This is a genomic window from Starkeya sp. ORNL1 (assembly GCF_012971745.1).
GTDB lineage: Bacteria > Pseudomonadota > Alphaproteobacteria > Rhizobiales > Xanthobacteraceae > Ancylobacter.
This window is the reverse complement of the sequence record NZ_CP048834.1, coordinates 2,029,021-2,086,311: the sequence shown is the minus strand read 5'-3', so window position 1 is coordinate 2,086,311 and position 57,291 is coordinate 2,029,021. Positions and strand designations below refer to the sequence as shown.

General features: G+C 67.4%; 53 protein-coding genes (2 of these 53 cut by a window edge). 35 read left to right on the top strand and 18 right to left on the bottom strand.

The annotated features are described in order from the left end of the window. Together folP and folK are read left to right on the top strand one after the other, a co-directional pair. Positions 1-531, top strand: the 3' portion of a protein-coding gene (folP, locus tag G3545_RS10135; RefSeq protein ID WP_170012169.1) for a dihydropteroate synthase. The gene continues 315 nt to the left of window position 1, outside the view; the window shows 531 of its 846 coding nt (coding positions 316-846); its start codon lies beyond the left edge, outside the window; the stop codon is at positions 529-531. Further along, entirely contained in the window at positions 521-1,075 is a 555-nt protein-coding gene (gene folK, locus G3545_RS10130) for a 2-amino-4-hydroxy-6-hydroxymethyldihydropteridine diphosphokinase (RefSeq protein WP_170012167.1), read from the top strand. Before folP ends, folK begins: the two co-directional genes overlap by 11 nt. A 323-nt stretch (positions 1,076-1,398) precedes the next feature. Here the strand turns inward: folK and G3545_RS10125 are convergent, their stop codons facing one another. After that, positions 1,399-1,689, bottom strand: a complete 291-nt coding sequence (locus G3545_RS10125; RefSeq protein ID WP_170012165.1) for a hypothetical protein — start codon at positions 1,687-1,689, stop codon at positions 1,399-1,401. Between the two features lie 183 nt (positions 1,690-1,872). Here G3545_RS10125 and G3545_RS10120 point away from each other — a divergent pair, with 183 nt between their 5' ends. After that, positions 1,873-2,856, top strand: coding sequence for a zinc transporter ZntB (locus G3545_RS10120; protein ID WP_170012163.1), 984 nt, complete (start codon positions 1,873-1,875; stop codon positions 2,854-2,856). 208 nt (positions 2,857-3,064) lie between these two features. Here the strand turns inward: G3545_RS10120 and G3545_RS10115 are convergent, their stop codons facing one another. Beyond that, on the bottom strand, positions 3,065-3,661 hold the full coding sequence (locus G3545_RS10115) for a superoxide dismutase (protein ID WP_170012161.1): 597 nt from the start codon (positions 3,659-3,661) through the stop codon (positions 3,065-3,067). Positions 3,662-4,187: 526 nt separating this feature from the next. Here G3545_RS10115 and G3545_RS10110 point away from each other — a divergent pair. Next, positions 4,188-5,390: a hypothetical protein gene (locus G3545_RS10110; protein WP_170012159.1), complete on the top strand. Its 1,203-nt coding sequence runs from the start codon at positions 4,188-4,190 to the stop codon at positions 5,388-5,390. A 132-nt stretch (positions 5,391-5,522) separates the two neighbouring features. Here G3545_RS10110 and G3545_RS10105 read toward each other — a convergent pair whose 3' ends face one another. Beyond that, positions 5,523-7,637: a S9 family peptidase gene (locus G3545_RS10105; RefSeq protein ID WP_246702764.1), complete on the bottom strand. Its 2,115-nt coding sequence runs from the start codon at positions 7,635-7,637 to the stop codon at positions 5,523-5,525. After that, positions 7,627-8,064, bottom strand: a complete 438-nt coding sequence (msrB, locus tag G3545_RS10100; protein WP_170012155.1) for a peptide-methionine (R)-S-oxide reductase MsrB — start codon at positions 8,062-8,064, stop codon at positions 7,627-7,629. The genes G3545_RS10105 and msrB overlap by 11 nt, the downstream gene beginning before the upstream one ends. 384 nt (positions 8,065-8,448) lie before the next feature. Between msrB and G3545_RS10095 the strand changes: the two genes are divergently transcribed. Beyond that, positions 8,449-8,868, top strand: a complete 420-nt coding sequence (locus G3545_RS10095) for a MucR family transcriptional regulator (protein WP_170012153.1) — start codon at positions 8,449-8,451, stop codon at positions 8,866-8,868. A 388-nt stretch (positions 8,869-9,256) separates the two neighbouring features. On the opposite strand, the gene G3545_RS10090 is transcribed toward G3545_RS10095, so the two are convergent. Both G3545_RS10090 and G3545_RS10085 read right to left on the bottom strand, forming a co-directional pair. Beyond that, a complete protein-coding gene (locus G3545_RS10090) occupies positions 9,257-9,679 on the bottom strand; it encodes a SufE family protein (RefSeq protein ID WP_170012151.1) in 423 nt (140 codons plus the stop codon). 192 nt (positions 9,680-9,871) lie between these two features. Next, positions 9,872-10,366 (bottom strand): DUF5330 domain-containing protein, encoded by a 495-nt coding sequence (locus G3545_RS10085; protein WP_170012149.1) that lies wholly within the window; start codon positions 10,364-10,366, stop codon positions 9,872-9,874. Positions 10,367-10,628: 262 nt separating this feature from the next. Here G3545_RS10085 and G3545_RS10080 point away from each other — a divergent pair, with 262 nt between their 5' ends. From G3545_RS10080 to G3545_RS10070, 3 genes are read left to right on the top strand one after another with little or no spacing between them, the layout of a single operon-like run. After that, positions 10,629-12,464, top strand: coding sequence for an ATP-binding protein (locus G3545_RS10080; protein ID WP_170012147.1), 1,836 nt, complete (start codon positions 10,629-10,631; stop codon positions 12,462-12,464). 12 nt (positions 12,465-12,476) lie between these two features. Beyond that, a complete protein-coding gene (locus G3545_RS10075; protein ID WP_170012145.1) occupies positions 12,477-13,262 on the top strand; it encodes a peptidoglycan-binding domain-containing protein in 786 nt (261 codons plus the stop codon). Between the two features lie 4 nt (positions 13,263-13,266). Then, a complete protein-coding gene (locus G3545_RS10070) occupies positions 13,267-13,608 on the top strand; it encodes a DUF1491 family protein (protein ID WP_170012143.1) in 342 nt (113 codons plus the stop codon). A gap of 135 nt (positions 13,609-13,743) precedes the next feature. Here G3545_RS10070 and G3545_RS10065 read toward each other — a convergent pair whose 3' ends face one another. Continuing rightward, on the bottom strand, positions 13,744-14,832 hold the full coding sequence (locus G3545_RS10065) for a hypothetical protein (protein ID WP_170012141.1): 1,089 nt from the start codon (positions 14,830-14,832) through the stop codon (positions 13,744-13,746). A 171-nt stretch (positions 14,833-15,003) separates the two neighbouring features. Between G3545_RS10065 and G3545_RS10060 the strand changes: the two genes are divergently transcribed. Together G3545_RS10060 and irrA are read left to right on the top strand one after the other, a co-directional pair. Further along, positions 15,004-15,189: a hypothetical protein gene (locus G3545_RS10060; RefSeq protein WP_170012139.1), complete on the top strand. Its 186-nt coding sequence runs from the start codon at positions 15,004-15,006 to the stop codon at positions 15,187-15,189. Positions 15,190-15,524: 335 nt separating this feature from the next. Further along, positions 15,525-15,974, top strand: coding sequence for an iron response transcriptional regulator IrrA (irrA, locus tag G3545_RS10055; protein WP_206151448.1), 450 nt, complete (start codon positions 15,525-15,527; stop codon positions 15,972-15,974). 147 nt (positions 15,975-16,121) lie between these two features. On the opposite strand, the gene G3545_RS10050 is transcribed toward irrA, so the two are convergent. Continuing rightward, on the bottom strand, positions 16,122-16,820 hold the full coding sequence (locus tag G3545_RS10050; protein WP_170012134.1) for a substrate-binding domain-containing protein: 699 nt from the start codon (positions 16,818-16,820) through the stop codon (positions 16,122-16,124). 486 nt (positions 16,821-17,306) lie between these two features. Here G3545_RS10050 and G3545_RS10045 point away from each other — a divergent pair, with 486 nt between their 5' ends. The 5 genes from G3545_RS10045 to G3545_RS10025 all read left to right on the top strand — a co-directional run bounded on the left by G3545_RS10045 (position 17,307) and on the right by G3545_RS10025 (position 22,721). Further along, positions 17,307-18,023 (top strand): VOC family protein, encoded by a 717-nt coding sequence (locus G3545_RS10045; protein ID WP_170012132.1) that lies wholly within the window; start codon positions 17,307-17,309, stop codon positions 18,021-18,023. Between the two features lie 118 nt (positions 18,024-18,141). Further along, complete coding sequence (locus tag G3545_RS10040) at positions 18,142-19,119, top strand: tripartite tricarboxylate transporter substrate binding protein (RefSeq protein WP_170012130.1); 978 nt, start codon at positions 18,142-18,144, stop codon at positions 19,117-19,119. Positions 19,120-19,344: 225 nt separating this feature from the next. Then, positions 19,345-19,821: a tripartite tricarboxylate transporter TctB family protein gene (locus tag G3545_RS10035; protein WP_170012128.1), complete on the top strand. Its 477-nt coding sequence runs from the start codon at positions 19,345-19,347 to the stop codon at positions 19,819-19,821. Positions 19,822-19,824: 3 nt separating this feature from the next. After that, the gene (locus G3545_RS10030; protein ID WP_170012126.1) at positions 19,825-21,324 is read left to right on the top strand and encodes a tripartite tricarboxylate transporter permease; all 1,500 of its coding nucleotides are present in this window, start codon (positions 19,825-19,827) and stop codon (positions 21,322-21,324) included. A gap of 104 nt (positions 21,325-21,428) precedes the next feature. Further along, on the top strand, positions 21,429-22,721 hold the full coding sequence (locus tag G3545_RS10025; RefSeq protein WP_170012124.1) for an Hsp70 family protein: 1,293 nt from the start codon (positions 21,429-21,431) through the stop codon (positions 22,719-22,721). 186 nt (positions 22,722-22,907) lie between these two features. Here G3545_RS10025 and G3545_RS10020 read toward each other — a convergent pair whose 3' ends face one another. The 3 genes from G3545_RS10020 to G3545_RS10010 all read right to left on the bottom strand — a co-directional run bounded on the left by G3545_RS10020 (position 22,908) and on the right by G3545_RS10010 (position 26,333). Then, entirely contained in the window at positions 22,908-23,453 is a 546-nt protein-coding gene (locus G3545_RS10020; RefSeq protein WP_246702763.1) for a DUF1254 domain-containing protein, read from the bottom strand. Next, on the bottom strand, positions 23,450-24,025 hold the full coding sequence (locus G3545_RS10015) for a DUF1214 domain-containing protein (RefSeq protein ID WP_170012122.1): 576 nt from the start codon (positions 24,023-24,025) through the stop codon (positions 23,450-23,452). The genes G3545_RS10020 and G3545_RS10015 overlap by 4 nt, the downstream gene beginning before the upstream one ends. Positions 24,026-24,086: 61 nt before the next feature. Next, complete coding sequence (locus tag G3545_RS10010) at positions 24,087-26,333, bottom strand: PBP1A family penicillin-binding protein (protein ID WP_246702762.1); 2,247 nt, start codon at positions 26,331-26,333, stop codon at positions 24,087-24,089. Positions 26,334-26,443: 110 nt separating this feature from the next. On the opposite strand from G3545_RS10010, the gene G3545_RS10005 reads away from it, so the two are divergent. After that, the gene (locus G3545_RS10005) at positions 26,444-26,962 is read left to right on the top strand and encodes a YcgN family cysteine cluster protein (protein ID WP_170012120.1); all 519 of its coding nucleotides are present in this window, start codon (positions 26,444-26,446) and stop codon (positions 26,960-26,962) included. A gap of 130 nt (positions 26,963-27,092) precedes the next feature. On the opposite strand, the gene G3545_RS10000 is transcribed toward G3545_RS10005, so the two are convergent. Further along, positions 27,093-28,229, bottom strand: a complete 1,137-nt coding sequence (locus G3545_RS10000; protein WP_170012118.1) for an alpha-hydroxy acid oxidase — start codon at positions 28,227-28,229, stop codon at positions 27,093-27,095. Between the two features lie 116 nt (positions 28,230-28,345). Between G3545_RS10000 and G3545_RS09995 the strand changes: the two genes are divergently transcribed. Both G3545_RS09995 and G3545_RS09990 read left to right on the top strand, forming a co-directional pair. Then, positions 28,346-29,110 (top strand): FCD domain-containing protein, encoded by a 765-nt coding sequence (locus G3545_RS09995; protein ID WP_170012116.1) that lies wholly within the window; start codon positions 28,346-28,348, stop codon positions 29,108-29,110. A 185-nt stretch (positions 29,111-29,295) separates the two neighbouring features. Continuing rightward, positions 29,296-29,685, top strand: a complete 390-nt coding sequence (locus G3545_RS09990; protein WP_170012114.1) for a c-type cytochrome — start codon at positions 29,296-29,298, stop codon at positions 29,683-29,685. 66 nt (positions 29,686-29,751) lie between these two features. On the opposite strand, the gene dcd is transcribed toward G3545_RS09990, so the two are convergent. Further along, a complete protein-coding gene (gene dcd, locus G3545_RS09985; protein ID WP_170012112.1) occupies positions 29,752-30,309 on the bottom strand; it encodes a dCTP deaminase in 558 nt (185 codons plus the stop codon). Positions 30,310-30,507: 198 nt separating this feature from the next. Here dcd and G3545_RS09980 point away from each other — a divergent pair, with 198 nt between their 5' ends. The 4 genes from G3545_RS09980 to G3545_RS09965 all read left to right on the top strand — a co-directional run bounded on the left by G3545_RS09980 (position 30,508) and on the right by G3545_RS09965 (position 32,632). Then, on the top strand, positions 30,508-31,098 hold the full coding sequence (locus G3545_RS09980; RefSeq protein ID WP_170012110.1) for an NAD(P)H-dependent oxidoreductase: 591 nt from the start codon (positions 30,508-30,510) through the stop codon (positions 31,096-31,098). After that, entirely contained in the window at positions 31,073-31,741 is a 669-nt protein-coding gene (locus G3545_RS09975) for a TetR/AcrR family transcriptional regulator (RefSeq protein ID WP_170012108.1), read from the top strand. Before G3545_RS09980 ends, G3545_RS09975 begins: the two co-directional genes overlap by 26 nt. Positions 31,742-31,990: 249 nt before the next feature. Further along, positions 31,991-32,341 (top strand): hypothetical protein, encoded by a 351-nt coding sequence (locus G3545_RS09970; RefSeq protein WP_170012106.1) that lies wholly within the window; start codon positions 31,991-31,993, stop codon positions 32,339-32,341. A 6-nt stretch (positions 32,342-32,347) separates the two neighbouring features. Next, positions 32,348-32,632, top strand: coding sequence for a hypothetical protein (locus G3545_RS09965; protein ID WP_170012104.1), 285 nt, complete (start codon positions 32,348-32,350; stop codon positions 32,630-32,632). Positions 32,633-32,654: 22 nt separating this feature from the next. Here G3545_RS09965 and G3545_RS09960 read toward each other — a convergent pair whose 3' ends face one another. Beyond that, positions 32,655-33,131 (bottom strand): hypothetical protein, encoded by a 477-nt coding sequence (locus G3545_RS09960; RefSeq protein ID WP_170012102.1) that lies wholly within the window; start codon positions 33,129-33,131, stop codon positions 32,655-32,657. Between the two features lie 188 nt (positions 33,132-33,319). Further along, the gene (locus G3545_RS09955) at positions 33,320-34,042 is read right to left on the bottom strand and encodes a trypsin-like serine protease (RefSeq protein WP_170012100.1); all 723 of its coding nucleotides are present in this window, start codon (positions 34,040-34,042) and stop codon (positions 33,320-33,322) included. 641 nt (positions 34,043-34,683) lie between these two features. Between G3545_RS09955 and G3545_RS09950 the strand changes: the two genes are divergently transcribed. The 12 genes from G3545_RS09950 (at position 34,684) to G3545_RS09895 (ending at position 50,130) form a co-directional block, all read left to right on the top strand. After that, a complete protein-coding gene (locus tag G3545_RS09950) occupies positions 34,684-34,962 on the top strand; it encodes a hypothetical protein (RefSeq protein WP_170018000.1) in 279 nt (92 codons plus the stop codon). 245 nt (positions 34,963-35,207) lie between these two features. After that, positions 35,208-35,876 (top strand): response regulator transcription factor, encoded by a 669-nt coding sequence (locus tag G3545_RS09945; protein WP_170012098.1) that lies wholly within the window; start codon positions 35,208-35,210, stop codon positions 35,874-35,876. Positions 35,877-35,938: 62 nt separating this feature from the next. Beyond that, a complete protein-coding gene (locus tag G3545_RS09940) occupies positions 35,939-37,312 on the top strand; it encodes an ATP-binding protein (protein ID WP_170017999.1) in 1,374 nt (457 codons plus the stop codon). Between the two features lie 318 nt (positions 37,313-37,630). Further along, positions 37,631-38,101, top strand: a complete 471-nt coding sequence (locus tag G3545_RS09935; RefSeq protein WP_170012096.1) for a glycine zipper domain-containing protein — start codon at positions 37,631-37,633, stop codon at positions 38,099-38,101. Between the two features lie 157 nt (positions 38,102-38,258). Continuing rightward, complete coding sequence (ccmI, locus tag G3545_RS09930; RefSeq protein WP_170012094.1) at positions 38,259-39,362, top strand: c-type cytochrome biogenesis protein CcmI; 1,104 nt, start codon at positions 38,259-38,261, stop codon at positions 39,360-39,362. A 144-nt stretch (positions 39,363-39,506) separates the two neighbouring features. Next, complete coding sequence (gene ccmE, locus G3545_RS09925; RefSeq protein WP_170012092.1) at positions 39,507-39,953, top strand: cytochrome c maturation protein CcmE; 447 nt, start codon at positions 39,507-39,509, stop codon at positions 39,951-39,953. 160 nt (positions 39,954-40,113) lie between these two features. Further along, positions 40,114-42,102 carry a heme lyase CcmF/NrfE family subunit gene (locus G3545_RS09920; RefSeq protein ID WP_170012090.1) on the top strand — a complete coding sequence of 663 codons (1,989 nt, stop codon included), beginning with the start codon at positions 40,114-40,116 and terminating at the stop codon, positions 42,100-42,102. A gap of 131 nt (positions 42,103-42,233) precedes the next feature. Continuing rightward, entirely contained in the window at positions 42,234-42,725 is a 492-nt protein-coding gene (locus G3545_RS09915) for a cytochrome c-type biogenesis protein (RefSeq protein WP_170012088.1), read from the top strand. Positions 42,726-42,818: 93 nt separating this feature from the next. Then, entirely contained in the window at positions 42,819-44,396 is a 1,578-nt protein-coding gene (locus tag G3545_RS09910) for a Do family serine endopeptidase (protein ID WP_170012086.1), read from the top strand. A 440-nt stretch (positions 44,397-44,836) separates the two neighbouring features. Further along, entirely contained in the window at positions 44,837-45,517 is a 681-nt protein-coding gene (locus G3545_RS09905; RefSeq protein ID WP_170017998.1) for a response regulator transcription factor, read from the top strand. Next, complete coding sequence (locus tag G3545_RS09900) at positions 45,501-46,898, top strand: ATP-binding protein (protein WP_170012084.1); 1,398 nt, start codon at positions 45,501-45,503, stop codon at positions 46,896-46,898. Before G3545_RS09905 ends, G3545_RS09900 begins: the two co-directional genes overlap by 17 nt. Before the next feature lie 244 nt (positions 46,899-47,142). Beyond that, on the top strand, positions 47,143-50,130 hold the full coding sequence (locus tag G3545_RS09895) for a bifunctional [glutamine synthetase] adenylyltransferase/[glutamine synthetase]-adenylyl-L-tyrosine phosphorylase (RefSeq protein WP_170012082.1): 2,988 nt from the start codon (positions 47,143-47,145) through the stop codon (positions 50,128-50,130). A 147-nt stretch (positions 50,131-50,277) separates the two neighbouring features. Here the strand turns inward: G3545_RS09895 and G3545_RS09890 are convergent, their stop codons facing one another. After that, a complete protein-coding gene (locus G3545_RS09890; RefSeq protein WP_170012080.1) occupies positions 50,278-52,602 on the bottom strand; it encodes an ATP-binding protein in 2,325 nt (774 codons plus the stop codon). 254 nt (positions 52,603-52,856) lie between these two features. On the opposite strand from G3545_RS09890, the gene fae reads away from it, so the two are divergent. Beyond that, positions 52,857-53,396, top strand: coding sequence for a formaldehyde-activating enzyme (gene fae / locus G3545_RS09885; protein WP_170012078.1), 540 nt, complete (start codon positions 52,857-52,859; stop codon positions 53,394-53,396). A 279-nt stretch (positions 53,397-53,675) separates the two neighbouring features. Here fae and G3545_RS09880 read toward each other — a convergent pair whose 3' ends face one another. Both G3545_RS09880 and pepN read right to left on the bottom strand, forming a co-directional pair. Further along, entirely contained in the window at positions 53,676-55,118 is a 1,443-nt protein-coding gene (locus G3545_RS09880) for a diguanylate cyclase (RefSeq protein WP_170012076.1), read from the bottom strand. A gap of 193 nt (positions 55,119-55,311) precedes the next feature. Beyond that, on the bottom strand, positions 55,312-57,291 hold the 3' portion of the coding sequence (gene pepN / locus G3545_RS09875) for an aminopeptidase N (RefSeq protein WP_170012074.1). Its footprint extends 669 nt past the window's final position; the window shows 1,980 of its 2,649 coding nt (coding positions 670-2,649); its start codon lies beyond the right edge, outside the window; its stop codon occupies positions 55,312-55,314.

Below are 57,291 nucleotides of genomic sequence, written 5' to 3'. Positions count from 1 at the left end.
GATACCCAGAAGGCCAAGGTGGCGGAAGCCGCGCTCAGCCGCGGCGCGGCGATCCTCAACGATATCTGGGGCTTGCTGGGCGATCCGGATATGGCGCATGTCGCGGCCGCCCACGATGCCGGTGTCATCATCATGCACAATCGCACCGTGGTCGACGGTGCGGTCGACATCGTCGCCGACATCATCGGCTTCTTCGAGCACTCGCTGGAGCGCGCGGCGAAAGCCGGCATCCGCCCCGACCGCATCGTGCTCGATCCCGGCATCGGCTTCGGCAAGACCTTCGAGCAGAACCTGGCGGCGCTGGCGGGCCTGCGCGAGATCGGCCGGCTCGGCTTTCCGCTGCTGCTCGGCACCTCGCGCAAGTCGCTGATCGGCAAGGTGATCGCCACCGAGCCGAAGGAGCGCCTGCCCGGCACCATCGCCTCCAATGTGCTGGGCATCGCGGCGGGCTGCGCCATCATCCGCGTTCACGACGTGGCGGCCCATGTGCAGGCCGCCCGGGTGACGGAGGCCATACTGCGTGCCGCGTAAAAATGAGACGCCCGAATTCTTCATCCGCCGGCCGCGCCACGTCGAGAAGCGCATCGCCTATCTGTGCCTCGGCTCGAATCTCGGCGATCGCGCCGGCACCATGGCGAAAGCCGTGGGGCTCATCGCACGCATCGGGCTGAAGATCGTCGCCCGCTCCTCGCTCTACGAGACGCCACCCTGGGGGCCGGTGCCGCAGGGGCCGTATCTCAATCTTGTGGTGGCGGTGGAGACCGAGCTCTCGGCGCGCGAGTTGCTCAACATGCTGCTCGGCGTCGAGCATGCCTTCGGGCGTGACCGCACCCGCGAGGTACGGTTCGGGCCGCGCACCATCGATATCGACATATTGCTCTATGGCGAGGAGACGATCGCCGAGTCGGACCTCGAAATCCCGCATCCGCGCATGATGGAGCGGGCTTTCGCTTTGGTGCCGCTGGTGGAGATCGCGCCCGACCTCGTGGTCGGCGGCGTGCCGATACGGCAGGCGCTGGCGGCGCTCGACCAGAGCGGCATCGAGAAGGTCACGCCGCTGCCTGCGGAGGGGTGATTTCCCCTTCAGCCCTTTCGTAAGGCCGTCATCCCGGCCGTAGCGAAGCGTAGAGCCGGGATCGCGTGAAGTCCCGTGCAACACCTTCTTGCGATCCCGGCTCTCCGCCCTGCGGGCTCCGGCCGGGATGACGATGCTGCCGGGGTAAAACGCCACGAGCGGAACGGTTGAAACCGTTCCGCTCGGAATGTCGGGAAAGGAAAGCCGGGGTCGGCTGACGGCGCTCCCTTCCGGACATTCAGCCGGGAAGCGAAGCGTCAGAGCATGATGCCGAGAAGTGTGAAGCGGTTTTCGGTCAATATCATGCTCCAACCGAACTTCGATCAGCGGCAGACGCGGATGTCGCGGAAATAGACCTTGCCGTATTTGTTGATGCGCTGCTGGCGCTCGATCCAGCACTCCGGCTCGTAATAGCGCGGGGCGGCCGAGGCGGCGAGGCCGCCCAGCACCAGCCCACCCACCACGCCGGCGGCGACCGCGCCGCCATAGCCATAGCCGCCATGATAATAGTGATAGCCGCCGGCAGCGGCCGGCACCGCGGCCAAGGTGAGGCCGGCAACGGCCAGCGCAACGACCTTGGTGCGGGTGGAGAAGCGGGAAGCAAAGCTGCTCATGGCGAGATCCCCTGGATCAATTTTCGAATCGCAATCGGTCAAGGACCGTTGATGACGCGAAGTTAAGCGCGAGCGATCGAACCAAAACTGAACCGGGTGTTGCGAAAGGTTCATAGTCCTGAACGCATTCCATTTCTTACATTCATCGGGCATTCATGGCCGAACCGGACCGGAGAGTGACGCGTGGCCGACTATGATTCCGAGGGACTTGTCACCGCATGGGCGTTCGACGGCGAGGGCGGCGCGCGGCGCCTCGGCTGGGACGAGATCCGGCGGCCGGCCCCGGTCGGCCCCGGCTTCATCTGGGTGCATCTCCAACTGTTCGAGAACCGCCAGCAGCCCTGGCTCGCCGGCGAGAGCGGGGTGGATACCTCCATCGTCGAATCGCTGATGGCCGAGGAGACCCGCCCGCGCTGCGCGCTGTTCGAGGCCGGCGCCTTCCTCAATCTGCGCGGCATCAATCTGATGCCCTATTCGCTGCCCGACGAGATGCATTCGATCCGCATCTGGGTGGAGCCGAACCGCATCATTTCGGTACGCAAGCGCCAGCTCTCCGCCATCGCCGATTTCGAGGACGCGATGGCGCGGGGGAGGGCGCCGCGCACGCCCGGCGAATTCATCGCCGACATCTCGATGCGCCTGGTCGAGCGCATGGACACCGTCATCAATGCGCTGTCCGAGGAGGCCGACGAGCTGGAGGACATGGTGTGGCGCGCCACGCTCGCCAATCTCAGCCCGAAGGTCTCCGAGGTGCGGCGCGTCGCCATTATCCTGCGGCGCTATATCAGCCCGCAGCGCGAGGCGCTGAACCATTTCTCGCTGGAGGACGCCGCCTGGCTCGCCGAGCGCGACCGCCATCGGCTGCGCGAGGCGGCGGACCGGGTGACGCGCTTCGCCGAGGAGCTGGATTCGGTGCGCGACCGCGCCGCGGTGATCTATGACCAGATGGTGGAACGCCGCGCCGAGCAGATGAACCGCTCGATGCTGATCCTCGCCGTGGTCACCGTGGTGTTCGCACCGTTGACGCTGCTCACCGGCCTGCTCGGCATGAATGTCGGCGGCATCCCCGGCGCCGAGGATCCGAGCGGCTTCTGGACGGTGACGGTGTTTGCGGTCTCGCTCGGCGTCGTGCTCACCGTGCTGTTCAAATGGGTGCGATGGATTTGAGGGGGCTGGGCCGCGCGGGCAGGCGGCGCACTGTGCGGGCATCCTTCGAGGCCCGGCTTTGCCGGGCACCTCAGGATGAGGTCCCGTTACATAGCCACCTCATCCTGAGGTGCGAGTGTAGCGAGCCTCGAAGGATGCTCACGCAGAGCCACGAAACGAAAACGGCCGGGCAAAAGCCCGGCCGTCTCGTCATCCAGGAAAGGCGTGCTCAGACCGCCTTGGAATACAGCTCGGCGACGTAGTCCCAGTTCACCAGGTTCTCGACGAACGCCTTGAGATAGTCCGGGCGGCGGTTGCGATAGTCGATGTAGTAGGAGTGCTCCCACACATCGACGCCGAGGATCGGGGTGGCGCCGGTGACCAGCGGGCTTTCGCCGTTCGGGCTCTTGGCGACGACCAGCTTGCCGTCCTTCACCGCCAGCCAGGCCCAGCCGGAGCCGAACTGGGTGACGCCGGCCTGGATGAAGTCTTCCTTGAACTTCTCCACCGAGCCGATGTCCTCGATGATCTTCTTCTCGAGCTCGCCGGGAATGGCGCCGCCGCCATTCGGCTTCATCCAGTTCCAGAAGTGCAGGTGGTTATAGTGCTGGCCGGCATTGTTGAAGAGGCCGGCATTCTTACCGAACGAGCCCTTCACGATCTCCTCGAGGGACTTGCCCTCGAATTCGGTGCCCTTCAGCAGGTTGTTGCCGTTGTTCACATAAGCGAGGTGGTGCTTGTCGTGATGGTATTCCAGCGTCTCGCGCGACATGTACGGCGCGAGGGCGTCATAGGAATAGGGCAGATCGGGAAGCGTGAACGACATGTTGCTGTCTCCGCAATTGGGAATCCTGAGCACGCCGCCTCGCACCGCACCCGCAGGCTCGCTGCCGGTCACGATGGAAGCACGGTCGCCACTAGATAGGTCGGCTTGGCGCCGTGAACAACCAAAAGCCTCGTTCAGGACATGATTTGCGGCAATTGGCCCGTCTCCGCCGGCGATGCTCTGCTTCAGCATCCTTCCAGGCTCGCTGCGCTCGCACCTCGGGATGACGTGCCTCAAACTAGCAACGTCATTCCTGGCAGTTGGCCAATGGCCAACTGTGGGGGTGCCCGGCACAGCCGGGCCTCGAAGGATGCGGAAGCCGGGCACCACAACCCCACGCTGCGGGCATTCGTTGTTGCACAAACAGCACAATGCTCTGGTATCCTGATGCGGATGCCCTTCCGCAACCCGCTACCGGCCCCGGTATTGTTGACGGTTTGTTGCGCGGTGCTTTCAAGAAACGCCGAGTGCCCGTAAGCTCTTGTCGGTGAAGGACCGGGAAGGAATCGGTCCAACGGGGTCAGGCATGAGTGCTTTTATCATCGGAATCGGCGTGGCGTTGGCCGCGATCGGTATCGTGCTCACGACGAACGGTCTGGTGATCTATCAATCGACCTTCGGCAACGCGATGGCGACTGTGGGCGGCATTGCGCTGGTCGGCGGGCTGGTCATCCTCGCGCTCGGCTTCATCTATCGGCTGCTGCTGCAAATATCCGAGAAGCTCGATGGCGTGATGCTGCCGTACGAGGCCGAGGAGGATGCCGAAGGTCACGCTGCCGAGACCGCGCATGCCCACCATGCACCGCTGCCGGCTCCGCTCGACGTATTGAAGCGCCACGAGGCGGTGCATCACGAACCGGTGCATCACGCCCCGCCGCCGCGCCCGATCCCCGCCGCTCCGATCCCCGCCGCGCCGGTCGCGCCGCCGAAGGCCGCGCCGCAGAGGGTCGCGCCCACGCCGATGCCGAGCGCTGCGCCCGCGACCGCTGCGCCTTACGTGCCGCCGCCGCAACCGCGGCCCGCGCCGGTCTCGCTGGAGCCGGACATCTCCGAGCCGTTTCCCGAGCCTGAGCCCACACCGGCGCCGGCAAGCGAGCAGCCGCGCGAGCATGGCCTGCCGTCCTGGTTCCGCCGCAACCGCGAGCCGGTGCCGCCGCCGCCGCCGGTGGCGACGCGCAACTTCCAGCTCGACGAGGGCGACGAGCCGGCCGATCCGCGGCTGGCCCGCGGTGGCTATCGTGATGAGCCGCGCGAGGACGATTTCCCCAGCGTGGTAAAGTCCGGGCCGTTCAATTTCGACCTGCCGGAGCGTGAGAGCGACGATCTGGGCTTCGAGCCGATCATCCCGCGCCGCGAACTGGAGGAGCCGGCGCCGACCGTGCGCGAGCCGGTGCTGCGCGAGCCGAGCGTTCGCGAACCCGCACCGCGCGAGCCGACCGTGCGCGAGCCCGTGATACGCCCCACGGCCGGCGAGGAGGAATCCGGGCCGGGCCTACCCCCGCCTTTCCTGAGGCCGGGGCAGCCTGCGGCGCCTGCCGCCGCCCCGACGATCACGCCGGAGCCGCGTCAGCCGACCGTGCTGAAATCCGGCTTCATCGGCGGCATGGCCTATACGCTCTATTCCGACGGCTCGATCGAGGCCGAGCTGCCCGACGGCGTGCTGCGCTTCGGCTCGCTGCAGGAACTGCGCGAGCACGTCGCCGCCACCTCGTCACAGGGCGGGGCGTGAGGTTCATCGGTTTGAACATCCTTCGAGGCCCGGCTTTGCCGGGCACCTCAGGATGAGGTTCATCTAAAAGAACAACCTCATCCTGAGGTGCCGCCACAGGCGGCCTCGAAGGATGCTCAAGCAATGCCACGCTTAAGACTGAGTGCGCCCCGCCACCGCCAGTGCGAACGCCTGCACCAGCGCCGTCTCCTCAAGCCGGTCGAAGCGGCCGGCGGCGCCACCGTGGCCGGCTTCCATGTTTGTCTTGAGGATCAGCGGGCGGGCGTCGGTCTTCAGTTCACGCAGCCGCGCCACCCATTTTGCCGGCTCCCAATAGGTCACGCGCGGGTCGGTGAGGCCGGCCAACGCGAAGATCGCCGGATAATCCTTCGCCGCCACATTGTCGTAGGGCGAATACGAGCGGATGCGCTCGAACGCCTCGCGGTCGGCGATCGGATTGCCCCATTCCGGCCATTCCGGCGGGGTCAGCGGCAGCGTGTCGTCGAGCATGGTGTTGAGCACGTCGACGAACGGCACCTCAGCGACGATGCCGGCGAGCAGTTCCGGCTTCAGGTTCGCCACTGCGCCCATCAGCATGCCGCCGGCCGAGCCGCCATGGGCGACGATGCGGTCCGGCGCGACCAGCCCCTCGCGCACCAGGTGTTCGCCGGCGGCAATGAAGTCGGTGAAGGTATTCATCTTGTCGGCGAGCTTGCCCTCGCGATACCAGCGCCAGCCTTTCTCGGTGCCGCCACGTATATGGGCGATGGCATAGACGAAGCCACGATCGACCAGTGACAGCCGCGAGGTGGAGAACCCAGCCGGGATCGAGATGCCGTAGGCGCCATAGCCATAGAGCAGGCAGGGCGCGGACCCGTCGAGCGGCGTATCCTTGGCGAACAGCAGCGACACCGGCACCAGTTCGCCGTCCGGGGCAGGGGCCAGCACGCGGCGGGTGACATAGCGCGCGGGATCATGGCCGGAGGGCACTTCCTGGCGCTTGCGCAGCACGCGGTTGCCGGTCGCAAGGTCGTAGTCCCACACTTCGGACGGCGTGGTCATGGAGGAGTAGTTGAAGCGGATCAGCGTCTTGTCGAATCCATAGCCGGGATCGAAACCGAGCGAATAGGCTTCCTCGGCAAAGGCGATGGCATGCTCGGCGCCGTCGACGAGCGTGCGCACCACGATGCGCGGCAGGCCATCCTCGCGCTCCAGCCGCAACAGATAGTCGCGCAGCGCGGTGACGGCGAGGATCAGCCGGCCCTGGCGGTGCGGCACGATCTCGCGCCAGTTCGCCCGACCCGGCGCGCTGAGCGGGGCGGCAACGATCTTGAAGTCTTCGGCGCCGTCGGCATTGGTCTCGATGATCAGGCTTTCCACGCCCTCAAGGCGCGGATGGTGCTCGACGCCATAGCGCAGCCCGGCGCTGCGCGGCTCGACGAGCAGCGGCGCGCTCGCCGGATCGGCGAGATCAATCAGGTACACTTCGCTGGTGTCGTGGTCGCCGCAGGAGATCAGGCCGAAGCGGCCGGACTGGGTGCGCCCGAGCGAGACGAAGAATCCCTTGTCCGGCTCCTCATAGATCAGCACGTCCAAAGACGGGTCGGTGCCGACCACATGGCGATAGACGAAGCTCGGCCGATGCTCGGCGTCGCGGCGCACATAATAGAGATGGCGCGAATCCGCGCCCCACAGGATATCGCCGGTGGTCTCGGAGACGAGGTCCGGCAGATCGCGTCCGGTGGCTAGATCGCGCACCCGCAGCGTGAAATATTCCGAGCCGGCCTCGTCGGCGCTCCAGGCGAGGCGTGCATGGTCCGGCGCATGGGAGGCGTCGCCGAACTGGAAGAACGCCTTGCCCTCGGCGAGCGCGTCGCCATCGAGCAGCACGGTGTCGGCGCTGGAATCGTCCACCGGCTGGCGGCAGATCAGCGGATGCTGGCCGCCTTCGCGGTAGCGTGTGTAATAGGCGAACGGCCCATCCGGTGCCGGGACGGTGGAATCGTCCTCCTTGATGCGCCCGCGCATCTCGGCGACCAGCGTGCGCTTGAGCTCCGTCAGCGGGGCGAACCAGCCTTCCGCAGCGGCATTCTCCGTGTCGAGAAAGCCGCGGATGGCGGGATCGAGCACACCGGGGTCGCGCATGACTTCGCGCCAGTTCTCGGCGCGCAGCCAGGCATAGGGGTCGACCAGCGTCTCGCCGTGGAAGCTGCGGACCAGCGGCTGCGGCGGCGAGGGTATTGTCAGGTCAGCCGGCTCAGCGCTCACGCGATGCCCCATCGGCTGCGCTGTCCGGGGTGAAGCTCATGGCGATGCCGTTCATGCAATAGCGCTGCCCGGTGGGACGCGGACCATCGGGGAAGACATGGCCGAGATGGGCGTCGCAGGTCGCGCACAGCACCTCGACGCGGCGCATGCCGTAGGAGCGATCCTCGATCTCGGTCACCGCGCCGGCATCGACCGGGCGGAAGAAGCTCGGCCAGCCGGTGCCGGATTCGAACTTGGCGTCGGAGCGGAACAGCGGGCTGCCGCAGCACACGCAACTGTAGGTTCCAGCTTCCTTTTGGGAAAGGTGCGGACCGGTGAATGCACATTCAGTAGCGTGGTGTCGGGTAACCTGATACTGTTCCGGGGTAAGGATCGCGCGCCACTCGGCGTCGCTCTTCACCACCTTGGCTCGGCTTGGCGCATCCATCATACAATGTCCTCTTTTGGCCCATGAGATAGGCGAGGCCGAGCATTGCCGCAACCGCATGGCGATTCACGAAGCCGTGGCTCTCTTGAACAGCGCATTGTATGCAAACCTAGCACACCGTGCCTGTGCGGCGAGTTTCCGATTCGGCATTCATGTGCAACTGCACTGCGAAATCCAAGATGAGAGAAATTTTTGGCCGGAAAGTTCTTGCAGTCTGTGATGAATAAATCTATTTACCCATACGCGCCTCGTTGAGTGAACGAATTGAGCCTTTTTGCGGCCGGTATTTGCGCATGACACTTGCATTGCCGTGAGACTTGCATTGCAACGCTTGCCGGTTCGGGAACACCCGCCGAATATCCACGCCATGACGAAGAACGAGCCATGACCGAAACAACGGATTCCGACAGTCATATCGAACTCGCGGCGGACATCGTCTCCGCTTATGTGAGCAATAATTCGGTGGCCGCGAACGATTTGCCGGCTCTCATCGGTGACGTCTTTGCTGCGCTGCAGCGCGTCTCCAAAGGTGAGGCCGAGCCCTCGGCAGAGCCGCTGAAGCCCGCCGTGCCGCTGAAGAAGTCGGTTTCGCCGGAATTCATCATCTGCCTCGAGGATGGCAAGAAGTTCAAGTCGCTGAAGCGCCATCTGCGCACGCAGTACAACATGACCCCCGAGCAGTATCGCGAGAAGTGGGGCCTGCCGGCGGACTATCCGATGGTGGCGCCGAACTACGCCGCTGCGCGCTCGGCGCTCGCCAAGCAGATGGGCCTCGGCCAGCAGCGCCGCCGCGCCCGCCGCTGATCCCGGCTAGGTTGCAAGAATGAAGACGGCCGCCGGGCTGGGCTCGGCGGCCGTTTTGTTTTTGTGCGGTCGTTCTGCTTGAGCCTCCTTCGAGGCCCGGCGTTGCCGGGCACTTTTGGATGAGGTCGCGCCAAGGAACAACCTCATCCAGAGGTGCCGCAAAGCGGCCTCGAAGGATGCTCATGGCGAACGCCCCTGACGTCCCCCTGGATCGTCGTCATCCCGGACGGCCGCAGGCCGATCCGGGATCGTAGGAAGGTGGTGGGCGGGACGTTTGCGCGATCCCGGCTCTACGCCCTTCGAGCGGAGCCTGTCCTCGGGCTTGCCGGAGGCAAGACCCGTGGGGCCGGGATGACGGTTGGTTGGGAGGGCGGAAGGAAAAAGCCCCTTACGCCACTGCCAGCGCGGAGCGGGCTTCAGTGCGGATGCGCTCGACCATGGAGCGCAGTCCGTTGGAGCGCTGCGGGGTGAGGTGTTCCTTCAGGCCGATGCGGTCGAATACCTTCGCCGGATCGATCTGCGCGATCTCGCTGGCGCTCCGGCCGGAATAGATCGCCAGCAATATGGCAATGAGGCCGCGCACGATGTGCGCATCCGAATCCCCGATGAAATCGAGCCGCGGGTCGCTGGCCTCACCCCCGGTGGCGCTCACCAGCCAGACCTGGCTGGCGCAGCCCTGCACCTTGCGCATATCGGTGCGCTCCGCCTCGGGGTAGGGCGGCAGCTTGCGGCCGAGCTCGATCAGATAGCGGTAACGGTCGTCCCAGCTATCCAAGAGCTCGAAGTCATCGATGATATCGTCGATCTTCATGAGGTGCATATAGGGGCGCACCGCCCCGGATCGCAATGTTTTTGGGCACTTTTGGCTGGACACGCGGGCGTGCGCCCGTCGCAATCCGTCATCCCCGGCCTTGTGCCGGGGATCTCGGCCACTGATGCACAGTCGGAATCGAGATCCCCGGGACAAGCCCGGGGATGACGTCGTTATGGAATTAAAACCCCCTCAAACCGACGCCGGCCGCTTCGGCGGCAGCGGCACCGCGGGAACGGTCGCCGGCGACTGGCCCTGCCAGACGGGGGCGAGATCGTCGGTGGTCAGCGTGTCGGTCGACGGGCGGCCCTGGGCGCGCTCGGCCACCTTGCGCTTTTCCTGCGCGATCTGGGTGCCGACATAGGAGAGCAGCAGCCGCGCGCCGGCTTCCGCCCGCTCGCCCACCGCCTGGATCACCTGGGCGCCGATGGTGCAGGCCTGCGGCTGGCGGCCGCAAAAGCCCGAGGCATCCGAAACCGCAGCGGAAGCAGCGCCGAGCGCCGCGACCGGATCGACCTGCGTGCCGGTGGAGCCGGTAACCGCGCTATTGCTGCCCGCGGCAATGCTTCCCACGGCATGGGTGGCCGCCGCCAGGGTGGCACTGACATCGCTCGAGGATTTGCCGTGTCCGGGCAGCAGCGCGAACACGAGGGTGAGCCAGAACGCCATGCGCAGAAGGAACATCATGATACGACCTCGTCCCGTCATCGATTGGCATCTGTTTCGACGCCTTGGAACGAAGACTAGCAGGCACGTCTTGCCCAAGCGCATGCACAATCGGGCAAATGCTGCGCGCCACGGCAAGGTTTCATTAAGATATCACCTTCCCTGCCGCTGCTGTGACTTTTGAGCGGAAATGTCCGGCTTTGGTTTAGATGTTGGTTAAGCGCCAGATGTCACATTGCGAGGCTGTAGGCGGCGCGAAGGTGCGCCGGCATTGGTTGTGCGTATGGGTTCCACGTCTCTCCAGCTCGCAGCGTATCTTGATGCGCTGGTGCATCCGACAGCGCAACGTGACGCGCTGACGGCGGCGAAGCATCGTGGGTTCATCGCTGCGCATCTCGCCGGCGGCGCCTGCGCGCTTGCCGCCTTGCCGGTGTTCCTGGCGCTGCGCGGCGCGCCCGGCCTCGCCGAGGCCATCGTCTTCGCCTGGCTGCTGGCGCCGATCGGCATTGCCGCGCTGCTGTCGCGCAACGGCAATTTCGAGGCCGCGCACCTTTTGTCCACGCTGACTCTTGCCGGCCTCGTTGCCACGGTCGGCGCCATCACCGGCGGGCTCTCCTCCTTCGTGCTGCCCTGGCTGCTGGTGATGCCGCTGGAAGCGGTGTTCGCCGGCTCGCGCCGCACGCTCGCCTGCGCCGCGGCGATGGCGGTCATCGTCGCCGGCGCTCTGTTCGGCGCCAGCGTGCTCGGCGTGCTGCCGGCCCCGGTACCTCTCGCGGTCGACGAGACCGTGCTGCGCCTCGTCAGTTTCCTCGCCGCCACGCTCTATGTCTGCGCGCTGGCGATGAGCGCCAGCCACGTGCGCTCCACCGGCGAGCGCCTCACCCGCATGCACGAGGCGCGCTATCATTTGCTGGCGCAGAATATGACGGACGTCATCACCCGCCATGCCCGCTCGGGCGGCGTGGTGTTCGCCTCGCCGGCGGCACAGGCGCTGTTCGGCGGGCCCAGCGACACGCTGCTCGGCAACGGCCTGTTCGAGCGCGTGCATGTCGGCGACCGGCCGGCCTATCTCACCGCCTTGGCCGATGCCGCCCGCGACGGCGCCAGCGAGATCGAGTTCCGGGTGCGTCGCGACGGCGGTCGCCTGCACGATCCGGAGTTCATCTGGGTGGAGATGCGGGCCCGCGCCATTGATGGCTGGCCGGGCGAGCACCCCGAGGCGATGGGGGGCCGGCAGGTGGTGGCGGTGACCCGTGACGTCTCCGACCGCAAGCGCAACGAGCTGGTGCTCGATGGCGCCCGCAAGGCGGCGGAGAATGCCGACCTCGCCAAGACCCGCTTCCTCGCCAGCATGAGCCATGAGCTGCGCACCCCGCTTAACGCCATCATCGGCTTCTCCGAGATATTGATGAGCGGCGACGCCAGCATGGTGCCGCTGGAGCGCCGTGCCGACTATGCGAAATTGATCCATGAGAGCGGCCAGCATCTGCTCGGCGTGGTCAACGGCATTCTGGATCTCTCGCGCATCGAATCCGGCGGCTTCGAATTGACGCCGGAGAGCGTCGACATCCGCGATCTGCTGGCGGGCTGCCTCTCCATGGTGGCGCTGAAGGCCGAGCAGGCCGGGGTGCGGGTCATCACCGAGATCCCCATGGCGCTGCCCGAGGTGATGCTCGACAAGCGCGCGCTGCGCCAGATCGTGCTGAACCTGCTGGCCAATGCGGTGAAGTTCACCCCGCGCGGCGGCAGCGTAACGGTCTCGGCGGAGATCGCGTCGGGCGCGCTGGTGATGCGGGTGGCGGACACCGGCATCGGCATTTGCGAGGCCGACCTGCGCCGGCTCGGCGAGCCGTTCTTCCAGGCGCGCTCCTCCTATGACCGGCCCTATGAGGGCACCGGCCTCGGCCTTTCCGTGGTGAAGGGGCTGGCGGCGCTGCATGGCGGGCGGGTCGAGATCGACAGCCATATCGGCGGCGGCACCCGCGTCGCCGTGCATCTTCCCTTGCAGGGCACCAGCGCCCCGGTCGCCGGCTCGCGGCTGACGCGGTTTGCCCGGCGCCTGAGCGACGACAAACGCCTTCCCGATGACACGAACCAACCGCAGAAGAAGCGGGCCTGAGGAGTGTTGCGTATGCCCCGGACCTATGCTGCCGAACTGATGGACGAACCCGGCTTTGCCGGACGTGCCGGCTCCGCCGTGGCCCGGCTGGTGCCGGCCCGGCGATCGGATGTCTTCATGCTGCTGATCGCCGTTGCCGCCAGCTCCACGGTGCTGGTGAACGCCCTTGCCTTGCAGGGCGGGCGCCATAGCCTGCGCGGCGTGCTGCCGAACGGCTTGCCCGGCCTGCTGGGCGAGGAAGCTGCGGTACCGCTGCCGCCGCCGGTGCCGCCCGAGGCACGCCAGGCCGCGCCCACCCCGCCGGCGCCGCCGCAGGCCGCCACCCCGGCGCCCGCCGCCAAGCCGCTGCCGAAGCCGGCCGCTGCCGTCGCCCCGGCCAAGCCGGCGACGCCGCCGAAGCCGCCGGTCGCGGTGAAACCGGCGGCCGCCGCCAGGCCCATTGCCGCGCCGTCGGCCCCGGTGACATCAGGCGCCGATCTGAAGCCGGTCGATCTCGCTCCGCCGCCCGCCGCGGTGCCGGCGCGCGCCCCGGCGCAGTCCAGCATCGGCGCGCTCTCGGGCGAGATCACCGGCTCGGTGCGCCCGCCGGCCGACGTGCTGTCGCCGCGCGTGCTGGCGGTGCAGAAGGCGCTGGCCAATCTCGGCTATGGCCCGATCCGCATTGACGGCCGCAGCGGCGGTGCCACCAAGGATGCCATCGAGCGCTTCGAGCGCGACCGCCGCCTGCCGATCTCCGGCGAGGTGTCGGACCGGATGGTGCGCGAGCTGAATGCGGTCGGCGGGACCAATATCGAGTGATCCGGTGCGATTGAAGAGTGCCATCGTCGTCGCCGCCGTGGTGCGCCGGGCCAACGGGCAGAACGCGTTCGCCGCGGTGCGCCGGCGCGGCGCCGAGGAGGCCGGCGCCATCTTCGTCAAGGTGGCACGGCTCGACGGCACCGCCGCGCTCTACGGCCCGGCGATGCCCTCGTTCGGGACCGAGGAGACCGGCGACCGGCTGTTCCGCGTGATCGTCGAGCCGGGCTCGCCGGAAGCCGATGCCGAGGCGCGCATGGTCCGCGAGATCGGCTTCGACCCGGACCTGTGGTTCGTCGAGATCGAGGACCGCGACGGCCGGCATTTCGTGGAATTGGCGAAGGAGTAGCCACTCCACCACCGTACACCCTCATCCCCGGGCTTGACCCGGGGATCCAGCCCATCCGCATGCACCCGGTCCCAAGTCTGGATCCCCGGGTCAAGCCCGGGGATGAGGGCGCAAGGGGTGGGAAGGGTCGGGAAATCACCCACCCCGCCGGTTGCGATCGTTCGCCTCGTTCACCGGCGTCTCGCTCCGGCGGCGCTTCTGGCCGAAGCTGCGCATCGCCGGCAATTCCTCCATGCGCAGCGCCGGGGCGCGGCGCGCGCCGCCGCGCCAGGCGGCGATGAGGTGCTGGGCGCTCATCTCGCCGAGCCGCTCATGCAGGTCGGCGAGCCCGAACACCCGCGTCACCGAGCGGCCGAGCGTCGGGTGGATGAGGAAGATCAGCCGCGCCATGGTGTCGAACGGAATGCCGAGCGCGCGCCCGGTGACCACAAGCGCCTCGCCGCTGTCATCGCCGAGGATGCCGGCGGCGGCGTCCGCGGAGACTCCGAGCGCTTTTTCCAGCAGCGCGCCGAGCACCGCCGGCTGGTGGCGCATCGCCGCCAGTTCGAGCTTTCCGAGCGTCGCCTCGCCGGCGCGCGGCAGCCGCGCGCTCATCGGCAGCGGCGGCAGCAGGGCGATCTGGTCGAACAATATGGCGCGCTGCATCGCGGTGGCGGCGCGGAAGCCGGCCGGCGTCGCATGGAACGGCGCGGCCTCCACGAGCGGTGCGGGGGCGGGCGGGGCTGGCAAGGTGGGCGCGGCCCCCACATCCGGCACGATCTCGGCCGATGCCGGCGGCTCGGCCATCTCGATGCGCGGCTGCGGCAGGCTGCGCAACTCGCCGCGCGCCTCATGCAGCACCGCGGCGAGCTTCTTGGCGAGCAGCGGCGAGACCTCGCGCCGCGCCGAGATCGCCGCCGCATGGTCCGGCGAGGTGGTGTCGGCCAGCGCCATCAGCGTCACCTCGTCGAGCGCGGACGAGAGCCGCAGCACCGGGGCGGCGATGGCGATCGGCCCGCGCGCCAGGTGCAGCGCCAGCGCGTAGGGCAGCTCTGGCGCGGTGGCGAGTTCGGTGGCGGCGCGCTTGGCGGTGGGCAGGTCCACCACGTCGAACAGCCGCATCGCCAGATCGGCAAAGCGCTGCCGCTCGGCCGCGCTGTGGCCGCGTCCGGCAGTATAGCGGGCCACCAGCAGGCGCAGCAGCGCCGGGCGCGGATCGCGACCGTTGCGCCGGGCTGCGAGCACCGTGTCTTTGTGAAGGGAACCGGCTGGATCGGACATGGTTTATGGAAGGGCCGCACGCGTCGCGCCGACGCGATTACCGGCAAGTTAGGGTGCGATCGTTAGCAAGCCGTTAACCATGAATGTGGGACATGGGGACAGCGCCGACAGGCCATCGCACGAGGGGAAAGTGCCATGGGGTCCGTAGTGCAGCTCGCCACCTATCGCCGCCCGCGCGCCACGCAAGCCGCGGCCACGCGGAGGATTCGTGCGGTTGAGCCCGCGTCGCCTTCCGCACCGATCGAGGCCGAGATCGTCATATTGCCGGTGGTGCGCATCGTCCGCGGCGAACTTCCGCCCGCCGGCGCCGCGCAGGGGTGATTGCGGAAATCCAGAACGACCTCATCCTGAGGTGCCCGGCTTTAGCCGGGCCTCGAAGGATGCCCACCCTCGATGGCCGTCTCCTGCTGCAGCATCCTTCGAGGCTCGCTGCGCTCGCACCTCAGGATGAGGTTGTCGCAAGGTGATTCTAAGATGCATAGGCAATATTACGAGATACCTCGTAGTATAAATAGAAGAACAAGTCTTGTCAATCCCCCCAGCTCGCGCCTAGCTTGCCGTTGCGGCGGGCTGCTTCGGCCTGTCGCCTCAAGGCAAAATCGAAGGTTGGGACCATGATGGAGACACGGGCTTGCGGCGGCAACGCCGCTGCGCCGATGAAGCTCGCCTGCGCGCTGCGCACCGGCGGCTGCAAGGGCTGCGATGTCGATGGGCTGCTGCGGCAGATGGGATTGCGGCCGACGCGCCAGCGCATCGCGCTCGGCCGCATGCTGTTCGCCAGGGGCCACCGGCACGTCACCGCGGAAATGCTGCATGAGGAAGCGACGCAGGCGCGTTTCCATGTGTCGCTGGCGACCGTCTACAACACGCTGCACCAGTTCACCAAGGTCGGCCTGCTGCGCGAGATCGCGGTGGAAAGCGGCAAGGCCTATTTCGACACCAATGTCTCGAATCACCACCACTTCCTGATCGAGGACGAGAACCGCCTGGTCGATATTGGCGGCGAGACCATCAGCTTCGGCGGACTGCCGGCGCCGCTCGAAGGCACCATGATCAGCCGCGTCGACGTCGTCATCCGCCTGCGCCGTATCCCTGCCGCCCGCTGAACATGCCTGAGCCGGCCGCGCTCTAGCGGCGCTGGAGCCGAGCCTGAGCCGGGCTCAGCCGCACCTTCCCGAAAAATTTGCACGAGATCGCCAAGGCCGCCTTATGTGGCCCGGGACCGCCGCCTTATGTGGCCTGGAGCCGCCGGCTTATGTCGCCTGGAAGCCCATCCGCGCGCGCAGCGGTGCCGTCTCTTCGCCGGTCAGCAGCGAGATGAATAGCGCCGCCGCGGCTGGATCGGATGCGGCCGTCGTCACTGCCGCCGCATAGAGCGTTGCGAGCGCGAACTCGCCCGGCAACGGGCCGACGATGCGCGCGCCTTCCACCACCAGAATCTCCGAGGCCTGGGTGCAGCCGACCGGCCGCTCCGCGGTCGAGGCGGCGAGTTCGGTGATGGCGGCGATGCCGTTGCCGGCGATGCGCAGCCGCTCGGCGGTTTCCTCCGCCAGCCCGAGCGCGCGGAATACCCCCATGAGATGCGCGCCCGAGGTCGCCACCGCGGGATTGGGCATGTGGATGGCATCGGCGCTGCTGAACAAATGGCGCAGATCCTCGGCGCTGGCGAGCGGCGGGGAGGGGTCGCCGGCGCGCACGGCGACGCAGGTGGCGACATCGCCGAGCGGCGCGATGGTCGGTGTCGTCGTGCCCGCCTGAGCGAGGCCGGCGAGCGCCTTCTCGCTGAGGATCACGATGTCGGCGGCTTCCCCGGCCTTCAGCCGCTCCAGTATGGCGCCGACCGGGCCATAGCTGCGTGACGTCGTGTGGCCGGTCTCCTGCTCGAAGCGCGAGGCCAGGATTTCAACGAGGCCTTTTGCGGCGCCCGCACAAAAAATACGAATTTCCGACACGGATACGTTTCCCCGAGCAATAATTTTCGGGCGATGGCGTGGTATTCCACGCCTTATCGACCGATATTTGTGGAAGTTGAACCTGAGGGACGGGAGGCGAGCCCTTTCGATTCGGGCTTTGACCTTGGGTTTTCTGCGACGCAAGGCATTCAGTTCGTTCGGTATATTAGGCCTTGCCGTCGCTGGCTGCTCGCCATTTCATGATGGTAGTCAATATTACGAGCTGCCTCGTATTTTATTTAGAAGAAATAGACTTGTCAACCCCCCTCAAGTACGCCTAGCTTCATCACATCGCCCCGGCCCGCTTCGATGAAGCTTAGCAAAAATCCCGGTGCGATTTGGGGAGAAACAATGCACCGCTGTCAGATGACAGCGGAACAATGGCACGCGCTTGCCCTTGAGGAAGCGTGGCCGGTTTCAACTCTACATCAATGTGCTGACCCATGATTTGCGGACCGCCCGGCCGCGAAGCGAAGGAGTATTGTCATGTCGAGAATAGTGCACATCGCCCTGAAATGCGGCGATATGGAGAGCTTCGAGAGCGCGACGAAGTTCTATGAGGATATCTTCGGCATCTACCAGACCAAGAATACCCACGCCCGTGGCCACCATTCGCGCCACATGACGGACGGCAATATTGACCTCGCGCTGATGCTTTACGACAGCGAGGACGAGAAGGAAGCCAAGCTGGCCGGTGCCGGCCCGCGTATTCATCACATCGGCATCGAAGTCGACGACCGGCCGAGCATGATCAAGAAGATCGAGGACAATGGCGGCTCGATCTATTCCGACCGTGCCGAAGGCGCGCTGAAGTATCGCTCCGCCGACGGCACGCTTGGCGAGATCGTCGGCATCGGGCGCTACCTCAAGAAGGACAAGAGCAAGCTTTCCCGCATCTCGCAGGTCACGCTCTACGTCAATGATCTTGAAAAGGCGGCGAACTTCTATCGCAACGTCTTCGACTTCGAGCCGGCGCCGGGTTCCAACGGAACCGTGCACAACCTCACCGACGGCGAGACCGTGCTGTCGCTGGTCAAGGGCGAGCAGCCGGCGATCGAATATTGGAGCCTCGAGGTTGCCGATCCGAAGACCGTCGCCGAGCAGGTCACCGAGCGCGGCGGCAAGATCGTGCCGGGCAATGGTTCTGCTGCCGTGAAATTCGTTGGTCCGGACGGGAACCTGGCCGAGCTGGTGAGCGCCTGATCGCCAATAGCAGCGCGAACGCCTTCAAGAATAACTGAAGAACAACGCCGTGCCTGCACTTCGGGACGGCCCGCAATGACGGGCCGTCCCAGACATAATAATTGAGGGAGGACACCCAATGAACAGACGCCATTTTCTAGGCTGCACAGCCTTGCTTGCGCTCAGCACCGTCACGCCGGCTTTTGCTGGCGAATTCGTGCCGACCCGTCCGCTCGAACTCGTCGTCCATGGCGGACCGGGCTCGGGCAATGACCTGCTGGCCCGCGCGCTCGTCGCCATGATCGACCAGGCGAAGCTGTCGCCGGTGCGCATCCAGGTGGTGAACAAGCCGGGCGGCGGCAGCACCAACGCCTCGTCCTATCTGATGAGCAAGAAGGGCGACAACAATACGATCGGCATCTTCACCAGCGTGTGGATCATCGATCCGCTGCTGCAGCAGGAAGCCACCACCCGGCTCAACGACCTCACCCCGCTGGCCCGGCTGATCTTCGAACCGGCGCTGGTCACGGTGCGCGCGGATTCGCCCTTCAACTCGCTGGGCGACTTCATCGCGGCCGCAAAGGCGAAGCCCGACCAGCTCAAGCAGTCCGGCGGCAACGCCTCCTCGCGCGAGAACATCCTGCGCCAGCAATTGATGGGCGCCACCAAGACCAGCTGGGCTTATGTCTCGTTCCCCTCGGGCGGCGAGCGCCTGTCCGCGCTGCTCGGCGGCCATGTCGACATCATGATCCTCGATCCCAGCGAGGCGACCGAGCTGATCCGCGGCGGCAAGATCCGCGTGCTGGCGCAGATCGCCGACCAGCGCCTGCCGGCCTACAAGGACGTGCCGACACTGTCGGAGGCCGGCTTCAATGTCGCCACCTTCGCCCAGACCCGCGGCATCCTCGGCCCGCCCGACATGGCTCCCGAGGTGATCGCCTATTACGACAAGCTGGTGGCCAAGCTCACGGCGCTGCCGGCCTGGGACAAGTATGTCGAGGAAAACCACTTCATCAGCGCCCCGATCAGCTCGGCGGAGACCCGCAAGTTCGTGGTCGACTACGAGAGCCAGATCCGGGACCTCCTGAAGGAAGCCGGGCTGAAGGTGGTGCGGTAGGCGCCTGCCTGGGGGTGGGGATCGGGCCTCGGGGGTGGACATCCTTCGAGGCCGGCCTTCGGCCGGCACCTCAGGATGAGGTCGCTTTTTTACAACCTCATCCTGAGGTGCGAGCGCTGCGAGCCTCGAAGGATGCTCAAGCCGAGCACCGCAGCAATATCGCCGATCCGCCGGGAAAGCAGGATCGGCTCCATTCAATGAGCTGAATATAGCGGGGAGCACTTCATGCTCAGATACGCACGCGATCCGAACATCATATTCGGAACCGGCCTATCGTTACTCGGCATCTACATCGTCCATCAATCGCTGGGCTGGACCGTCTATGAACGCGACGGGCCGGGGCCGGGCTTCTTCCCGCTGATCTATGGCGGGGTGATGCTGTTGTTCGCGCTGTGGCTCACGCTGCAGGCAATCCGCGCCGGCGGCGTCGGCAAGCCGCTGCCGCAGGACGAGCCCAACGAAGGCGGCCGCCTCGAGGCGTTCTCCACCTGGGCCGCGCTCGCGGTGAGCGTGCCGCTGATGTGGGCCTTCGGCTTCATCATCGGCTTCGGCGCCGTGCTGTTCTTCATCATCCGCGTGGTCTTCAACCGCCCGACGCTGGGCGCGGCGATCACTGCGGCCTCCATCGTGGCGGTGCTCTATCTCGGCTTCTCCGAGCTCCTGGAATCGCCGTTGCCCACCAGCGCCATCTGGGGATTCTGACCAATGGAAGCTCTGAACGGACTGATGCATGGCTTCGGCATCGCCATGCTGCCGGCGAACATCTTCTGGTGTTTCGTCGGCTGTTTCCTCGGCACGGTGATCGGCATCCTGCCCGGCCTCGGCCCGGCGGCGACCATCTCGCTGCTGCTGCCGCTCACCTACACCATGGACCCGACCGGCGGCATCATCATGCTTGCCGGCATCTATTACGGGGCGAAATACGGCGGCTCCACCACCTCGATCCTGCTCAACATGCCGGGTGAAGCCTCCTCGGTGGTGAGCTGCATCGACGGCTACCAGATGGCTCGCAACGGGCGGGCAGGGGCGGCGCTCGGCATTGCCGCCATCGCCTCCTTCGTCGCCGGCACCGTCGGCCTGCTGCTGATGACCTTCGTCGCCCCGCCGATCGCGAACTTCGCGCTCAGCTTCTCCTCGCCGGAATATTTCGCGCTGATGGTGATGGGCCTGTCGCTGGTGGTGCTGCTGTCCGGCAAGTCGATGATCAAGTCGGTGCTGTCGCTGGTGTTCGGCCTGTGGCTCGCCACCGTCGGCACCGATCTCTTCACCGCGCAGTCCCGCTTCATCTTCGGCAGGAGCGAACTGCTCGGCGGCATCGAGTTCATGACGGTGGCCATCGGCATCTTCGCCATCGCGGAGATCCTGCTCAACATCGAGAGCAAGGAGAAGAGCGAGCTGCTCACCGTGCCGAAGGGGCTGCGCAACCTGCTGCCGTCCTGGGAGGAGCTGAAGGCCTGCCGCTTCGCCTTCTTCAACGGCTCGATAACCGGCTTCATCATCGGCCTGCTGCCCGGCGCCGGGGCGACGGTCGCCTCCTTCGTGTCCTACGGCATCGAGAAGGCGGTCTCCAAGCATCCCGAGCGCTTCGGCCAGGGCGCGCCGGAAGGCCTCGCCGCACCGGAGGGCGCCAATAATGCCGACACCGGCGGCGCGCTGCTGCCGCTGCTGACCTTCGGCATCCCCAGCGGCTCGTCCACCGCGGTGCTGCTCTCGGCGCTGATCCTGTGGGGGGTGAAGCCGGGCCCACTGATGATGACGGAATCTCCCGACGTGTTCTGGGGCCTCGTCGCCAGCCTCTATATCGGCAATGTCGTGCTGCTGGTCATGAACCTGCCGCTGGTCGGCGTGTTCGCGCAGATCCTGCGGGTGCCGATCTACATACTGCACCCGGCCATTCTCGGCATTGCGGTCGCAGGTGCCTATGGCGCGTCGGGCAATCTGTTCGACATCGTGCTGCTGCTGCTGTTCGGCCTGATCGGCTTCATCATGCCGAAGGGCGCCTTCCCGACAGCGCCGCTGATCCTCGGCTTCGTGCTGGGCCAGCCGATGGAGCGGGCGATACGCCAGTCGCTGGCGATGTCGGTGGGCGATCCGATCATCCTGGTCGACCGTCCGATCTCGGCGGTGCTCTTGGTGATCGCCGCGCTGATCCTGATGTCGCCGCTGTGGCGGCGGTTCCGGACGGTGCGCGCCGCGGTGGCATGAGCGGGCGACCATCTCACCGCTCCTCCCTGTGGAGCGACTGGCGGAACGGCGGCTTGCCCGCCGTTCCGCCTCTTTGTTGAAACGCAACGTGCAGAGAGATCCACATGACGGCGTGCGGACTGGACTTCGGAACCTCGAACACCACGCTTGGCGTGCCGCGCGATGATGGCGCGGTGCTGTGCGACCTGGAGGATGGCGAGAGCACGCTGCCGAGCGCCATCTTCTTCGATCGCTTCGGCGCCCGCCGGCTCGGCCGCGCCGCCATCGAGGCCTATGTCGAGGGCGTCGACGGCCGGCTGATGAGCGGCCTCAAATCCGTGCTCGGCAGCTCGCTGCTCGACGAGAAGACGCAGATCGGCACCCGCCGCGTCGCCTTCCGCCATGTCATCGCCTCTTATATCCAGGGCGTGAAGCAGCAGGCCGAAGGCGGGCTCGGCCATGAGCTGACCGCCGTGGTGCATGGCCGCCCGGTGCATTTCGTGGATGGCGATCCGCGTGCCGACCGCCGCGCCGAGGACGCGCTGCGCACTATCGCCCGCGAGATCGGCTTCAGCGAGGTCTGCTTCCAGTTCGAGCCGATCGCCGCCGCGCTCGATTACGAGCAGCACATCGCGTCCGAGCAGATCGCGCTGATCGCCGACATCGGCGGCGGCACCTCGGATTTCTCCATCGTGCGCATCAGCCCGGAGCGGCGGCTGATGGTGGAGCGCGGCGACGACATCCTCGCCAATGACGGCGTGCATATTGGCGGCACCGATTTCGACCGGGTGCTGACGCTGCGCTCGGTGACGCCGCTGCTCGGCCACAACACGCCGATGAAGCGCGCCGGGCTCTATGTGCCGTCGAGCTATTTCCACGACATCTCCACCTGGCATCGCATCAACCGGCTGTACGATCCCAAGGTACTGACCGAGGTGCGCCAGGTGCGCCGCGACGCTGCCCGACCGGAGTTGATCGACCGGCTGATCCGCGCCATCGAGGAACGGCGCGGCCACGCACTGGTCGGCGCGGTGGAAAAGGCGAAGATCCGCCTCGCTTCCCAGCCGCATACCGCGATCCCGCTCGACTGGATCGGCGAGGGCATCGCGGTCGAACTGAGCCAGGCCGACCTTGCCGAGCGCACCGCGGCGCTGGCGAGCCGGATCAGCGCGCGCGTCGCCACTTGCCTGAAGCTGGCGGGGCTCAAGGCCGACGATATCGAGGCGCTGTTCCTGACCGGCGGCTCGACCCGCCTCGCCCATGTGCGCCGCGCCATCATCGCCGAACTGCCCCATGCCCGGGTGATCGAGGGCGACACCTTCGGCTCGGTCGGCGTCGGCCTGTCGATCGAGGCGGGGCGGCGGTTCGGGCCGGGAAGGGATGAGGTGGCGATGATGCGCAGGAGTGCGGGGGGCTGATCGGGCAGGCATATCCCCAATGGCCGTCATCCCGGCCGCAGCGAAGCGGAGAGCCGGGTTCGCAAGAAGGTGTTGCTCGGCACCTTCCTGCAATCCCGGATCGGCCTGCGGCCGTCGGGGATGAAGCTGATGTGGAGGAAGGAAGAACCGCTTCGCTTCGGCAGGGATGACCACGGGTGGGAAGAGTTACGACGCTGCCCCGCAGGTTGCGGCATCCATGCGGCGCTTCACCTCGTCGCGGGCGCCGCGCTCGCGGGAGAGCGCGCGCATCAGCACGATGCCCTCATTCTCCGGCGCCACTACGATCAGCCGGTCGGCGGCGGTGACTTCCTCGTCGTCCGGCAGCGCCGCCTTCTGCTTGGCGTTCATCAGATCGAGCTCGATCACCCGGCGGCCGGCCGAGCGGTCATTGATGGCGTAGAAGGCCAGGCCGCGCTTGGTATAGAACGACACCGAGGTGTAGTCGCCGCTGGTCGGCACCCTGAGCCGCAGCGGGCCCTCGCCGAGATCATACAGGCAGATGGCGGTGACGAAGGCCGGGTCGGTCGCCGGCAGCACCGCGCCGAACGGCGTCGGGTCGTCCATCTGCGCCACCGTATTGGTGCTGCCGATCACCGAGAGCCGCGAATAGGCGTCGCGCTCGGCGAAGTTCGGCATGATCAGCACGCTGACCAAGTGCACGATGCCCGCCAGCACCAGCCCGACCGCGATGGGAAGCGCCAGCCTCTTCACGGGCAGCTCTCCGTCACCAGAGCCGGCATTTGCGGCGCGTCGCTGGTGCGTGTGGCGATGCCGACCGGGGCATCGTAGACCCGCAGCGTCAGCACCACGCGGTCGCGCGCGCCGGTCGGCAGCCAGTTGCCGGACCGTGCCCGCGGCCCGAGCGCGATGTCCACCGTACCGTCGCCGTTCCACACCGCTTCCGCGCTGGTGAAGCCGAAGCGGTTGGCGGCATTGTCGATCAGCCGGCCGCGGGAATCCGTCAGCGTCAGCGTCCAGAACCGGGCCTGCGGCAGCTTGCCGGAGAGGCGGATGTCGCAGCGCCCGTCGAGCGCATTGCCGCCATCGTCGGTGTTGGCGATGAAGGCGAGGCCGTCGGCCTGCTCCAGCGGCAATTCGCCGGCGCGGGCCAGCGAGGCGCGGGCATAGGGATCGGCGTCCTCGGTGCCGGATTTCGGCCAGGCATGCCAAGGCCCGGCTTCCACCGCGCCGAGCCCATAGCCGCTCACCGTGGCGAACCAGGTCAGGCCGAGCCCGACGGTGCCGCCAATGGCGAGGGTGGTGAGGAAGGAAAAGGCGCGCACGGCTGCGAAGCGATCCGAATTCTATTGGCGGCACCATGCATGATGGCGCGGCGGTGAATCGTCAATTGCCTGTCGGCATATTGCTGGGCTCGACGGCGGCGGTGGGGCGCGGGCGCACCGGAGGCTGCTCCAGCGAGGCGTCGCGCAGCAGCTTCTCGATGCGCAGCAGCCGGTTGGCCGCGACCGGTGACAGCGTCACCGGGCGCATCACCCCGCCTTCGATCTCCAGCGGCGTGGCCTGCGCCACCGCGCCGTCGAGCTTGGGCACCGGCAGGCCTTCCAGCGAGGGCGGCGGCTTCAGTTCGATGCCCTGGTGGGCGAAGGCCATCACCTTCTGCCAGGTCATGGCCGGCAGCGTGCCGCCGGTCATCTTGCGGGTCGGCGCGTAGTCGTCATTGCCGAACCAGATGGCGCCGACATAATTGCCGGTGTAGCCGACGAACCAGGCGTCGCGATAGGCATTGGTGGTGCCGGTCTTGCCGGCCACTTTCACGCCCGGCAGCATGGCACGCCGGCCGGTGCCGTTCTCCACCACGCTGTTCATCATCGGCACGATCTCGGCGATGACGTTCTCCGGGATCACGCGGTGCGGCTTCGGCCCGTTGCGGGCGAAGCTCCACACCGGCTCGCCGGCCGGGGTGCGCATCTCGATGACGGCATGGGCATCGACCGACATGCCGTTATTGGCGAACACGCCATAGCCGGTGGCCTGGTCCAGCACCGTCACCTCGGCGGCGCCGAGCGGGAGCGCGCGGGTGATCTTGAGCTCGCTCTTCACGCCCATGGCGTGGGCGAGATCGACGATGCGCCCGCGCCCGATCGCCTCCGCCAGCTTCACCGCGACGGTGTTGAGCGAGCGCGTCAGCGCGGTGATCAGCGGGATGCGGCCGGCATAGGAGCGGCCGTAATTCTGCGGGCACCAGTTGCCGATGCAGATCGGCCCGTCCACCACGATGGTCTTCGGGGTGAACTTACCGGTCATCAGGGCGGCGGTGTAGACATAGGGCTTGAAGGACGAGCCCGGCTGGCGCAGCGCGTCGGTGGCGCGATTGAACTGGCTCTCGCCATAATCGATGCCGCCGACCATGGCGCGCACCGCGCCGTTCGGCTCCATCACCACCATGGCCGACTGCTTCGCCCCGTAATCCTTGCCGAACTGGCGGATGGCGTCGCGGATCGCGGTGTCCGCCGCCTTCTGGATGTTGGGATCGAGACCGGTGCGCACGACGAAGGAGCGCTCGGCATAGCTCTTCGGCAGCGTGTCGACGATCGCCTTCACCTGGTCGAAGGCGAAGTCGAGGTAATATTCCGGCACGTCGTCGAGCTTGCGGTCGACCGGGGTCGCCGGGTTGCGGCGGGCGCCGAACACCTGGCCCTCGGTCATGAAGCCGGCATCGACCAGATTGTCGAGCACCACGCTGGCGCGCCCGCGCGCCGCCGGGAGATTGACGTGGGGCGCGAATTTCGAGGGCGCCTTGAACAGGCCGGCCAGCATCGCCGCTTCCGCGAGGTTCACGTCGCGCGCCGACTTGCCGAAATAATACTGCGCCGCCGCGTCCACGCCGAACGAGCCGCCGCCCATATAGGCGCGGTCGAGATAGAGCTTGAGGATCTGGTTCTTGGTGAGGTGGAACTCGAGCCAGAGCGCCAGGAAGGCTTCCTTGATCTTGCGCTCGATGGTGCGCTCGTTCGACAGGAACAGGTTCTTGGCAAGCTGCTGGGTGATGGAGGAGCCGCCCTGCACCACGCCGCCGGCCCGCGCATTCGACAGCACGGCGCGGAAGGTGCCGGCGACGTCGATGCCGAAATGCTCGTAGAACCGCCGGTCCTCGGTGGCGAGCACCGCCTTGATCAGGTGATCGGGGAATTCCTCCAGCGGCACGGTGTCGTTGTGGCGGATGCCGCGCTCGCCGATGACATTGCCGTAGCGATCCTGGAACACCACCGAGAGCTCGGCGCGCTTCAGCCAGTCGTCCGAAGTCTCCTGGAAGGCAGGGATGGCGAGCGCCAGCATCAGCACCGCGCCGACCGCGCCCCAGGTCATGCCCTCGGACGCGATCTCGACGCCCCAGCGCGCCGGGCCCTGCAGGTTGAAGCGCTCGGTGAAGGCAACGAAACCGTCCCACGCCTTTCGCGTGCCGGTGAGGAACGAATAGATCGACGAATCGATCCAGGAATCGAGCGCCAGCAGCCCATTCTTGAGCTTCTGGTTGCCTGGATTCTGGTCGTCTGGCGGCGTGGCAGGCGCGTTGCCGCTATCGGGCGCGGTAGCGCCTTCCGGCATATCGGTTTTCTGCGTCTCGTCCACGCCTGCATCTCCCGAGGAGCGTCGTCGATCTTATACCGGAGCACCCGCGCCCACGCGAGTGTGACGCATTAAGCTCGCAAACTGGTGAGTGCCGGACTATTTAGGCGCAAATGAGCACCGAAGCGCCGTTCTGGAAAACCAAATCGCTGGAGCAGATGGATTCCGCGGAATGGGAGAGCCTGTGCGACGGCTGCGGGCGCTGCTGCCTCGTCAAGCTGGAGGACGAGGATTCCGGCCAGATCGCCTATACCGACATCGGCTGCAAGCTGCTCGACGATTTCGGCTGCCGCTGCCGCGACTATCCCAACAGGCAGGCGCAGGTGCCGGATTGCGTGCGGCTGACCCCGGAGGCGGTGCGCTCGCTCGGCTGGCTGCCGCCGTCCTGTGGCTACCGCCTGGTGGCGGAAGGGCGCGACCTCTATTGGTGGCACCCGCTGGTCTCCGGCGACCCGGAAAGCGTGCATGCCGCCGGCGTCTCGGTGCGCAAGCGGGTGGCGGCGCTGGAGGATGAATTGCCGCTCGGCGATTATCTCGACCATCTGGTGCGCTGGCCGACGCGTTTGCCGAAGGGGGCGGCGCGGGGAACCGGCGCGGCGCGGGGGACGGGGCGCAAGGCGGCGAAGGTTTAGGCGCCGTTCTGCTTCAACATCCTTCGAGGCCCGGCGTTGCCGGGCACCTCAGGATAAGGTTGCTCTTATAGAACGACCTCATCCTGAGGTGCCGCGAAGCGGCCTCGAAGGATGCTCACGCCGAGCACCCTCAAAACCCCAGCACGCTCCGATCCACCGCCCGCACATCCTTCGTGCCGGTGAGCGCCATCGAGACGTCGAGCTCTTTCGCGATGATCTCGATCGCCTTGCTGACCCCGGCCTCGCCGCCGGCGGCGAGGCCATAGAGGAAGGCCTTGCCCATCAGGCAGCCCTTGGCGCCATGCGCCAGCGCTTTGAGGATGTCCTGGCCGGATTGCACGCCGCTGTCGAACAGCACCTCGGTCTTGTCGCCCACCGCCTCGACCACCCTGGGCAGCGCCGAGATGGTGGAGCGCGCGCCGTCGAGCTGGCGCCCGCCATGGTTCGACACCACGATGGCATCGGCGCCGCTGGCGGCGGCAATCTTCGCGTCCTCGACATCGAGCACGCCCTTGAGGATCAGCTTGCCCGGCCACAGCGAGCGCACCCATTCGACATCCTGCCACGACAGCGACGGGTCGAACTGGCCGGCGATCCATTGCGACAGTGTGGTCAGGCTGTCGGCGCCGGGCACCCGCTCCTGCAGATTGCCGAAGGAATGGCGCTTGCCCATCAGCACCTTCAGTGCCCAGCCCGGCTTGGTGGCGATGTCGAGCGCATTGGCGACGGTGAGCTTCGGCGGCACCGCGAGGCCGTTCTTGATGTCGCGATGGCGCTGGCCCTGGATCTGCAGATCCAGCGTCAGCACCAGCGCCGAGCATTTCGCCGCCTTGGCGCGCTCGATCAGCGAGGCCGAGAAGGCGCGATCGCGCATCACATAGAGCTGGAACCAGAACGGCTTGTCGACCGCACCGGCGACATCCTCGATCGAGCAGATCGACATGGTGGAGAGCGTGAACGGGATGCCCGCCTTGTGCGCCGCGCGGCAGCCATGGATCTCGCCATCGCCATGGAACAGGCCGGTGAGGCCGGTCGGCGCGATGGCGAGCGGCAGGCTCACGGGCTCGCCCAGCATGGTGGTGGCGAGCGAGCGCTGCGAGACGTCGATCATCACCCGCTGGCGCAGCGGGATGGCGGCGAGGTCCGCCCGGTTGGCGCGCAACGTCGCCTCGTCATAGGAGCCGCGATCGGCATAATCGAAGATCGCCCGCGGCACCCGCCGCTTCGCGATGGCGCGCAGGTCCTGGATATTGGTGACGACGGTCATCAGCGCGGCCTCGCGGCGGGGAGGGTGGTTACAGCAAGGTCATCTTGGTAAAATTCCTTTACCACGGATGTCAATCAATGGAATCCTCACCCTTGGTAGGAGAGGGAGATGACGCGATGATCGAGCCGCTGCGCACGCAGAAGCTTGCCGAGACCATCGCCGCGCACATTGAGCGCCTGATCCTGGAGGGCGTGGTGCGGCCGGGCGAGCGCCTCGCCAGCGAGCGCGAGCTTGCCGCCAAGCTCGATGTCTCCCGCCCCTCGCTGCGCGATGCGCTCGGCATGCTGGAGGCGCGCGGCCTGCTGGTGACGACGCGTGACGGCACCCGCGTCGCCGATTTCCTCAAACCCCTGACCGAGCCGCTGGTCGGGCTGCTGCAATCCAACGATCAGGTGACGACGGATTATTTCGAGTATCGCGAGGCGGTGGAGAGCCGCGCCGCCGGCCTCGCCGCGGTGCGCGCCGCCGATCCCGAGCGGCAGGCAATCCGCGACTGCCTTGCCGCCATGGAGCAGGCCCACGGCCTCGACGACGTCAATCACGAGGCCGAGACCGACATCGAACTGCACCGGCTGATCTATGAGGGCTCGCACAACCTCGTCATCCTGCACGTCATGCGGGCCTTCTCGGAGATGCTGCGGCGGGACATTTTCTTCAGCCGCATCAAGCTGTTCAGCCGTCCGGCGTTCCGCGAGGCGCTGCTCGTGCAGCACAAGGCGATCGGCGAGGCGGTGATCGCGGGCGACGCGCCCGGCGCCGAACTGGCGAGCCGGGCGCACCTGCATTTCATCGGTGACAAGGTGGAGGAGTTCCGCCGCAGCGAGGCGCGCACCGATGTCGCCGAGCGGCGGCTCGGGCGTTCGGCGCTGGTGGGGGAGTGAGGGCGCGATTTGCGTGGGCATCCTTCGAGGCTCGCTGACGCTCGCACCTCAGGATGGGGTTCGTATTTTAAGCACCACCTCATCCTGAGGTGCCGCGAAGCGGCCTCGAAGGATGTTGAAGCAGCGGAACCCACGCCGCATCCCAGGCATTGCTCCCCTGAGGGAACATCCGGGAGCGCCGAAACATGCCGCATGCCAGACGACGCCAATTCATCCTCGCCGCCGCCATCCTGCTGCTGAGCGCATCGGAACTCGCCGCCCAGGCGGGCGATCCCGCCGCCGGCAAGATGGTGTTCAACAATGCCTGCCGCACCTGCCACACCTTGACCGCGGGCGATGCCCGGCTCGGTCCGGACCTCGACGGCATCATCGGTCGCGAGGCCGGCAAGGGGCAGGGCTATGCCTATTCCTCCTCCATGAAGGGTGCCGGCCTCCACTGGGACGAGGCGACGCTCGACCGCTTCATCGCCGATCCGCAGGCGGTGGTGCCGAACAACAACATGAAGCCGTTCACCGGCATCCACTCGCAGCAGGATCGCGCCAACCTGATCGCCTTCCTGAAGTCGGGCGGGTGACTATCCCATTTGCTCGTCATCCCGGATCGGCCTGCGGCCGTCCGGGATGACCTCGTGTGTGGAGGGCTACTCCGCCGCGCGCTGACCGGCGAACTGGCCGCGATAGGCGACCTCGGGGATGCCCAGCGTCTGCTCCAGTATCAGCTGGCACACCTTCATGCCGCTGCGCAGCCGGATCGGGCGCGGGCCGAGATTGATGATCTCGAGCTGGATGCGCCCGGTGGAGCCGGCATGGATGGTCGGCGCGGTGAGGTGGATGATCAGGCCGATGCGGGCGAGCGAACTCTTGCCTTCCACCCGCGCCGCGAGCCGCGTGGTCGGCTTCATGTCGACCCGCTCGCAGGTCCAGCCCAGCACCAGCCGCCCGGGATCGAGCACGAAGCCGTCGGCCCCGATCTCGATATCGCCGGCAATCGCCTGGATGGCGTCGCGGAAGCTGTAGCCGGGCCGTGCCGGATCGATCACCGGATCTTCGCCCGGCTCGGGATCGCGATAGAGCGTGAGCCGGGAGTCCAGCGTGAGGTCGACCCCGTTCGGCGCATAGGCGTCCACGGGGGGCGGTGGCTCGATGCTGAGCGCGCCTCCGGCAAGGGCGTCTCGAATGTCGCGGTCGGTCAGGATCACGGGTCGGCCGGCTCCTTTTCCTACAAGTTCATGATCGGTAACACGAACATGGGTACGGGGCGAGCGTGGCAAAAGGCGCGCCATTCCGGCGTCCTTGCAGAATTGCCGCAAGGGGATTGCGCCAACTCACATTGCCAATGGCGCCGTGCCCGATAGATTTGATACTACGCAGTATCAATTCCAGATCGCGAGCCCCCAATGTCCTCTTCCGACGTGTCTTCCGCCCGCCCGCGTTTGCTCGGCATTTCCGGCAGCCTGCGCGCCGGCGCCTTTACGACGGCGATCCTCGAAGGCCTGCGCGCGCCGCTGGCGGACAAGGCCGACTATGAGGTGTTCCGCCTCAATGACGTGCCGCTCTATGATGGCGACCTCGACACCCCGAACCCGCCGGCCGGCGTTGCCGCGCTGCGCGCCGCCATCGCCGCGGCGGACGGGCTGATCGTCGCCTCCCCGGAATATAATTACGGCATGTCCGGCGTGCTGAAGAACGCCATCGACTGGGCCTCGCGGCCCGGCGGCAGGGGCGCCATCAAGGGCAAGCCGGCGCTGATCGTCACCTCTTCGCCGGGCACCGCCGGCGGCGTGCGGGCCCAGTACCAGGTGCGCGAGGCGCTCTCCGGCGCCGGGGCGCGGCCGATCGTGCGCCCGCATGTCGCCATCGCCCAGGTCGGCGGGAAGATCGAGGACGGCAAGCTGACGGAGAAGGAAGCGCTCGATTTCACCGTCGCCGCGGTGGACGGGCTGATCGAGGAGATCCACATCCTTGCCCTCCACAAAGCCCGCGCCTGAAAAGACGCCGCCCGAGACGCACGAAAAGACCACGGCGCTCCGCCCGGAGCATCGTCGCACCGGGCGCGGCACGGCCAAGTGCGCCGAACTGCGCGCGGTGGCAGCCGAACTATTCCTGGCCCACGGCTATGACGGCGTGAGCCTCGACGAGATCGTGCGCGCCGCCGGCGGCTCCAAGACCAATGTCTATGCCTTCTATGGCGGCAAGGAAGGCCTGTTCCTCGCCGCCGTGGAGGCGCGCTGCCGGCGCCTGCAGGAACGCCTCGGCGCCCGCGACCTCGCCGGCCTCGGGCTGGAGCAGGGGCTGCGGGCGCTCGGCCGCGATCTGGTCGCGCTGCTGCTGGAGCCGGAGCATCTGGCGCTCTACCGCCTGGTGATCGGCGGCACCGCGCGTTTCCCCGGCTTGGGGGCAGTCTGGTACGAGAACGGCCCGCTGGCCTCGCGCGGCGTCATCGCGGCGTTTGTCGCCGGCCATGCGGGTGAACTGGCGCAGGGCACGCGGCCTGACGACATTGCCCGGGCGTTCCACGATGTGGCGGTGATGGACCTTTTGCACCGCGCGCTGCTCGGCGAGGACGTGGTGGGCGAGGCGCAGCGCGAGCGGGCGGTGGAGATGGCGGTGCGGCTGGTGCTGGGTAGCTGATGGGCCGTCCGCTACGTGAGCATCCTTCGAGGCTCGCTGCGCTCGCACCTCAGGATGACGTCGCGCTAAAGAACCGCCTCGTCCTGAGATACCGCGAAAGGCGGCCTCGAAGGATGCTCGATCCGGATGCCATCGAGATGAGGTTCCGCTTAAAACGAACCTCGCGCTCAGGTAAAGGAGTCAGTGAAGCGAGCGGATTGCGCACGCCGAACACGATGTTGCCAACTGTCGCATTGCGAGTGAATCAGCGTGGCTACCTACAAGGACATCGCCTTCCTGGAGAGGCCCTCGCGAGCCAAGCCAATGCTGGATTGTCAGCCGGGGGCAGTGACGCCTTGGTCCGGCATCTACCGGTGCATGGGTTGTGGTGCCGAAGTGGCTTCGATCGAGGGCCAGCCGCTGCCGGGCGAGGACGATCACCAGCACGCACCGGGCGATCCGGGCGAGGTTCGCTGGCGGATGATCGTTGCTGCCATCCAATACCTCACGAGGGGGACGCCGAGCGCGCAGGCCATACGGCGCTGGCAACGTCGCCAACGCATCGAAATGTTCATCGAACGCTGGATGCCCTTTCGACGCGATGGCCGGCCGAAGGGGTGATGGACAATGGCTAGCTATACAGACGACGAATTCCTGACGCCCAGTTCGTCGCCGCGGTTCGATAAGATTTATCGGGCTGGGGCGATCACGCGCTATTCGGGCATCTACCGGTGTCCGGTCTGCTCTACGGAAGTGGCGTCGATCAAGGGGCATCCATTGCCGGGTAAAGACGATCATCGGCACAATAATGCGATATTCGGCGCGCCCCGCTGGCAACTGATCGTCGGTACGGTCGAGGCCGAGGAGAAGACAACGTTGCTGTCGGTGCTGAGACGGCGCTTGGGACTTTGAAGGCCACTTCGTCAATGGCCGATCAACTCTCCAGAGCCCACACCCGTAAATCCGCCTGCGCAACCGGGCAGGTGTTGATCTCGATATGGAGCCACAGGAATTCGCTCCGCGCGAAAGGCGCCGTTCGTGCGTCGAGGATGCGCTCGTCATGAATGCCCGGCGCGCCGGGCGCGACGCCGGAATGGTCGAAGAAGGTGCGGTGAGCCACATGCTTCGGCCCGGCGACGTTCGCGCAGAACTCATCGAGCGCGGTGGATACCGTGTCGTCCGCGTGCATGCCCTCTGGCAGTCGCCAGTAGAGCGTCACCCGCGCATGCGGGCCGAGCTTCGGATAGGGCTCGGCACGCAGCCGGCTGCATTCGAAGCCGGCCTCTGCCGCAAAGGATTCGACGTGCGCCAGCGCCAGAGCGAGATCGGGCGTGTCGACATGAAGGGCGCCGACGGCGATGAGGCGGGCGCGCGGCATGGCGAAGGGCACCGGGCGAGGGAACGGCATCATAGTGCGACCGCCTTGCCAGGCGAGTGCGATTGACGCGGTCGTCATCCCGGCCGGAGGCGCAGCCGGAGAGCCGGGATCGTAGGAAGTCCTGCGCAACACCTTCTTGCGATCCCGGATCGGCCTGCGGCCGTCCGGGATGACGTTGGCGGGAAGGGAGTCCGGGATGACGATCGCGGAAAGGGAGAAGGCTACTGCACGCTCGCGCCCATCGCGCGGGCCGTCGCGTCGATCCAGGCGCGCTGCGGGCCGACCAGCGTTGCCCCGGTCACGCCGCCGCAGCCGCGCTTGCCGCCCGAGGCGGTCGACCAGCCGATGATGCCGACCACCACGCCGTCCGCCAGCACCGGGCCGCCGCTGTCGCCGGTGCAGCCGCCGGCGGCCTCGCCATTCGACAGGCGCACCATGATGCCGCCGGTGGTGCCGATGCTCGGCAGGCTTACGGTGCGCAGCGTGCCGGCGGATTTGCCGTCGCCGTCGCGGATCACGCCGAAACCGGCGATCAGGAATTGCGAGCGCTGCGGCGGCAGCGCGGGATCGGCGGAAAGGTCGGCCGGTCCGAAGCGATCGGGCAGCGGCTCGCCGAGCTTGATGAGGGCCAGGTCCGGTGTCGGCCGGCGGGTCTCGAACGAGTTCGGATCGAAGCGCGGATGCAGCACCACCCGCGTCGCCTTGAGAAGGCGCGGCCCGGCGGCCTCGAATACCACCGCGGCATAATCCGCCGCCGGCTGCACGCAATGCGCGGCGGTAAGCAGTACGTCGCGCGCCAATACCACCCCGGTGCAGGAGGCGCCCCGCGTCGAGACGATCAACGCCGCCTGGCCGGTGAGCGCGCCGCCCGCCGGCTGGCCGCCGACAATGGCAAGCGCCGGGCTGGCGAGCAGCAGCAGGGCAGCGGTGAGCAAAGCGCGCATGGGTTGGTTCTGAGCCAAGTTGTCCTGTGCCGAGTTCTGGCGGGGAGGGCGCGCGGCGTCAATGTGGGGGGCTCACCAGGCGCGGCTTTCCTCTCCCCGTGGGGGAGAGGTGCCCGCGAAGCGGGTCGGTGAGAGGGCACCTCTGGGAGCGAAGAAGACCCCTCACCCCAACCCTCTCCCCGACGGGGAGAGGGAGTTGCACCGTCTCCGGGTGAGTAACCTTACGGCTTAACTTCAGCAACGCCGGCTAAGCGATTCCCAACACGCGGGAATTTACGCTGCGTTAAAGTAGCTTATTAACGCTGCTTGAATCGATTTGTGAAGCTGGAAGCCGGCTTATTGAATCGGCTTCTCAATAGTGAGCCGAACCTGATTCAAATTATGAGGACGCTGACTCGAATTACGAGGGCGCTGAATCGAATAATGAGAAGGTAACGCGGTCAGGTTAATTAACCATTACCCAGTTCGTCACCCGTCAGTCACATAGCCGCCGCCGGACTCGCCGGCAAGGCCGGGCGCACGAGTCATCGCGCCGCACCCGCTTGCCAGGCGCGTCGCAACCTAGGAGCGTCGGCGCGATGGCGCGCGGCTCCTCGCGCGCCGGCCCCGGAGCGCCCGTCGTGAACCTCGCCGCCATCACCATCCCCCATCTCGATCCGCTGCTCGCGTTGGCGGTGTTCGTCTCCACCGCGGCGACCGACACCGTCTATGTGCTGTTCAACGCCGCCATCGTCGCCCGCAAGCGGGTGCCGGCGGCGAACTGGAGTGCCGGCTGGTACCTGCTCTCGGCCTTCGCGGTGATCAGCTACACCCAGGAATGGATCTATGTCGCCTTCGCCGCGATCGGCTCCTGGGTGGGGGCGTATCTCACCGTGACCTGGCTGCACACGCGGGAGACCAAGGCGGCGGAGGGGGCGTGAGGTCGTCCTGCGTGAACATCCTTCGAGGTCGCCTGCGGCGACACCTCAGGATGACGTCGGGTTTTAAGGAACCACGTCATCCTGAGGTGCGAGCGGAGCGAGCCTCGAAGGATGCTCAAGCCGCGCATCCCCACTTCCAACCCTCTGCAAAACCTCGCCACCTGACAGAACCGCCCGGCAATGGCATTCTCCCCGGCTGCCGCTTGCTGTAAGAGCAGGACGGTTCACGTTTTGGGGGCAAAGCCGTGCGTCTGCTCGTCGTCGAGGACGATCCCGATCTCAACCGCCAGATCTTCGAAGCGCTGACCGATGCGGGCTATGCGGTCGACCGCGCCCATGATGGCGAGGAAGGCCATTATCTCGGCGAGAACGAACCGTACGACGCCGTGGTGCTCGATATCGGCCTGCCGAAGATGGACGGGCTCTCGGTGCTGGAGAGCTGGCGCCGCGAGGGCAAGAAGATGCCGGTGCTGATCCTCACCGCGCGCGACCGCTGGAGCGACAAGGTGCAGGGCTTCGATGCCGGCGCCGACGATTATGTCGCCAAGCCCTTCCACATGGAGGAGGTGCTGGCCCGGGTGCGCGCGCTGCTCCGCCGCGCCACCGGCCATGCGGCGAGCGAACTGTCCTGCGGCCCGGTCGCGCTCGACACCCGCTCCGGCCGCGTCACCGTGGACGGGCGCCCGGTGAAGCTCACCTCGCACGAGTACCGCCTGCTCGCCTACCTCATGCACCATACCGGCCGCGTGGTGTCGCGCACCGAACTGGTCGAGCATCTCTACGACCAGGATTTCGACCGCGATTCCAACACCATCGAGGTGTTCGTCGGGCGCCTGCGCAAGAAGCTCGACATTGACGTGATCCAGACGGTGCGCGGGCTCGGCTATCTGCTGGTGGCGCCGGACGGACGTTGAACGAGCGCCTGACCATGGCTGCGATCGACAACCGGTCCGTATTCGCGCGAGGGCCGGCCTGGTTGCACGCCGGCTCGCTCGCGGTCCGGCTGTTCGTCTCGGCCACCGTGGTCATCGCCGTGGTGCTGCTGGTCACCGGCTTCGTGCTGTCCTCGGTCTATCGCGAGGCGGTGGAGCGCGCCTTCGACCGGCGGCTCGACGTGTATCTGAAGACCATCGTCGCCGATGTCGCCAATTCCACGGCCGGCGCCATGCCGGAGCCGGCGACGCTGGGCGATCCGGTGTTCAATTTCCCGCTTTCCGGCTGGTACTGGCAGATCACCCGCATCGACGGCCCGGCGCGCCAGTACAAGACCGCGCGCTCGCTGCCCGAGGGCAACCTGCCGCTGCTCGTCGACCAGGGCACGCCGTCGGATTTCGGCGGGCTGCGCGACGGCTATGTGCAGGGCCCGGCCGACCAGCGGCTGCGCATGATCGAGCGCCTCGTCGATCTCGGCGAGGATGGCCGCTACATCGTCTCGGTGGCCGCCGATGCCGCCGAGATCGACGACGAGGTGAGCGGCTTCGACACCGCGCTCCTCACCACTTTCGCCGCGCTGGCGCTGGCCTTTCTCGCCACACTGCTGTTCCAGGTGCGCTTCGGCCTGCGCCCCCTGAAGCGCATGCGCGCCGGGCTCGCCGCGGTGCGCGCCGGCATGGCCGACAAGATCGACGGCGCCTTCCCGGAGGAGATCGCGCCACTGGTCGTCGAGGTGAACGGGCTGATCGAGGCCAATCGCGAGATCGTCGAGCGAGCGCGCATGCATGTCGGCAATCTCGCCCACGCGCTGAAGACGCCGATCGCGGTGCTGCAGAACGAGGCGGCCAAGAGCGAGGAGCCGCTGTCCACCAAGGTGCGCGAGCAGGCCGACATCATGAAGAGCCAGGTGGCGCACCATCTGGAGCGCGCCCGCATGGCGGCGCGCGCCTCGGTCGTCACCTCGGTGGAGGAGGTGGGGCCGATCGTCGAGGCGCTGGCCCGCACCATGGCCAAGGTCTATCGGGTCAAGGGCATCGACGTGGAGACCGAGATCGCCGAGGGGCTGCGCTTCCGCGGCGAGCGGCAGGATCTCGAGGAGATATTGGGCAACCTCGTCGACAATGCCTGCAAATGGGCGCTTTCGCTGGTGGAGATCACCGTCACCGCGCTGCCGGGCGGCGGCGTCGGCGACCGCGGCTTCTTCGAGATCATCATCGACGATGACGGCCCGGGCCTCACCGAGCAGCAGCGCGCCGAGGCGTTGCAGCGCGGCAAGCGGCTCGACGAGACCAAGCCGGGCTCCGGCCTCGGTCTCTCCATCGTCGCTGAATTGGTCGGGCTCTATGGCGGCCGCTTCACGCTCGCCACCTCGCCCTTCGAAGGCCTGCGCTGCATCGTCCGCCTGCCGGCGGCGTGAGCCATCCAATCTGGACTACGTCATCCTGAGGTGCTCGGGCAAAGCCCGAGCCTCGAAGGATGCCCGCCCCCGATGGCCGGTTTCCTGCCCCCTTCCCCCCGCAAGCTGGAGAGGGGAAGAGCGCCATCTGCTTCATCATCCTTCGAGGCTCGCTGCGCTCGCACCTCAGGATGACGTCGCTCTTGAAAACGACCTTGTTCCCCATGCGCCACACCCCTGGGAACATGCCCCAACGGGCCTAGGTTTCGCCCCATTCCTCACGCTTTGTGCCGGCACATCAATCAAGCTGCTGTTTCGTCTCGGGGAAGGGGCCTATCCATGCGCGCGTATCACCTCGTTGCCGTCGGTCTCGTCGGCGTCACCCTCGCCGGGTGCACCAGCGATGGCGGGCTCGGGCCGAAGGCCACGGGCGGCGCGGCCACCGGCGCGGTGGCGGGCGGCATCATCGGCGCCGTCACCGGCCGCAGCGTCGGCGGCGCCGCGGTGGGCGCGCTGGTCGGCGGCCTGATCGGCGGCACCATCGGCAATGCGCTGGACCAGGAAGACCAGCGCCGGGCCCGCGACGCCGAGCTTCAGGCGCTGGAATATGGCGGGCCGGGCGCACCGGTCAGCTGGCGCGGCGACAGCGGCAATTACGGCACCATCGTCGCCGGCCCGGCCTATGCGCGCGGCCCCTCGCCGCGTTGCCGCGAATACACCCACACCATCTATATCCAGGGCCAGCCGCAGACCGCCCGCGGCACCGCCTGCCGCAACCCGGACGGCACCTGGTCGCCGGTCGCCGGCTGAGGCCGACCACGGCAAAAACCGCCCGCCGCACGCGCGGCGGGCTGACGCAGGGGCGCCGCCACTCGCGGCACTGTGAGCCCATGCGCCGCTTTGCGCGGCTCTGGCGCATTGGCGTAGATCAAACCGTAGGATAGGTCAGCGCATTAGAGGAAACCTAATGTTGCTCTGGACCGCCTTCGCCCTGATGACCGGCGCCGCCATTCTGGCGGTGCTCTGGCCGCTGCGTGTGCAGCGGGAGGATCGCCTCGCCGGCGATGCCGAGGCCGACCTCGCAGTCTATCGCGACCAGCTGGCCGAGATCGAGCGCGACCGCGCGAGCGGCCTGATCGGCACCAGCGAGGGCGATGCCGCCCGCACCGAGGTCGCCCGCCGCATGCTGCGCGCCGCCGAGCGCAGCGGCGAAGCTACCCATCCCAGCGACACCCGCCGCCGCGCTGCCGCGGTGCTGGCGCTCATCGGCGTGCCGCTCCTTGCCGGCGCGCTCTATCTGAACCTCGGCTCCCCGACCTATGAGGGCCAGCCGCTGGCCGCGCGGCTCGATGCGCAGCCCGGCGAGGCCGATGTCGCCATCCTGGTGCGCAAGGTCGAGGCCCATCTCGAAGCCAATCCGGACGACGGCCGCGGCCATGAGGTGATCGCGCCGGTCTATTTCCGTTCCGGCCGCTATGACGATGCTGCGCGCGCCTGGTCCAACGCCATCCGCCTGCTCGGCGACAGTGCGGCCCGCGAGGGCGGGCTCGGCGAGGCGCTGGTGGCGGCGAATGGCGGCGTCGTCACCGCCGCCGCCAAGGCGGCGTTCGACAGGGCGGTGGCGCTTGACCCGATGGCGGTGCGGGCGCGCTATTATCTCGGCCTCGCCGCCGAGCAGGACGGCCGCAAGGACGAAGCCGCCGCCATCTGGGGCAAGCTCGCCGCCGACGCGCCGCCAGGCGCGCCGTGGCTGCCGACCGTGCAGGAGGCGCTCGCGCGGGTGAAGCCGGCCTCCGGTCCGAATCCGTCCGAGGTCGCCGCCGCGCAGAACATGAGCGAGGCGGATCGCGCCGCCATGGTGCGCTCCATGGTCGACGGCCTCGCCAGCCGGCTCGCCCAGCAGGGCGGCGGCATCGACGAATGGCTGCGGCTGGTGCGCGCCTGGAGCGTGCTCGGCGAGGGCGAGAAGGCGAAGGCCGCCGCCGGCGACGCGCGCAAGCAGTTCGCGCAGGACAGCGCCGCGCTCGCCCGCATCGACGAGCTGACCCGCCAACTCGGACTGGGGAGCTGAGATCATGTTTCTTCCCCACTCAATTAGTCTGCCCTCATCCCCGGGCTTGACCCGGGGATCCAGAAAGCAGGGCGCGGCTTCTGGTCCCCTGGATCCCCGGATCAAGTCCGGGGATGAGGGGGTGTTATTGCGGGGACATGCATCATGACCCGCAAGGGCCGCCGGCTCGTCCTCATCTCCTCCGCGCTCGGCGTGCTCGGCCTTGCCGCCGGGCTGGTGCTCTATGCGCTGACCGACACCATCGTGTTCTTCCGCTCGCCGAGCGACATCGCCGCCCAGCATCCCGCGCCCGGAACGCGGCTGCGGCTCGGCGGGCTGGTGAAGGACGGCAGCGTGGTGAAGACCGACAACGCCCATGTGCGCTTCACCGTCACCGACGGACCCGCCGATGTCACGGTCGCCTATATCGGCCTGCTGCCGGACCTGTTCCGCGAGGGGCAGGGCGTGGTGACCGAGGGCGTGCTGCTGCCGGACGGCAGCTTCCAGGCCGACAGCGTGCTCGCCAAGCACGACGAGAAATACATGCCCAAGGAAGTCGCCGACGCGCTGAAGAAGTCCGGCCACTGGAAGGAAGGGGAGGGCGCGCAATGATGACGCTTCCTGGCCTTGCGAACATCCTTCGAGGCCCGCGCAGAGCGCGGGCACCTCAGGATGAGGTGGTTCTTTTCAATAGCGACCTCATCCTGAGGTGCCGCGCAGCGGCCTCGAAGGATGCCCACCCCCGCGCAACACCCCTTTCCGGGAGCGCCGCATGATCCCCGAGACCGGCCATTACGCCCTCGTGCTCGCCCTCGTCATGGCGATCCTGCAGACCGCGCTGCCGATCTGGGGCGCGCGCACCAACGATACCGCGCTGATGCGCACCGGCCCGATGCTGGCGGTGGCCGGCTTCGGCTTTGTCAGCCTCGCCTTCGCGGCGCTGGTCGCCGCCTATGTGCAGTCCGACTTCTCGGTGCTGAACGTCGTCGAGAACTCGCACTCGATGAAGCCGATGCTGTTCAAGATCACCGGCACCTGGGGCAACCATGAAGGCTCCATGCTGCTGTGGGTGCTGGTGCTGACGCTGTTCGGCGCCTTCGTCGCGATTTTCGGCTCGAACCTGCCGGCGCGTCTCAAGGCCAACGTGCTCGGCGTGCAGGGCTCCATCGGCGTCGCCTTCCTGCTGTTCATCCTTTTGACCTCGAACCCGTTCCTGCGGGTGCTGCCGCCGCCGGCCGAGGGCAACGACCTCAATCCGGTGCTGCAGGATATCGGCCTCGCCATCCATCCGCCGCTGCTCTATCTCGGCTATGTCGGCTTCTCCATCACCTTCGCCTTTGCCGTCGCCGCGTTGATCGACGGGCGGATCGATGCCGCCTGGGCGCGCTGGGTGCGGCCCTGGGCGCTCGCCGCCTGGGCCTGCCTCACGGTCGGCATCGCCATGGGTTCTTACTGGGCCTATTACGAGCTCGGCTGGGGCGGCTGGTGGTTCTGGGACCCGGTGGAGAATGCCTCGCTGATGCCGTGGTTCGCCGGCACCGCGCTGCTGCACTCCGCCGTCGTCATGGAAAAGCGCGACGCGCTCAAGGTGTGGACGGTGCTGCTCGCCATCCTTGCCTTCTCGCTGTCGCTGCTCGGCACCTTCCTGGTGCGCTCCGGCGTGCTCACCTCGGTGCACGCCTTTGCCACAGACCCGACCCGCGGCGTCTTCATCCTCGCCATCCTCGTGCTGTTCATCGGCGGCTCGCTGTCGCTGTTCGCCTGGCGCGCGCCGCTTCTGAAGCAGGGCGGCATTTTCGCGCCGATCTCGCGCGAGGGCGCGCTGGTGCTGAACAATCTGCTGCTCACCGCGGCAGCGGCGGCGGTGCTGATCGGCACGCTCTATCCGCTGGTGCTGGAGGCGCTCGACGGCGAGAAGATCACCGTCGGCCCGCCTTACTTCAATCTGGTGGTCGGCAGCCTGATGCTGCCCGTCGCCTTCGCCATGCCGTTCGGCCCGCTGCTGGCCTGGAAGCGCGGCGATCTCTATGGCGTCGCCCAGCGCCTGCTGTGGGCCTTTGGCGGCGCGCTGCTGGTCGCGGTACTCGCCGGTTTCGTCACCATTGGCGGGCCGGTGCTGGCGCTGGCCGGGCTCGGCCTTGCCGCCTTCGTCATCCTCGGCGCGGTGGTCGACATCGCCGAGCGCGCCGGTCTCGGCCGGGTGCCGCTCGCGACCGCCTGGGCGCGCCTGCGCGGCCTGCCGCGCGCCACCTATGGCGCGGCGCTGGCTCATGCCGGCGTCGGCATCGTGCTGATCGGCATCGTCAGCGAGACCAGCTGGAGCGAGGAGCGCATCGCCGGCATCAAGCAGGGCGGCACCTTGGCGCTCGGCGGCTATGAGCTGACGCTCGCCCGCGTCGAGCCGCGCACCGGGCCGAACTTCCGCGAGGTCGCCGCGGTGTTCGACATCCGCCGCGGCGGCGTGGTGGAGGGCACCATCACCTCCTCCAAGCGGCTGTTCATGGCGCGCAACATGCCGACCACCGAGGCCGGCATCCGCACCTTCGGCTTCAGCCAGCTCTATGTCAGCGTCGGCGACGAACTGCCCGGCGGCGGCATCGGCGTACGCGCCTATTGGAAGCCGCTGGTGACGCTGATCTGGCTCGGCGCCGTGGTGATGGCGCTGGGCGGCGTGCTGTCGCTCTCCGACCGCCGCCTGCGCGTCGGCGCTCCCAAGCCTGCCAAGGCGCGGCGCACGCCGCAGGTCGCGGCGGCGGAGTGATGTCCATGAACAGCGCTCGCTCCCACCTTCCCTCATCCCCGGGCTTGACCCGGAGATCCAGAAGGCTGGGAGCACCAGCTCGGTCACTGGGTGCCCGGGTCAAGCCCGGGCATGAGGGTGTACCTGGGTGGATGCGCGCCATCCTCCTTGCCCTGGCATTGCTCATCTCCGGCTTGAGCATTGCCACTCCGGTGCTTGCCGTGCAGCCGGACGAGGTGCTCGCCGATCCGGCGATGGAAGCCCGCGCCCGCGAGCTGTCGCGCGAACTGCGCTGCATGGTCTGCCAGAATCAGTCGATCGATGATTCGGACGCCCCGTTGGCCCGTGACCTGCGCATTCTGGTTCGTGAACGGCTGAAGGCCGGCGACAGCAATGATCAGGTGCTCGACTTCCTGGTCGCCCGCTATGGCGAGTTCGTGCTGATGCGCCCGACCCTGCACGGCGCCAATGTGCTGCTCTGGGTAGCGCCGTTTGCCGTTCTGGTTGCAGGCTTTGCCGGCGCTTTTGTCTTTGCGCGCCGCCGCCGGCAGGAGGCTCAGGCTACCGCAGGGTTGTCGCCCGAGGAGGAAGAAAAACTCCACCGGTTGCTCGATGCGCCGGCTGCGGACCTTACGAAACTTTAACGCCCCCGCCAGTTTGCGTTAAGGCGAGACGTCCTAGCTTGCATCTCAAGCCTGCCCGCCAGGGGCAGTGATGAGACGAACGAGGACGCACTCATGTCGCGCAACGCGCTTCCCGAAAACAAGACCTCCCCCCTGCGCTCGAGCCGCAATCGCCTGCTCGCCGGCGTCTTCACCCTCGCTCTTGCCGGCGGCGCTTTCGGCGCCCTCGCTCTGCCCGAGGCCGTGACCCCCGCGCTCGCGCAGATCACCACCTCGCAGCCCGCCAACACCTTCTCCTTCGCCGACATCGTCGAGAAGGTCACCCCCGCTGTCGTCAGCGTGAAGGTGAAGAAGGACGAGCCGGCCGAGACCGCGATGAACGACGATGACGGCGACGGCAATCCGTTCGGCGGTGGCCAGAACGTGCCCCCGCAGATCGAGCGCTTCATGAAGCGCTTCGGCATCACGCCGGACGGTGGCCAGCGCGGCCCGCGCGGTCCCGAGCAGCACGGCCGCATCGTCGGCCAGGGCTCCGGCTTCTTCATCTCCGCCGACGGCTATGTCGTGACCAATAACCACGTCGTCGATCAGGCGACCGAGGTCGACATCACCACCACCGACGGCAAGACCTACACCGCCAAGGTGATCGGCACCGATCCGCGCACCGACGTCGCGCTGCTCAAGGTCGACGGCAAGGGTGACTTCCCCTGGGTGAAGCTCGCTACCTCCGCGCCGCGCGTCGGCGATTGGGTGGTCGCGGTCGGCAACCCGTTCGGCCTCGGCGGCACCGTGACCGCGGGCATCGTCTCGGCCCGTGGCCGCGACATCGGCTCCGGCCCCTATGACGACTTCCTGCAGATCGACGCCCCGATCAATCGCGGCAATTCCGGTGGCCCGACCTTCTCGCTGAACGGCGACGTCATCGGCATGAACACCGCCATCGTCTCCCCCTCGGGCGGCAATGTCGGCATCGCCTTCGCGATCCCCTCGGAGACCGTCTCGCAGGTGGTCGACGCGCTGAAGAGCGGCGGCACCGTGGCCCGCGGCTATGTCGGCGTGCAGATCCAGGCAGTCAGCGACGATGTTGCCGAAGCCCTCGGCATGAAGGACGACTCCGGCGCGCTGATCGCCCAGGTCCAGTCCGGCACCCCGGGCGACAAGGCCGGCCTCAAGGCGGGTGATGTCGTCACCGCGATCGACGGCGATCCGGTGAAGGACAGCCGCGAGATGTCGCGCAAGATCGCCCAGAAGAAGCCGGGCACCACCGTTCAGCTCTCTGTCCTGCGCAATGGCAAGGACATGAAGGTGGCGGTGACGCTGGAGCAGCTGCCGAACGAAGTCGCCTCCGCCGACAAGAAGGCCGGCGACGACAATAATGACCAGGGCGATGCGGCCGGCGCCGGCTTGCCGCGCCTCGGCCTGTCGCTGGCCCCCGCCAAGGGTGTTGCCGGCGCTGGTAACGAAGGCGTGGTGGTCACCCAGGTCGATCCGAACGGCCCGGCCGCTGAGCGCGGCATCAAGTCCGGCGACGTCATCCTCGACGTGGGTGGCAAGCCGGTCATGACCCCGGCCGACGTCCGCTCGGGCCTCGCCGAAGCCCGCAAGGAGAACCGCAAGGCGGTGCTGATGCGGGTGAAGTCCGAGCAGGGCACGCGCTTCGTCGCCATCTCGCTTGGCAAGTCGAACGGCTGAGGCTGAGCTGTACTTTCCCTCTCCCCGTTGGGGAGAGGTGGCCTGCGAAGCGGGTCGGTGAGGGGTGACGAGGCTGCGAAGTGTTGCAGACCCCTCACCCCGACCCTCTCCCCAATGGGGAGAGGGGGAGAAAGCCTACTCTGAGTACTAACCGGGGCGGATTTCGCCCCGGGGCATATCGGTCCCGGCTATGGCCTGTTCCGTCGCCCCCCTAGGGTCACAACCGGTCCGATGGCGCACGGGGAGCTCGCAAGGGCTCCCCGTGTCGCTTTCCACCCCCCAAACGCAGCGTCCGCGAGGCTTCGTCCACACGGCATTGATTAGGCGCGGGGCGAGAAATGGCGTACATGGTCATGAGCACGAATCCCTCCACCTTCGGCACTCTCGACTATCGACCCATCGAGCGCGCCGATCTCGCCCGGACCGCCGAAGACTTCGCCATGCGCCTGCTCGTCGTCGAAGATGACCGCGACGCCTCCGATTATCTCCGCAAGGCTTTTCGCGAGGCCGGCCATGTGGCCGACCACGCCGCCGATGGCGAAGAGGGCCTCGCCCTCGCCCTCGACGGCGGCTACGACGTATTGATCGTCGACCGCATGCTGCCGCGGCGCGACGGCCTGTCGCTGATCACCGAATTGCGCGGCCGCGGCGACAAGACCCCGGCGCTCATCCTCTCCGCGCTCGGCCAGGTCGACGACCGCGTCACCGGCCTGCGCGCCGGCGGCGACGACTATCTGCCCAAGCCCTATGCCTTCTCCGAATTGCTGGCCCGCGTCGAGGCGCTGGCGCGGCGCGGCGGCCCGCAGGGCACCGACACGGTTTACCGCGTCGCCGATCTCGAGCTCGATCGCCTCGCCCATCGCGTCACCCGCGCCGGGCATGAGATCGTGCTGCAGCCGCGCGAGTTTCGCCTGCTCGAATATCTGATGCGCCATGCCGGCCAGGTGGTGACGCGCACCATGCTCTTGGAGAATGTCTGGGACTATCATTTCGATCCCCAGACCAACGTCATCGACGTCCACGTCTCGCGGCTGCGCTCCAAGATCGACAAGGGCTTCGAGCCGCCATTGCTGCATACGGTGCGCGGCGCCGGATATATTGTCCGTGACGTCGCTCGGTAGGCTGACGCGCACCACCGCGTTCAAGCTGATCGCGGCCTACCTCATCGTCTTCGCGATCTTCGCGGCGTCGGTCATCGCCTATCTCGGCTGGCACACCCAGCGCCTGGTCATCAGCCAGGCCACCGAGGCGATCGAGAACGAGGCCCGCATCCTCGACGAGCAGTACCGTCTCGGCGGCATCAACCGGCTGGTGTCGATCATCAACCGGCGCTCGCGCGCGCCGGGCGCCGGGCTCTATCTCATCACCACCTTCACCGGCGAGACGCTGGCCGGCAATGTGCTGAACCTGCCGCTCAACATCATCGACACGCCGGGCTGGAAGGAGATCGACTATGTCCGCTCCGAGGACCAGAGCGGGCATCCCAGCCGCGCGCTGGTGAAGGTGCTGTTCCTGCCCGGCGAGTTCCGCGTGCTGGTCGGGCGCGACGTGGTGGAGCGCGAGGAGCTGCGCCAGATCATCATCCGCCCGGCGCTGTGGGGGCTGGTGGTGCTGGTGGTGATGGGCGTCGCCGGCGGCCTTTTCGTTACCCGCCGCGTCCTGAAGCGCATCGACCAGATGACCGGGACCACCGAGAGCATCATGGCCGGCAACCTCTCCGGCCGGCTCGCCGTGCATGGCAGCGACGACGAGTTCGACCGCCTCGCCCTCAGCCTCAACGCCATGCTGGAGCGCATCGAGGCGCTGATGGCCGGGCTGAAGGAAGTGTCCGACAATATCGCCCATGATCTCAAGACCCCGCTCACCCGGCTGCGCAACCGCGCCGAGGATGCGCTGCGCACCGCCTCGGGCGACGAGCAATGGCGCGCCGCCACCGAGCACACCATCGACGAATCCGACGGGCTGATCCGCACCTTCGACGCGCTGCTGATGATCGCCCGTGCCGAGGCCGGGCAAGCGCGCGACAAGATGGTGGCGTTCGACCTTGCCGAGAGCGTGAATGCGGTGGCCGAACTCTACGAGCCGGTGGCGGACGAGCAGGGCATCGACCTCGTGGTCGAGGCGCACGAACCGCTGATGGTGCGCGGCGTGCGCGAACTATTCGGGCAGGCGCTCTCGAATCTGATCGACAATGCGATTAAATACAGTGCACCAGACTTGGGCGAGCGCCGCAGCCTGCGCATCAGCGCCGAGCGGCGGGATCAAAACGCCTGCGTCATCGTTGCCGACCAGGGGCCGGGCATTCCCGAGGCCGACCGCAAGCGCGTGCTGGAGCGTTTCGTGCGGCTGGAGGAGAGCCGGACCCAGCCGGGCTCCGGCCTCGGCCTGTCGCTGGCAGCGGCGGTGACGCATCTGCACGGCGGCACCATCGCGCTGGAGGACAACGCTCCGGGCCTGCGCGTGGTGATCGAGCTGCCGCTCGATGTGCCGACGGTGGGGTGAGGGGGCGGTTGCCCTGCGTGGGCATCCTTCGAGGCCGCTTCGCGGCACCTCAGGATGAGGTCGTTCTCTAAACGCGACCTCATCCTGAGGTGCCCGGCGACGCCGGGCCTCGAAGGATGCTGAAGCCGGGCGCGCTTCCAACGCGTAATTGCATGAACGCGCCCTTCACGACGGGTTCAGCAGCATTTTGACAACCAGCTTCGCGTAAGCTCTGACTGGATTGACGGGAAAGGCAGGAGACGGAATGGCGTCGCGACGCGTGAAACTGGCGGAACATGACGACGCTATGACGCTCGCGGGGCTTATCCACGAGGCGCCCGAGGCCGTGCAAGGCGGCAAACAGGCGCTTTCCGACCTGCTCTCCCACGCTGCCAGCCCGATCAAGGCCGAAATCAACCGAATCATCGGCCTCCATCCGCAGGCCCGCGCGGTACTGGAAGCGGTCGCCGCCGGTTCTCCGTTCCTTTCCGACCTCATCCGCGTCGATCCGCCGCGCCTCCTCGAAATCCTCTCCTCGGATCCCGCGAGCGCCCTCGCAGCCGCCCGAAATCGCGCGCTCGCCACGGTGGCTGCGGCCACCAGCGAGGACGAGGTGATGCGGGCGCTGCGCCGGCTGCGCTCGACCTCGGCGCTGACCATCGCGCTCGCCGACATCGGCGGCGCCTTCGGTCTCACCACCATCACCCGCGAGCTCACCGCCACCGCCGACACCGCGATCTCTGCCGCCGTCGACTATCTGCTGCGGGAAGCCGTGGCTGGGCGGAAACTGCGCAAGCATGGCACCTTCGGCTCAGGCTCCGGCTACACCGTGCTCGCCATGGGCAAGCATGGCGCGCGCGAACTGAACTATTCGAGCGATGTCGACCTCATTGTGCTCTACGACCCCGAGGCCGCGCCGCTCGCCAAGGATGTCGAGGCCGCACCGTTCTTCGTGCGCCTCACCCGCACGCTGGTTCGCCTGATCCAGGAGCGTACCGGCGACGGCTATGTCGCCCGCGTCGATCTCAGGCTGCGCCCCGATCCGGCCTCCACCCAGATCGCGCTCTCGCTTGACGCCGCACTGGATTATTACGAGCGCGAAGGCGCCACCTGGGAACGTGCCGCCTATATCAAGGCGCGCCCGATCGCCGGCGACCTCGCGCTCGGCGAGGCGTTCCTGCGCCAGCTCGCGCCCTTCGTCTGGCGCCGCTCGCTGGACTATGCGGCTGTGGCGGACGTGCACGCCATGAAGCAGGAGATCCACGCCTTTCGCGGCCATGAGGCGATCGCCATCGAAGGCCACAATGTGAAGCTCGGCCGCGGCGGCATCCGCGAGATCGAGTTCTTCGTGCAGACCCAGCAGCTCATCGCCGGCGGCCGCGATCCCTCGTTGCGCAATCCGCGCACGCTGGAGGCGCTGGACCGTCTTGCCGTCGATCGCTGGATCGGCCAGGACGCGCATGACGAGCTGGAAGAGGCCTATGTCTATCTGCGCCGGGTCGAGCACCGGCTGCAGATGGTGGCGGATGCGCAGACCCATTCGCTGCCCGAGGACGAGGCCGCCGTCGACGCCTTCGCCCGCTTCATGGGCTATGCCGGTCGCGACGATTTCGCCAGCGAACTCGGCAAGCGCCTGACCCGGGTGCAGCACCATTATTCCAAGCTGTTCGAGGACGCCCCGCCGCGCGCCGCCGTGGAGGGCCGGCTGGAATTCCCCGACGGCGCCGACGACCGCGAGACGCTCGCAACGCTGCACCGCCTCGGCTATGCCGAGCCGAAGGCGGCGAGCGAGACGGTGCGCCGCTGGCTGCGCGGGCATTATCGCGCGCTCAAGATCCCGGCCTGCCGCGAGCAGCTCGCCATGATCGTGCCGGGCCTGCTCGATGCGCTCGCCCGCGGCGGCGAGCCGGACCGCGCGCTGGTCGCCGCCGACCGCTTCTTCCAGGAATTGCCGACGGGGCTGCGCCTGATGGCGGCGCTGGCGCACAATCCCGATCTGGTGCGGCTGCTCGCCACCATACTCGGCACCGCGCCGCGGCTCGGCGAGATGCTGGCGCACCGCCCCAGCCTGGTCGATGCGCTGCTCGACCCCACCTTCTTCGGCGCGTTGCCCGACGAGGCGGCGCTGGAGGCACGGCTCACCGCGCTATTGGCCGAGTCCGAGGACGAGGAAGACCTGCTCGACCGTGCTCGCCGCTTCCGCCAAGAATATCATGTGCTGCTCGGCGTGCGCATCCTCGCCGGCACGCTCTCGGCCAACCGCGCCGGGGAGGCCTATGCGCGCCTCGCCGACGTCATCATCCGCGGCCTCGCCACGGCGGTGAAGGCGCGCTTCGCCGAGGTTCATGGCAAGGTCAAGGGCGCCGAGGTGGCGGTGCTCGCCATGGGCAAGCTGGGCGGGCGCGAGATGACCGCCGGCTCCGACCTCGACCTCATCATGCTCTACGACTTTGACGAGGAGCAGCCGGAATCCGACGGCGCCCGCCCGCTCTATGGCGCGCAATATTTCGCCCGGCTGACGCAGCGCCTGGTCAGCGCGCTGACCACGCCGACCAATGCCGGCCAGCTCTATGAAGTGGATCTGCGGCTGCGCCCGTCCGGCCGCGCCGGCCCGGTGGCGACGCGGCTCGCCGCCTTCGAGATCTACCAGGCCGAGGAAGCCTGGACCTGGGAGCACATGGCGCTGACCCGGGCGCGCGTGGTTTGCGCCTCCAGGCCGTTCCGCGCGGAGGTGGAGAAGGCCATTGCCGCGGTGCTGCGCCGCGAGCGCAACGCCACGCGGCTCGCCGCCGACATCGTCGACATGCGCGGCGCCATCGCCGACGAGAAGGGCGAGGACGATCCCTGGGATCTGAAATACGCCGCCGGTGGCCTCGTCGATATAGAGTTCCTGGCGCAGTACCTCGTGCTCGCCCATGCCGCGCGGCATCCGGACATTGCCGACACCTCGACGCAGCGTGTCATCGCCAATGCGACCCGGCTCGGCCTGCTCAGCGCCGCGGACGGCCAGACCCTGGGCGATGCCTGCCGGCTGCTGCATGACCTGACCCAGGTGCTGCGGCTCGCGGTGACGGCGCCGTTCAAGCCGGCGGACGCCAGCATCGCGCTGCGCCACCTGCTCGCGCGCGCCGGCACCATGCCGGACTTCTCGACGCTGGAAGCGCACCTGTTCGAAACCCAGCGCGAGGTGCGCGCGGTGTTCGAGCGGCTGCTGGCGGCGGAGACGAAAGTAAGGCGAAGGAAGCGGGCGTAGCTCGGCTTCTTCCCTCCCAACCAGTCGTCATCCCGGCCGGAGCCCGCAGGGCGTAGAGCCGGGATCGCGAAAACGCTCTCTATCTTCATGCGATCCCGGCTCTCCGCTTCGCTGCGGCCGGGATGACATCTGTTGTTGAGAGAAGGACTACCGCACCTGCGCGGCGGCGATGCGCACCGGCGCCCGGTACTGCCGACCCGGCCGCCCCTGCACCGGCAGGCGCACCACCACGGTGGTCCCGACGCCCTCGGCGGAGCGCAGGCGCATGCTGCCGCCGTGCAGTTCCACCAGCGACTTGGCGATGGCGAGGCCGAGCCCCGAGCCCTTGTAGGTCTTGGTGAACTGGCTCTCGACCTGCTCGAACGGCTTGCCGATCTTTGACAGCGCCGCCTCGGGAATGCCGATGCCGCTGTCCTCGATCACCAGCAGCGCCGATTGCGGCGTCACCCGTGCCCGCACCGCGATGCGGCCATTCTCCGGGGTGAACTTGATGGCGTTGGAGATCAGGTTCAGCGTCACCTGCTTCAGCGCGCGGCGGTCGGCCTCGATCGGGGTCTCGGCGTCGATCTCGGACACGATGACGAGGCGTTTCTCGTCGGCCCGCACCGACATCACCCTGAGCGCCTCGGTGACGATCTCGTCGAGCCGGATCGGCGTGTAGGCGAGTTGCACGCGGCCGGCCTCGATGCGCGACATGTCGAGAATGTCGTTGATGACATCGAGCAGGTAGCGCCCGCTGTCGCGGATGTCGCGGCAGTACTCGTTGTATTTCTCGCAGCCGAGCGGCCCGAACAGCCCGCTTTCCATCAGTTCGGAGAAGCCGATGATGGCGTTGAGCGGGGTACGCAGCTCGTGGCTCATGTTTGCGAGGAATTCGGACTTGGCGCGGTTGGCGTCCTCGGCCTTGTTCTTCTCGTCGGAATAGTTCTGCGCCAGCTCGGCCAGTTGCTGGGCCTGGAACTCCAGCGTCTGCTGCGATTTGCGCAGGTCCGCGACCAGCGCCATCAGCCGCTTCTCGCTGTCCATCAGCCTTTCTTCGTGGCGCTTCAGCGCGGTGATGTCGGTGCCGACCGAGACGAAGCCGCCATCCTTGGTGCGGCGCTCGGCGATCTTCATCCAGCGCCCGCCCTCGATCTGGGCCTCGAAGGCGCGGGCGCCTTCCTCGGGGCGGTCCTCGGTCTTCAGCGGGGTGCGCACCACCGGCTGGCGGGCCAGGCTCGCGATGGTCTCGAACGGCGTGCCGGTGGTGACGGTGTCGTCGCCGAGGCCGTGCAGCGCCTGGAACTTGGAGTTGCACATCACCAGAAGATTGGCGGCATCCCACAGCACGAAGGATTCCGAGATGCTCTCGATGGCGTCGCGCAGCCGCATGTCGGCGGTGGCGTTGCGTTCGGCGAGGCGGCGTTCCTCGGTGACATCTACCGCGATGCCGACGAGGTGCGGCGGCTCGCCATTCTCCTGCGCCACCACCTCGGCACGGGCGCGCAGCCACACATAATGGCCCTCGGCGTGCTTCATGCGGAACACGCGGTCGATGGTGCGGCCCGGCTTGTCGGCGATCTCCTTGGCGATCTCGTAGAGATTGGCGTCGTCGGGATGCACCAGGTTGGCGACATCGCCGAACGAGACAAGTTCGTCGCGTGGCTCCAGCCCCAGCATCTCGAACATCGAGTACGACCAGAACATCCGGCCGCGGCCCATGTCCCAATCCCACAGGCCGCAGCGCCCGCGCATCAGCGCGGTGTCGATGCGCTCCTGCACGGTGTCGTAGATGCCGTCGGCCTCGCGGGCGCGGCTCGCCTGCCAGTGGAAGGCGAAGCCGAGGATCAGCAGCACGCCGCCGGTGGTGGTGAGCAGCGTGACGGTGAGGATGGTGTCGGAGCGCCAGGTACCGAGCGCGGCGTCGAGCGGCTGCAGCACCACGAGCTGGCCGGTGGTGCGGCGCAGATTGCGCACCGTGGCGATGGCCAGCGTGCCGTCGGTGAGCGGCACGTCGAGCACGCCGGCATTCTCGGCGAACACCGCGAGTGCCTGGACATTGGAGAGCAGGGCGGTGACCTCGGCGGCGGTCGAGGCTTCGCCGTCTTCGGTGATCACCACCCGCCCGCCGCCATCGACCACGGCGAAGTGCCGGCCGGCTTCCGCGGCGCGGGGCGGCAGCGCGCCCTTCAGCGCGGCGGCCGCGGCGGCGACGCCGCCGGAGCGCTGGCCGAGGTCGCTGGCGACCGCCATGGCGTAGAGCGCAAGCTCATCCTTGGCGTCGCCGACCGCCTCGGTATGATAGGCACGGGTCTGCACAATCGCGGCGACCGCGACGATGCCGATGAATGCGATGATCAGAGCGGGAACCGCTCGGCGCATGAAGGGCTCGGCGTCGACCAGCCGCTGATAGGCGGGTCGCGCCACCGAGCGTGCCAGCCCCCGCATGGCCTGAACGCGCACAGACGCCCCCGCAGCGTTGGCGCGAGCCATCGCCGGCCTCCCCCGAAGTCCCAAAGTCCCTAAATCCAGTCGATTGAAGGGATGTGCCGCATCTCTCCGAATCACTACGATTTGAATCGAATCGTGCCGATCCGTCCAGAGTCTGCGGGGAGTCAAGTTAACGAAATGGCAACTTTCGGCTGCAGTCGATCCGCCGCGCCTTGGTTTGATGGACGCCGACCCGTCGGCAGTGTTATCCGCCCACCAGCCAGGCCCTCAGCGGCCATATCGAGAGGGGGATTCCCATGAGCGACATCTGGTTCCGCACCGGCGAGGCGACGGTTCTTGCCGCCGAAGGCCAGTTCACCGACGCCATGCCGGAAGTGCTGATCGGCTCGGTGCGCGGCCCGGCCGGGCATGCGTTCGCCTCGATGATGGGCCAGGCGGCCGGCCACACCCGCATGTTCGTGGTGCGCGACCTCAACCAGATGGTGCGCCCGGCGACCATGATGACCACCAAGGTCACGATCCAGACCATGGAGTATGTCGACCTGCTCGGCGGCGTGGTGCAGGGCGCCATCGGCGACGCCATCGTCGACGCGCTGAGCGAGGGCCTGCTGCCGAAGGAAGCGGCCGACGAGATCTGCATGATCGTGATGATATGGCTCGACCCGCGCTGCGCCGAGGACCCCAATCTCGACCGCGCCGACCTCTATCGGACGAACTACGAGGCGATGAAGCTGGCGATCGACCGCGCCATGAAGGGCGAGCCCACGGTGGAACAGCTGATCGCCAACCGCAAGACGATCAAGCACTACGCGCTGGATGGCGTGGTGGAGTATTGAGGCTTCCGGCGTTCCAGTTTGCCGTCATCCCGGCCGTAGCGAAGCGAAGAGCCGGGATCGCGTGACGTCCCGTGCAACACCTTGTCTGCGATCCCGGATCGACCTTCGGTCGTTCGGGATGACGGCGGGTTGGGGGGAAGGGTAGGGCCGCTCTGCTTGAAAATCCTTCGAGGCTCGCTACGCGAGCACCTCAGGATGAGGTTGTTCTTTAAAACCAGCCTCATCCTGAGGTGCCCGGCAAAGCCGGGCCTCGAAGGATGCTGAAGCAGAAGGCCCCCTCTACACCGGAAACTTCGGCACTTCGCCCGGCGATAGCACTGTCACCGCGCCGCCGCCTGCGCGGTCCGGCGATACCGTGATGCGTATCGTGCCGTCGCCGTCGAGCCGGGCGGTGGCGATGCGGTCGCGGCCGGCTTCCTTGGCGGCGTAGAGCGCGCGGTCGGCGGCGCGCAGCAAATGCTGCGGCGTCGGCGGCTGGCCGCTGGCGTCCAGCGCGAAGATGGTCAGGCCGATGCTCACCGTCACCACGTTCTCCGCGCTGCCGGCGTGGGCGCAGGCGAGCGCGCGCACCCCGGCCAGCATGCGCGCCGCCACCTCGAGGGCGCCCGCCTCATCGGTGTCGGTCAGCACCGCGGCAAATTCCTCGCCGCCATAGCGGGTGACGATGTCGCCGGAGCGCTGCACCGTCTTGCGCAGCGCCTCGGCCACGGTGCGCAGGCACTCGTCGCCGGCCTGGTGGCCATACAGGTCGTTGAAATTCTTGAAGTGATCGACATCGATCATCATCAGCGCCATTGAGGGCTGGTTGCGCCTGGTGCGGCGGAACTCGCGCTCCAGCACCTTGTCGAACTTGCGCCGGTTCGGCAGCTCGGTGAGCGAATCCATCTCCGACAGGGCGGTGAGCCGGCGATTGGCGCGGATCAGCTCCTGCTCCAGCACGCGGCGCTGGCGCACCGTCGCGGCCAGTTCCTCCTCGGCGAGCTTCTGCCGGGTGATGTCGACGCTGGTGGCAAGGAAACGCAGCGGCGAGCCGTCCGGCGCATAGTCCACCACCGCGCCGCGGCTGAGGATCCAGATCCAGCGGCCATTCTTGTGCAGGATGCGGTAGGTCGCCTCGAAGGTCTTGCGCTCGCCGCGCAACACGCGCTTCAGCGCGCGGTCGGCGCCGGCGCGATCGCTCGGATGCACGATCTGCCAGGCCAGTTGCTCGTCCGGCACCGTGTTCTCATTCGGCTGGTAGCCGAGCACTTCCTTCCAGTGCGGCGAACGAGTGACGCGGTTGCTTGGGACATCAAGCTCCCAGATCCATTGCCCGGCGGTGCGCAGCGCATAGGTGGCGCGCTGTTCGGCGCGGTCCAGCGCCCCGGCGATGCGGGTGCGCTCCGTCATGTCGATCAGGGCGATGGAGAGACCGCTCACCACGCCCTCGGCGTCGCGCACCAGTTCGGCGGAGATGCGCAGCGTCTGGTCGGTATCCGCAATGTGGAAGTCGCGTTCCGCCATCCTCTCGCCGATCAGCGCGCGGGCGAAATCCGCGCCGGCCACCGTCAGCGGCGGCAGGTCGTCTATACGATGGCCGATAATGTCGTATGCAGGTCTTCCGAGTATCGAAGCAAATCTGGCGTTGACGATAACGTAGCGTAACTCGGGATCAATAAGGCACAGGGCAACGGGCGCGCTCTCGTAGCTCGTTTGAAGCTGGAGCTGTTCGCGCCCCTTCATGTTGCCCGGTGGTATCCTGGGAAGATCTGCAAAAGGACCAAGTTTAGATCGCCGATAGTGTAGTTTGATAGAAATCGAACCCCCGCAAGCCTGGATTCCATTGAACACTAATCGACGGCGCGGAACCGCGAAAGTGAAGTTTTCCCCATTCGCCCCCGCTTCCAATAATTGCTGGAAGCGGTGGCTTTCCGGTTCACCCCAGCGAGCGGGTCGCGATATCCGCGACATCCGGGGAGAGGCCGGAGGTGGCGGCAACCCGCTTCAGCGCCGCTTCCGCCGAGGCGCGGCGCACCGGCTCCAGCGCGCGCCAGCTCTTGAAGGCGGCGAGCAGGCGGGCGGCGACCTGCGGATTCCTGCCGTCGAGCGCCAGCACGGCATCGACCACGAAGCCGTGGCCGGCGCCGTCGGCGCGGTGGAACTGGGTCTGGTTCGCCGCCGCGAAGGTACCGATCAGCGCCCGCACCCGGTTCGGGTTGCCCATCGAGAAGGCGGGGTGCGTGGTGAGCGCGCGCACCCGGTCGAGCGTGCCGGCTTCCCCGATCTGCGCCTGCAAAGCCAGCCATTTGTCGACCACCAGCGGATCGTCCCGGAAGCGGGCAAGGAAATCGGCGAGCGCGGCGTCGCGCTCCTCGGGCGCGCTGTGGGCAAGGATGGAGAGCGCGGTGAAGCGGTCCGTCATGTTGTCGGCGGCGCGGTAGAGCGCGGCGGTGCGGGCAATGCCGTCGGCCTCGCGCGAGATGGCGAGCAGATCGAGGCAGGTGTTCTTCAGCGCGCGGCGCCCGGCCGAAGCCGCATCCGGTGAATAGGGGCCGGGGGTGGCGAAGCGCTCATAGGCGCCGGCCAGCTCGGGTGCCAGCGCGCGGCCGAGCGCCTTGCGCAGGCCGGTGCGGGCCTTGAGCACCGCGTCGGGATCGACATCGGAGCCGATCTCGCGGGCAATGTCGCTCTCGGACGGCACGGCGAGCGCCTGGGCGATGAAGGCCGGATCGAGCGCGGGATCGGACAGCACCGAGCCCAGCGCGCCGATCAGCGCCGCCGGGGGAGCGGGCGTGCGGCCGCCGCGCACCGCCTCCGTCGCCTGCACCAGATGCGCCAGCGCCAGCGTCTGCGCCGCGTCGAAACGGTTGAACGGATCGGCATCGTGGCGGGCGAGGAACAAGAGCTCGTCGCTGGACAGGCCCGACTTCAGCGTCACCGGGGCGGAAAAGCCGCGATTGAGCGAGGGCACCGGACGCTCGCTCACGCCGTGGAAAGTGAAGCTCTGCCGCGCCTCGGTGAGCACCAGCACGCCTTCCGGACCATTGCCGCCGTCGGGCGCACCGATCGCCATGTCGCGGCCATCGGGCCCGACCAGGCCGACGCGCAGCGGGATCACCATCGGCACCTTGTCGGGCTGCCCCGGCGTCGGCGCGGTGTGCTGGGAGATATCGAGCCGGTAGGTCTGCGCCGCCGCGTTCCATTCGCCGCTGACGCTCACCGTGGGCGTGCCGGCCTGCGCATACCAGCGGGCGAAATGGGCGAGGTCGGTGCCTGAGGCATCGGCGAAGCAGGCGAGGAAATCCTCGATGGTCGCGGCCTCGCCGTCATGGCGCTCGAAATAGAGGTCCATGCCGGAGCGGAATTCTTCCGGGCCGAGCAGGGTCTTGAGCATGCGCACCACTTCGGCGCCCTTCTCATAGACCGTCGCCGTGTAGAAATTGTTGATCTCGCGATAGGTGTCGGGCCGCACCGGATGGGCCAGCGGGCCGGCATCCTCGGGGAATTGGTGGCTCTTCAGGAGGCGCACATCGGCGATGCGCTTCACCGCGCGCGAGCGCTCGTCGGCGGAGAATTCCTGGTCGCGGAAGACGGTGAGGCCTTCCTTCAGGCACAGCTGGAACCAGTCGCGGCAGGTGATGCGGTTGCCGGTCCAGTTGTGGAAATATTCGTGGGCGATGATCCCCTCGATATTGGCATAGTCGCCGTCGGTCGCGGTCTCCGGGCTGGCCAATACGTATTTGTCGTTGAAGACGTTGAGGCCCTTGTTTTCCATCGCGCCCATGTTGAAGTCGGCGACGGCGACGATGTTGAAGACGTCGAGATCATACTCGCAGCCGAACGCCTCCTCGTCCCAGCGCATCGAGCGCTTGAGCGCATCCATGGCGTAGCTGGCCCGGTCCAGTTTGCCGGGCTC

Excerpts from the sequence above, each read along its gene's own strand:
- G3545_RS10080 (WP_170012147.1), top strand. The coding sequence starts at position 10,629 with ATGGGTTCCACGTCTCTCCAGCTCGCAGCGTATCTTGATGCGCTGGTG.
- G3545_RS09905 (WP_170017998.1), top strand. The coding sequence starts at position 44,837 with ATGCGCCTGCTCGTCGTCGAAGATGACCGCGACGCCTCCGATTATCTC.
- G3545_RS10000 (WP_170012118.1), bottom strand. The coding sequence starts at position 28,229 with ATGACCGTCGTCACCAATATCCAGGACCTGCGCGCCATCGCGAAGCGG.
- msrB (WP_170012155.1), bottom strand. The coding sequence starts at position 8,064 with ATGGATGCGCCAAGCCGAGCCAAGGTGGTGAAGAGCGACGCCGAGTGG.
- G3545_RS09995 (WP_170012116.1), top strand. The coding sequence starts at position 28,346 with ATGATCGAGCCGCTGCGCACGCAGAAGCTTGCCGAGACCATCGCCGCG.
- G3545_RS09965 (WP_170012104.1), top strand. The coding sequence starts at position 32,348 with ATGGCTAGCTATACAGACGACGAATTCCTGACGCCCAGTTCGTCGCCG.
- G3545_RS09980 (WP_170012110.1), top strand. The coding sequence starts at position 30,508 with ATGTCCTCTTCCGACGTGTCTTCCGCCCGCCCGCGTTTGCTCGGCATT.
- G3545_RS09890 (WP_170012080.1), bottom strand. The coding sequence starts at position 52,602 with ATGGCTCGCGCCAACGCTGCGGGGGCGTCTGTGCGCGTTCAGGCCATG.
- fae (WP_170012078.1), top strand. The coding sequence starts at position 52,857 with ATGAGCGACATCTGGTTCCGCACCGGCGAGGCGACGGTTCTTGCCGCC.
- G3545_RS09920 (WP_170012090.1), top strand. The coding sequence starts at position 40,114 with ATGATCCCCGAGACCGGCCATTACGCCCTCGTGCTCGCCCTCGTCATG.
- G3545_RS10090 (WP_170012151.1), bottom strand. The coding sequence starts at position 9,679 with ATGAAGATCGACGATATCATCGATGACTTCGAGCTCTTGGATAGCTGG.
- G3545_RS10035 (WP_170012128.1), top strand. The coding sequence starts at position 19,345 with ATGCTCAGATACGCACGCGATCCGAACATCATATTCGGAACCGGCCTA.
- ccmI (WP_170012094.1), top strand. The coding sequence starts at position 38,259 with ATGTTGCTCTGGACCGCCTTCGCCCTGATGACCGGCGCCGCCATTCTG.
- G3545_RS10005 (WP_170012120.1), top strand. The coding sequence starts at position 26,444 with ATGAGCACCGAAGCGCCGTTCTGGAAAACCAAATCGCTGGAGCAGATG.
- G3545_RS10085 (WP_170012149.1), bottom strand. The coding sequence starts at position 10,366 with ATGATGTTCCTTCTGCGCATGGCGTTCTGGCTCACCCTCGTGTTCGCG.
- G3545_RS10115 (WP_170012161.1), bottom strand. The coding sequence starts at position 3,661 with ATGTCGTTCACGCTTCCCGATCTGCCCTATTCCTATGACGCCCTCGCG.
- ccmE (WP_170012092.1), top strand. The coding sequence starts at position 39,507 with ATGACCCGCAAGGGCCGCCGGCTCGTCCTCATCTCCTCCGCGCTCGGC.
- G3545_RS10110 (WP_170012159.1), top strand. The coding sequence starts at position 4,188 with ATGAGTGCTTTTATCATCGGAATCGGCGTGGCGTTGGCCGCGATCGGT.
- G3545_RS10030 (WP_170012126.1), top strand. The coding sequence starts at position 19,825 with ATGGAAGCTCTGAACGGACTGATGCATGGCTTCGGCATCGCCATGCTG.
- G3545_RS09915 (WP_170012088.1), top strand. The coding sequence starts at position 42,234 with ATGCGCGCCATCCTCCTTGCCCTGGCATTGCTCATCTCCGGCTTGAGC.
- G3545_RS10040 (WP_170012130.1), top strand. The coding sequence starts at position 18,142 with ATGAACAGACGCCATTTTCTAGGCTGCACAGCCTTGCTTGCGCTCAGC.
- G3545_RS09880 (WP_170012076.1), bottom strand. The coding sequence starts at position 55,118 with ATGAAGGGGCGCGAACAGCTCCAGCTTCAAACGAGCTACGAGAGCGCG.
- G3545_RS09935 (WP_170012096.1), top strand. The coding sequence starts at position 37,631 with ATGCGCGCGTATCACCTCGTTGCCGTCGGTCTCGTCGGCGTCACCCTC.
- G3545_RS10125 (WP_170012165.1), bottom strand. The coding sequence starts at position 1,689 with ATGAGCAGCTTTGCTTCCCGCTTCTCCACCCGCACCAAGGTCGTTGCG.
- G3545_RS09910 (WP_170012086.1), top strand. The coding sequence starts at position 42,819 with ATGTCGCGCAACGCGCTTCCCGAAAACAAGACCTCCCCCCTGCGCTCG.
- G3545_RS09960 (WP_170012102.1), bottom strand. The coding sequence starts at position 33,131 with ATGATGCCGTTCCCTCGCCCGGTGCCCTTCGCCATGCCGCGCGCCCGC.
- G3545_RS10025 (WP_170012124.1), top strand. The coding sequence starts at position 21,429 with ATGACGGCGTGCGGACTGGACTTCGGAACCTCGAACACCACGCTTGGC.
- G3545_RS10095 (WP_170012153.1), top strand. The coding sequence starts at position 8,449 with ATGACCGAAACAACGGATTCCGACAGTCATATCGAACTCGCGGCGGAC.
- G3545_RS10045 (WP_170012132.1), top strand. The coding sequence starts at position 17,307 with ATGTCGAGAATAGTGCACATCGCCCTGAAATGCGGCGATATGGAGAGC.
- G3545_RS09990 (WP_170012114.1), top strand. The coding sequence starts at position 29,296 with ATGCCGCATGCCAGACGACGCCAATTCATCCTCGCCGCCGCCATCCTG.
- G3545_RS09895 (WP_170012082.1), top strand. The coding sequence starts at position 47,143 with ATGGCGTCGCGACGCGTGAAACTGGCGGAACATGACGACGCTATGACG.
- G3545_RS10060 (WP_170012139.1), top strand. The coding sequence starts at position 15,004 with ATGGGGTCCGTAGTGCAGCTCGCCACCTATCGCCGCCCGCGCGCCACG.
- G3545_RS09955 (WP_170012100.1), bottom strand. The coding sequence starts at position 34,042 with ATGCGCGCTTTGCTCACCGCTGCCCTGCTGCTGCTCGCCAGCCCGGCG.
- irrA (WP_206151448.1), top strand. The coding sequence starts at position 15,525 with ATGAAGCTCGCCTGCGCGCTGCGCACCGGCGGCTGCAAGGGCTGCGAT.
- G3545_RS10075 (WP_170012145.1), top strand. The coding sequence starts at position 12,477 with ATGCCCCGGACCTATGCTGCCGAACTGATGGACGAACCCGGCTTTGCC.